Source organism: Mesorhizobium sp. INR15 (genome assembly GCF_015500075.1).
GTDB lineage: Bacteria > Pseudomonadota > Alphaproteobacteria > Rhizobiales > Rhizobiaceae > Mesorhizobium.
The window spans coordinates 115,344-173,014 of the sequence record NZ_CP045497.1 but is presented as its reverse complement, the minus strand read 5'-3'; the positions used below and the strand labels follow the sequence as shown (position 1 = coordinate 173,014).

Sequence of the window (57,671 nt, the reverse complement as noted above, 5' to 3'; positions counted from 1 at the left end):
GCGGATGGCCAAGCTATGGAAGATCGAGGAAAGAATCCGGGGCCATGATCCTGATCTTCGCTGCGCCGCACGTCAGGAACGATCCGCCGCAATCGTCGCCGAACTCTGGCCATTCTGGGAAAAGGAACTGGCCCGCATCCCCGGCAAGTCGAAACTCGCCGAGGCGATCCGCTATGCCAGAAGCCGCCGGGGGGCTCTCGAGCGCTTCCTGCATGACGGCCGTCTCGATATCGACAGCAACGCCGTCGAGCGCGCGATCCGCCCGCAAACGATCACCCGCAAGAATGCTCTGTTCGCCGGATCTGACGGCGGTGGCCAGACATGGGCGACGATCGCCACACTTCTGCAGACCGCAAAGATGAATGGCGTCGATCCATCCGCCTGGCTCGCCCTGACCCTTCAGCGCATTGCCGCCAACTGGCCGAACCGCGAGATCGACAAACTCCTGCCCTGGAACCATCCCGCCAACTGAACGGCCCCAACTGGACGCTTACACACAACCCTTTAGACAGCCCTGATCAACCCGCCGTCGCAGCGTACAACTGTTCCGGTAATGTAGCTTGCTTGCCCGGAGCAAAGAAATGTCGCCACGGCGGCGAACTCCCGCACGTCGCCGTAACGGCCCATGGGAATGGTTGCGCGCGATTGCGTCCGCACCTCGTCGATGCTCTTGCCTTGCCGTGCGGCGGCGGACGCATCAAGTTCGTCAAGGCGCTCAGTCGCAATACGGCCCGGCACCAATACGTTGACGCACACACCCTCGCCCGCCACTTCCGACGCCAGCGTCTTCGACCAGCCGACAAGAGCAGAGCGCAAGGCATTAGACGCGGCGAGATTGGGTATAGGCTGCAAGACGCCAGACGATGCGATCGTCAGCACACGTCCCCAGTTGCGCTCCCGCATCTGCGGCAACACCTTGCCCGTCGTCTCGATGATAGAGCGGACCATTGTCGAAAACTGCTCGCCTAGCACCGCTGCGGACAGAGCGGAGGCCGTTCCGGGCGGCGGCCCGCCGGTGTTGTTGACGAGGATGTCGACACCACCGAGTTTTTCGTTCGCGGCCTCGGTAACCTTAGCCGCGAAGTCAGGGTCTGCAAGATCGGCGCGAATGAATTCGGACTGCCCGTGAACAACACCTGCAGGTTCGCTGCGGCCGCAAAGCAGCACATGGGCTCCTTCCGCAGCCAGTGCCCTCGCAATGCCGAGACCGAGGCCGCGGGTGGAAGAAAGGACCAGCGCGCGCTTTCCTTCGAGTTCAAGCTGCATGGGCGAGCTTCTCCACGCTGGCGGCAGTACGGAGCATAAGATGGCCTATGTCGGCGTGGTCGCCGTCCGAGAGCCTTGGACCGGGTTTGCGTACGAACGCTGAAGCTATGGCCCCACGGCGGCGCAGGATTTCCTTTCGGGCGGCCAGTCCGAAATTCAACTGTTGCTCGTAGCGCAGGATAGGCAGGTAGGCGTCGAACATATCTTCTGCACCGGCGACATCGCCGGCGGCATGCCGGGCTACAACCTGGACCAGCATTTCGGGATAGGCGAAGCCGGTCATGGCGCCGTCTGCGCCGCGCTGTAGTTCGAGGGGGAGGTAGAGGCCGCCATTGCCGCACAGGATGGACATACGCGGGGTATCGGTCGTGCCAGTCCCATTCCGCACCGCCTCTATCTTGGCGAGGCCGGGGCAATCCTCATGTTTGAGCATCACGATCTGTGGATGACGGCGCGTCAGGGTGAGGATCGTGTTCGACGAAACAGGCACGCCGGTCGCTTGCGGGAAATCCTGGAAGCAGATCGGCACGTCGGCTCCGACTGCCTCGCACACCTGGCCGAAATAATTGAATATGCGATCTTCTACCGCCGGGCCGGGTGTTGGCGCTACCATGATGCCGGCAGCCCCTTCGTCCATGGAGAATTGGGCAAGGCTCCTGAGGTTGTCTATGCCGGCGCCCGACACGCCGACGACGACAGGGATGGTGCCTGCCACGCGCTTGAACACGTGGGAGGCGAAGAGGCGCGACTCGTCCTCGGTCAGTTTGTTCGCTTCGCCCATCATGCCCAGGATCGTCATGCCATTGACGCCGTGGCTCAGATAGAAATCCACCATCCGGTCGGCGCTTTCCAGATCGAGCGACCCGTCGTCTTTGAACGGCGTCGCCGCGATGATGTAGACACCCCTGGTGTCGCGTGTGATCTTCTTCACTGGCACAGTGTTACTCCTTGGGTTGGCGCGCTCGGACAGCAGCGACATCCAGCGCGAAGAGGTCTGCATAGTCGCAGCCGAGATGCACCGTGCTGCCGACCGCAGGCGGCGTCTTGCCCAGATTGGCCAGCCGGGCGCGCAGTGGCTGCCCATCCACCTTGACGACCAGATCGTGGTCGGCCCCGTTGAAGTTTGTCTCCGTCACCGTTCCCGATAGGATGATATCGCGGTGGGCCAAAACATCGCCGACAAGCAGCCGCTCCGGCCGGATACCCACAAGGTGCGCCTCGCCGAACATGCCGGAATCAGTCGGAAGCGCAATCCCGCCGGCAAGCCGCAAGATCGGCGTTCCCTTCTCGCGGTCAATCTCTATCAAATTGCAATCGCCTAGGAACGTCGCCACGAAATCGGTTTGCGGAGCATTGTAGATGTCGAGCGGCGATCCGACCTGCACCACCCTGCCTTGATCCATCACCACGACGAGATCAGCCATGCTCATGGCCTCGTCCTGGTCATGCGTTACGTAGAGGACGGTGACCCCCACACGGGCGTGGATCGCCTTGATCTGGCGCTGCATAGCCTGGCGCATGTTCTTGTCCAGCGCACCCAACGGCTCGTCCATCAGCAGGATGTCGGGCTGGAAGATGAGCGCGCGGCCTAGCGCCACCCGCTGCTGCTGCCCTCCGGACAATTGACGCGGCGGGCGCGCGCCGAGATCGGATAGCCCGACCAGATTGAGCATGGCGGCAACCTTGGCGTCTATCGCCTTTCGCGGCAGGCCACGCATCTCGAGAGGGAATGCCAGATTGGCGGCCACGCTCATGTGAGGGAACAAGGCGTAATTCTGGAAGACCATCCCAATATTGCGTTTGGCAACCTGCATGGAGGCGACGTCACGGCCATCGATGTCTATCGAGCCCGATGACGGCCGTTCATAGCCTGCGACCATCTTCAGCAGTGTGGTTTTTCCCGAGCCGGAGGCCCCCAGTATCGTGCAGAATGTGCCGGCAGGAATATCGATAGATACGTCGTCGACGGCAGCGTGCGCCCCATAATGCTTTGACAAAGCGTGGATGTGCACCCGCTTGCCGGACATCGCGAGCTCAAGATTGACGGCGTTCATGGCTGCTTGTTCCGGGTAACGAGGCTTGACAGGAATAGCACCAGGGAGATGCTGATGAGGATTACGGCTAGCGCGATGACGGTGGGGTCCGTGTCATCCTTGACGCCTTCGTAGATCACACGCGGCAACGTCCTGCTCGCTGAATTGGTCAGGAAGATCGAAAGCACCACGTCATCGAACGATGTGATAAAGGCAAATACCGTGCCCGCGATAATACCCGGCAGGATAGCCGGCAGCATCACGCGCCGGAACATCGCGCCCCAGGATGCGCCGAGCCCAAGCGCGGCAAGCTCCAATCTGTTGTCAAAACCCTTCAGTGCGGCGCTGACCGTGATGAAGACAAAAGGAGCAGCGAGCATCGTGTGGCCGACAGCCAGGCTTTCGGGCGACCCGAGCACACCGAGCGGTGCAAACTGGCTGTATAGTGCAATGGCCGTGATGATGGTGGGTACGATCATCGGCAGCAAGATGAGTATTTCCATTCCGGCACGCAGGCGAGCGGAGACGCGCGCTGCAGCGATGGCAGCCGCGGTACCCAATACTACCGACATGGCGATGGCTTCGGCCGCTACCCGCAAGCTGGAAATTGCCGCACGCAGCCATTTGGGATCTTCACCCAGCCGCCCGTACCATTCTAACGTCCACCGAGCGGGTGGGAATTGGAGAAATGGCGACGAGGAAATGCTGAGTGGGAATACCATTACGATGGGCGCGATGAGGAAGATGCCGACCACCAGGGCGATAAGGCAGACAAGCCAACGACCCGGTCCAAGGGCGGTCGCCATCGGACCGTCAGGTTCGTTGGCGCCAACAGGTTCGTTGGCAAAAAGTCGGTCCAGCCCGAAGAGACGGCGGTACAGCAGGAAAAGCGCCAGGGTGACAGCCAGCAGGACGAGCGAAAGAGCGCCTGCCATGCGCCAATCGAGTTGCTTTTGGATATTGTAGCTGATGGCCTGTGCGATCATCATCTGGCGTGGGCCGCCCATCAGCACCGGCGTGATGAAAGTTCCGATGGCGCCCATGAACACGATCAGTGCGCCCGCCGCCGCGCCGGGCGCGGTAAGCGGCAGGATGATGCGCCGCAGTATGGTAAGACGCCCGGCTCCGAGACCGTCGGCGGCAGCGATGAGCCGTTGGTCCACCGACAGGAACGTCGCATAGATAGGCAGCACCATGAAGGGCAGCAGCACATGCACCATGCCGATCAGCACGCCGGACAGGTTGTAGAGAAGCGGTATGGGCGAATCTGTCAGGCCAGTGCCGGTCAGCAGGCTATTGACGATACCGTTTCGCTGCAGCAGCACCATCCACGCCGTGGTGCGCACCAGTGCGCTTGTCCAGAACGGGAGCAACACGACGAAGCCAATCAGCTTTGCCGTTCTTGGGTGAACCGTCGCCATGAGATAGGCAATTGGGTAGGCCGCCACCAGCGCAATCAGTGTGACCAGCCCGGAAATGAGGAAAGTGTTGACGAAGGCGGTGCGATACATCGGCGTGGCCGCGATCCTGGCGAACGCTGACAGTCCGCCGCCGTCCGTGAACACCGTTGTCGCAATCAGCCGGACAATCGGCCACACGAAGACGAGCGCCAACAGCAGCACCACCATGCCCGCGGCCAGATCCGCGCCTGCTGGCCGGAAGAAACGGGGGCTGCGCGGCGGCGCACTGCCCCGGCTTTGAACCGGCAAAGTCAAGTCAACCCCGCCCTGCAACAATGAGTTCACGCGGATAATTGGTCAGGCGCTCGGCCCCGGTTTCGGTCACCAGTACCGTTTCGGACATGCCGAAATCGCCGACCAGCAGGTAGCTGTGGAAGACCATGCCGGCTGCAAAGCGCCATGTCGATGACGCCGTTGCCTCCAACGGTTCGGCGTAGCTGGGGTTCATGATCATGCCGAGGGAATAGAACGTCTTGTTGGTGTAGCGCTCCACCTTGCCGGTGCTGAGAATCCCGTTGCGATAGATTGCGTCGGGAACCGTGGCGGCAACACCCGGCGCGACGGTGGCAAGCGCCTCGTCCTGTATGTCGATCAGCCGACGGGCAAGATCGATCTCGGCGGCGGAGGCAGCGCCTACCTTGATGGTGCGCATGAAGCGCGCATTGTAGTGGTGAACATGCGGCGTCGGTTCGTACTGGATCGTATCGCCGTGCTGGAGAACCCGGTCAATGTAACCGCCATGCAGATGACTGGCACGCTCGCCGGACGAAAAGACGCCCGGTCCTGGCGTATCGCTGCCGGCTTCCACCAAGGCCGCTGTCGCGGCGGCAGCAACAGACAACTCGTTGCGCCCGGCGGCAGCAACCTTCACAACGGCGGCCATGGCAAGTTCGGCGGCGCGGGCCGCCCGACGCTGATAGGCAATTTCAGCCGGTGATTTGATGATGCGCAGCGCCGGCCCAACGTCGCTGACGTCCGTCCATCGCGTATGGGGCAGTTCCTCGCTGAAACGCCTGAAACGCTGGACCGGAACCATCCAGGAAGAAAACTCTATGCCGAGGTTTGCCTCGGGTCCGAAACGCTTCCGGATCAAGGACAGGGCCAGGTCATCCTGGTCCTGTCCATCGCTCCAGTAGTGTACATCATCGAAGGCGAATGTCTGCTCGGCATAGTAGCGTGACACATCACGGCAAAGCAGGGTGGGAGCGCCCTGCGCCGGGATGATAGCCATATGATAGTTGGTGTAGGCCTTAGTGTAGAAGCCGGTTGTCCAGGTGACGGTTTCCGGCTGATAGCAGACAAGCCCATCGAGGCCGCGGCCTGTCAGTTCTCTTTGAAACCGGCCCAGCCGGGAGGCGTATTCCCCCCGTGAAAACCACATCAGGCTGGACATGTTTTTCTCCCCTCCGGCTTCGGCTATTCTTGCATCAACGCGTTGTAGCGCTCGACCATCGCGCCCTCGTTCTTCAACCACCAATCGACATTGAGGAAGATCGACTGCTTCATGATCTCGGGTGAGGATGGCAGGTGGCCCCATTCGGATTTGGGGATGAAGTCCCACGCCCCGGCCATGGTTGGCCCGTAGGAAACGTATTTGTGGAATTGCGCCTGGGACTCAGGTTTGGCGATCCAACGCAGCAGTTCAGTGGCCTCTTCCTTGTGCGGCGCACCCTTGACCATCATGAAGTAGCCAACTTCGGCTACCGCACCGTTCCAGACGATCTTGAGCGGCACGCCCTCGGTGATGCCAGCCTGAAGACGTCCGTTCCAGCCATTGGCCATAACGACTTCGCCGCTGCCGATGGCCTGAACCGGCTGGGCTCCGCCGGTCCACCACAGCGAGACGTGAGGCTTCAATTCACGCACCTTGTTGAAGGCCCGATCCTGGCCTTCCTTGGTATCGAGCACCTTGTAGACGTCGGCTTGCGCCACGCCGTCAGCCATTAGTGCCGCTTCCAGCACGGACTGTGGCGATCCAAAGAGCGCGCGCGCGCCGGGAAACTTTTCGACGTTCCAGAAATCCGCCCAACTTCCAGGTTGTGCCTTGCCGTCCGGAAAGGCTTTGGTCGAGAACGCGAAGGCCGTTGAAAAAACCTCCGACGGAACACCGTACTTGTTGACGATCTGAGGATAGACGCCGGACTGATCGACCATCTCGGGCGTGATTTCCTCGAACAGACCGGCCTGAGCGCCGCGCGCCACGCCGAGGCCGCCATCCGTAACAATGTCCCAGGAGACCGTTCCGGCCGAAATCATCGCCTGGATCTTGGCCGTTTCCGGCGACGTCTCTTCGATAACTTTCGTGCCGGTGGCAGCCGTGAAGGGCTTCAGCCAGGCTTCGCGGATGGCGTCCTGATAAGCGCCTCCCCAACTGACGAACACCATTTCCTTAGCCGAGGCGGCCAATCCGCCGCCGGCCAGAAGGATCGACAGGCCCAATGCCACGATCGTCGATTTCATGCGCATGACGTCATTCCCCTTATTTGCTGTTTGCTGCTTTTTTGCAGATGTGCGCGAACTTCCGAAGCATGCCGAGGCCGGCCATGCTGTCTTCGGTTTCGCGGATGAGTTGCTCGGGGTCTGCTCCATCCTTGCGCAGGGCGTTTGCCGACTTGCCGATCCATTCCCGAGCATTGGCTCTGGTTAATTCAGGATGCCCCTGGATGCCCCAGATGTGCTGATCGCGGAAGCGCCAGATGTGGTTCGGGCACTTAGCTGTGGCGGCTAGAACGACCATGTCGCCATGATCGGCGCGCACCTCGTCGTTGTGCCAGACAAACATGCGCTCCCGGCTTTCGCAGCCGCCGGCCAGCGCGTCGGTGGCGGCCGGCTCCAGCATCGACAACATCGCATGGCCGACTTCGCATGAAGCGCGTCGGAACACCTGATCCCCGCCGCACAGGGCGGAGGCCAGTATCTGGCTGCCGAAACAGAGGCCGAGCATCGCCGTTCCGGCTTCGGCAGCCTCCTGGATGAACCCGTGCTCGCGGTGGATGAACGGAATATCGTTGTAGGCGCTCAACCCGCTTCCAGACAGGAGGATGCCATCATAGGCAGCCGGATCGGTGGGGAACGCTCCATCGAAGGATCGATACGTCGTCACCTCGACGCCTTCGTTTGCAAAGAACTCCGGCAAGCCGCTGACGGCATCGACGGTTACACCGTTGTCAAGATAGGCCAGGCAGGCTGCAGCGCGGTTCATGCACCGATTCCGGCGAGCGCGGCGAATGACAGTGCAGGGTGTTGCGGCATCAGTAAGCTCGCTTCGGGCAGGAGAAAGACCAAACGCACTCTCTTGAAAGTCATTTGGTATACCACTAGCATGCCATTTGGCAAGATCGAATTTTGCGACTTCGGAGCGCGATTCGAAATCGCTTGTGGAAAGGGCCGCCAGGGGCAATTCGATGCGCGGCGAGGATGAGGGGAGGAATAAGGGCGATGTTCACGGGACAGCGCGTCATATTAACTGGGCCCGACGGAACGATCGGTTCGGCGATCAAGCTGAGGCTGGAGAACCAGGGAGCCGAAGTGGCGACGATAGGCCACCAGCCGGGCCTGGGCGGCTATGTCGCGGACTTCACGGATGAAGGCTCATTGCAAGCCGCCGTCGCCGTTGCTGCCGCCGATGGACCGATGCATGGGCTGGTGTTCGCCCACGGCCTGCTCTTGCCGGGCACGATTGATGTTGTAACGCCGGCCGAATGGCGCCGGATGCTGGCCGTCAACGTCGACAGCATCTACACGATCATCCACCATGCACTGCCGCGGCTAGCTGCCGGCGCCTCCATAGTGGCCATCTCGTCCACAGCCGGATTCGACCACAGCCCGGTTGGCGGCCCCCACTACACCGCCAGCAAATGGGCGTTGAATGGGCTTGTGCGGCACCTCGCCTTCGATCTCGGGCCACGCGGCGTGCGCATCAACTCCGTATGTCCGGGCACGGTCGAGGGTCCGATGGCGCGAGCTTTGCTTTCCACCGAAGCCTATCAGGAATCGCTCAAGGCAATACCGCTCGGCCGTGCCGCAGACGCCGACGAGATCGCCGAAGTCGTCCAATTCCTGATCGAACCGCGGTCGCGCTACGTCACGGGAACGAACATTCCGGTGGCGGGCGGTTACCGCTAGTCTACACCGATGATTTCACGTTCCTTACGGAAGGAAACCCATACTTGCTGATCACCGATGGGCACGTTCTCGACATTGACGCGAGGCGCTTTCGCAAGCGCGACATCCGCTTCGGCGATGGTATTTTTATGGCGGTGGCTGACCGTCTGGACGCAAAGCCGGGCGAGCGCACAATCTGCGCAGAAGGGCTATGGCTGCTGCCGGGCCTGATCGACGCGCATGTGCACGTAATCGGCGTGGAAGACGACTTGCGCCAACTGCATCGGCAGCCTCCTTATCTTGTTGCGGCCAAATCCGCCCGCGTGCTCGACAGAATGCTGTCACGCGGTTTCACCAGCGTGCGCGATGCCGGCGGGGCCGACGCCAGCCTGGTGACAGCGATCGAAACCGGGCTTTTCCGAGGGCCGCGCCTGTTCCCCTCCGGAAGAGGCCTTGCGCAGCCCGGCGGCCAGGGTGATTTCCGCTCCGATGGCGAAAGCGATCTTGGATGCCCCTGCTGTGCGGGCCGCCGCAGCATCACACGCCTCGCCAGTGGGCCGGCGGCGTTGCGTTTGGCGGTCGGCGAGGAGATCGCGGCGGGCGCAACGCAAATCAAAGTTATGGCTTCGGGCGGCATCGCCTCGCCCGGCGGTCCCGAGAAGCGACAATACGATGTGGACGAACTGCGTGCGATCGTCAACGCGGCCACTGAGGCAGGCACCTACGTCATGGCCCATGCCTACGGCGCGGCGGCCATCAGAGCCTGTGTGGAAGCGGGCATCCGGTCGATCGAGCATGGCAGCGGCCTGGACAAGGCAACGGCGGTGCTCATGGCAGAACGCGGCGCGGTGCTGGTTCCAACGCTCGTCGTGTTCGACCGGCTGGCGCGATCCGGCGGCGCGTTAGGCGAGACCGCACAACGGATATTTGACGAGTCCTGCGCAAGCATCCGGCTGGCGCAGGCCGCCGGGGTCCAGATCGCGCATGGCAGCGATCTTGAGGGCAGCGCCCATGTCGATCAAAGCGCTGAGTTCCGGCTCAAGGCGAGTGTTATGACAGCAAGCGAGGTGATCGCTTCGGCAACCGTCGTAAGCGCCAGGCTGTTGCCCGGACCGGCGCGGCGTGGCGTCCTGGATGATGGGGCGGTGGCCGACCTGATCGCGCTCGATCAGAATCCGCTGGCCGACATCGAGGCCCTCGCAACGCCGGAACGCCATCTCAGGCTGGTTATCAAGGGCGGCGACGTGGTCTTGGGGCGTCATCTCGTTGGAAACGAAGGAGCTGAGGCATGATCCAGCTTACCATCCCCGCCCGTCCAGGCACGGCAAAGGCGCGTGTGCTGCTGACTGGCGTAGGCGGCAGCATCGGCGAGGCTTCGCGGAGCCGCTTGCTGGGGGCGGGAGCAGAGATTCTGGCATTGACCCACCTGCCCGGCCAAGACGGGACGCAGGTAGACTTCTGCGACGACGCCGCGCTGGCGGCGTCAGTCGAGGCGATGGGGCCGCTGGACTGCGTCGTGCTCACCCATGGCCTGCTTGAGCAGGGTGCGCTCGCAACCGTCACGCCCGGAACTTGGCGCAGGCTGATGGACGTCAATCTCAACAGCATCTACACCATCATCCATGCCGCTAGCGTGCAGATGGTGGCGGGCGGCAGCATCGTCGTCGTCTCGTCGACGGCAGCCCTAGACCGCAGCCCAGGCGGGGGGCCCCACTACACGGTCAGCAAATGGGGCTTGAACGGCCTTGTTCGTCATTTATCCATCGAACTTGGCCAGCGCGGCATTCGCATCAACGGCGTGATGCCGTGCCTCGTCGACAATCCGATGGGTCGCGCTTTCATGACCGGGGAGGAATATCAGTCCTGGGTCGGACAAGTGCCGCTGGGGCGCGCTGCAGAGCCGGACGAGATTGCCAAGGTGGTCATGTTCCTGCTCGGCGATGCCGCGAGCTACGTGACAGGCGCCAATGTCCCGGTTACAGGCGGAAGGTGACAAGTGCCGTGCCCGCCGCATATACGCTTGTCTTGACAAAACCTTTGGTACACCAAATGAATTCCATGAGACTCGATCATTCCCGATGGGTTACCACACCCGGCATGCCGGCTGCTTACAACAACCGGCCCGAGTTGCTTGCGCAATGTCGGGGCAGGTCAGGATGCAAAATGGGCGGCCTCGCGGGATATGCAGGCAGGGGGAGTATTGACCAATGACGCGCGATCAATCGCTGACGGAGACGGCCTACGAGGCGATACTCAACCGGATACTGGATGGCAGGCTCAAGCCAGGTGCCCGCCTTCAGGAGAGGCCGCTGGGGGATGAGCTTTCGTTGTCGCGGACACCCGTGCGCGAGGCGCTGAGCCGGCTAGAGAACGAAGGGCTGGTCTCGCGCGAGCAACGTGTTTCGATCGTGCGTACGATAACCCTGCAAGATTTCCTCGAAATCCTGCATGTGCGCATGTTGCTTGAAACAGACGCGGTCGGCCTGGCCTGTGGCAACATCCCGGCTGAAGAATTGCAGCGTCTCAAGGCGCGGGCGAAAACCATGAAGGGCGCGTCCAAGGTCGCCGCAACGGAGTTTGACAGCGATCTGCACGGCACCATCCTCGACCATTCGGGTAATCGAACGCTCGCCGGCATCGTGGCTCAGTTGCGCAAGAAAACCGCGATGTTCAATGTCGGCCGCATTCCCGAGCGCACGGGGCCCGTCGTTGACGAACACCTTGCAATCATCGAGGCCCTTATTGCAAACGACGCCGAGGCGGCGCGCAAGGCGCTTTCCACGCATCTCGGGAACGTTCGTGCCAGCATCGCAAGCTGGATCAGCAACTATGGACGCCCTAACGGAACCTGATACGGCGCAACCATGGGAAAAAGGGCGGCGTCCATCATGGACGCCGCCCTTTTCTGTTTACGATGAAATGAGCTCGAGATAGCGCTCAAATGTCTTCTCGTAATTGTCGGCATACCAGGCGTCGTTGCATATCCCCTGAACCGCGAGGGCGGTCTCGGAAGTCGGGTTGATGCGCTGAAGATCCGCAGGAACGATCTTGGCAGCAGCCGGATTGGACGGGCCGCTGCCCAAGGTCCGCAGGAAGGCGATCTGGCGTTCCGGTATGAGCACCGAGTTGATGAAGCGCATCGCCTCCTTGCCTGCAGGGTTGTTCTTTGGCACCGAAAATACGCCGGCCAGCAGCAGGCCATCGTTCCAGGTCCACGACAAGCGATCCTGCGTTTCGTCGGACAGGATGCGGGCGCGAGTGCTCCAGACCTGCGCCATGACGACCTCGCCGTCGCGCAGCAATTGCTGGCTATTGGATCCCGAGGACCAGAATATGGTGTGCTCCTTGATCTCCTCGATCTTCTTGAACGCCCGGTCGACGTCAAGTGGATAGAGCTTGTCGCGCGTCACCCCATCGGCCATCAGAGCCGCTTCAAGCACCCCGGTCATATCGTGCCAGAGACCGCGCTTGCCTGGATATTTCTTGACGTCCCAAAAATCAGCCCAGTTGGCCGGCGGCGTCTCGCCGACAGCCTTGCGGTCGAATGCCAAGACGAAACTATAGGCGGAGATGCCTGCGCAAAAAGGCATATCGAAACCCGGCAGCATCTTGTTCTTGTCGACGATACTGTAGTCGATCTCTTCCAACTGTCCGGCTCGGCCCAGTATGTACGAATCGCCTGGCGACGAGTCGCAGATATCCCAGGTCACGTGGCCGCTTTCCACCATGGCCCGGATCTTGCCGAGCGAAGGACCGGAACCGTCGATGACGACGGGAATGCCAGTGTCCTTTGTAAAGGGGTCGCCAAAGCTTTCCTTCATCGAGGTAGCCGCGTCGCCGCCATAATTTGCGAGAACGATCTCCTTGGCCTCGGCGTGCGCCAGTCCCTTGCCCGCCATCAGGGCGACGGAGGCCACCCCCAGTCCGCCCAGCACATCGCGCCGGCTAAATCTGCCGGATGCGATGCCTTCACTTATCAGGTCCTGCGTCTCGCGCTGGAATGGATTCCAAGTCATAGCGTTTTCCCCTTTTTGTTGTTGTGCTTTTCCAAGTTCACTTCACGTGGAGTTCCATCGGTATCTCGCTCAGGATCTCGGTTCCTTTCTCCCCGACATGAAAAGTAAGTCCGGTGGCTGCCGTCAGGCCATGGTCGCGGTCGCCAATGACCACGTGGCAAAACAGCACCATGCCGGTTTCGATCGGCGTCCTGTTGCCGGAATAGAGCATCGGCGGCGGATCCATCCAGGTCGGCCGAAAGGTCGTACCCAATGAATAGCCGCAGGCCGAGAATCGGTACTTTTCGTAGCCAGCTGCATCGAGGTTGCGGCGATGGATGTCGTCCAACTCACCGATCAGGTGGCCGGGGCGCGCATAATCTATAATTTCATAGAGTGTGTCGGTGGCCACCTTGAACATCGTGCGCTGGCGATCGGGGACTTTGCCCAGTACCACAGTGCGTTCGGTCACCACCGTGTAGCGGCAGAAGGACGCCGCGTGTTCAAGCATGATCTGATCCTGCGCTTCCAGCATGCGCGGCACGCCCAGACCACGCCCGTAAACGGCCCGCGGACCGGAGTTCACCATGGGGTCACCCGATGGCATGTCCCCGCCTCCTGCCAGCATCGCATGTATACAGGCAGACGTGACCAGACTGTCGGAAATGCCCGGGCGCGCCGCCTCAACCATTGCCCAGACGGCATCGTCGGCAAGCTGGCCGGCCCGCCGCACATATTCCAGCTCTGCCGGCGACTTACGCACGCGCAGCTCGCGCACGATCTCCGAAGCGTCTACCAGCGTGCAGAAGCCATCCATCGCCACCCGGACACGCTCATAATTGTAGCCTGTGAGGCCATAGGTGGCGAGTTCTATCCCGACACGCTCGCCCTTGAGGCCCAATTCCTCCAGTATCTTGCGCAGTTCGTCCGCAGGATTGACGTTCTCCGCGTTCAACCAGATACGAATGTCGTCGTAGAGGGAGGTGTCCTCCGCCTGGGATTGATCGGGCCGCCGCGTCAGCAGAATTTTCGGACCGTCTTCCGCCGTCAGTACACCACACTGGAAGAATACATAACCGGAAGTGTCATAGCCCGTGAGGTAGAAGTGACTTTCCTGCGCGAAGACGAGAAGGGCCGAAAGTCCCTTCGCCCGCATCGCGGCCCGGGCGCGCGCGATTCGGCCTTCATGCTCATCGCGCTCGAACCGCAACGTGACGGCACGCCCGTTCACTTTGGTCGAAAATTCCTTTGCCATATTTTCTCCGGCGACCCTGCTAAGACACTCCTGCCAGACAACGACATTCCAAAAATCTGGCATGGAAAAGGTTTGTGCATTTATGGTATGCCAATTGAACGCCATTTGTCTACAACGATGCGAAGTAGTGTATGCGATAGCATGAGGCACGGTCGAACGATGGAAATCAGATGAGTGAAATAGCTGCCCTGTCGGTCCGAAACGCTACCAAGCGCTTCGGTGCCGTGATCGCCGTGGAGGATTTCAGCATCGACATCCGTCGCGGCGAGTTCCTGACTCTGCTGGGGCCGTCCGGCTCCGGCAAGTCTACGGTGCTCAGCATGATCGCAGGCTTCTCGCGGCCAGATGGCGGCAGCATTCTCCTGAACGGCCAGGACATCACCAATTGGAGTCCCGAGAAAAGAGCCTTCGGCATGGTCTATCAAGGCTATGCGCTGTTTCCGCATATGAACGTTGCCGAGAACATTGGTTTCGGGCTTCGGATGCGAGGCAAGCCTAAAGCGGAGATCGACGAGCGTGTCGCTTCTCTGCTCGAGCGGGTCAGACTGGAGGGGTTCGGCAAACGCCTGCCGCGCCAGCTGTCCGGCGGCCAGCAACAGCGCGTTGCCTTGGCTCGGGCGATAGCCTTCGAGCCCCACCTGCTGTTGCTGGACGAGCCGCTGAGCGCCCTCGACAGGCAATTGCGAGCGGACGTTCAGCGCGAGTTGCGCGACTTGAACCGTGATCTCGGCCTGACCTTCATTTTCATCACGCACGATCAGGACGAGGCGATGTCGCTTTCCGACCGCGTGGGGGTAATGACGGCCGGTCGCCTGGCACAGATCGGCACACCGAACGAACTGTACGAACACCCCGCAACCCGGTTCATCGCCGGATTTCTCGGCCGCAGCAATTTCATGGAAGGTGTCGTGGAAGAGCAACGCGGCGGTGAGATCGCTGTGCGGGCAGGCGCATGGAGGCTTGTGGCGAACGCGCCGGCGAACATCCCGGCAGGTGCCAGCGTTACGCTTGCCGTGCGCCCCGAACGCATCGTCATCGGCGGCGAACATCAAGGCGGCAACCAGATCAAGGGAACCGTGAAGTCCCGCATCTATCTTGGATCGAGCACGGAGATCGACGTGCATGTCGACGGCATCGACCCAGTGCTCGTCACCACCGCCTCTTGGCCAGCCGGCCCCGGCTCCGCCAACGCGGTACCGGAGCCGGGGCAAACCGTCTCCGTGTGGTGGCCGGCGGCGGCGTCAACCGTGCTTGTCGAGTAGCCATGATGTTCGCATTCCGCTCAAGAAACACGCAAACGGCCCTGCTTCTGGCAGCGCCGGCACTCCTGTTGATCGGCGCTTTCTACATCGTCCCCGTCGTTCGCGTCCTGGCGCTGAGTTTCCTCGACCCTGAACCGGGTTTCGCCAATTATGAACTGCTGTGGACGTCCAGCGGCATTCACACGGTGCTGGCCGCCACGACGCGCATCTGCCTTATTACGACGGCCATCGCCGTGCCGCTGGGCTATGCCGTGGCCTATGTCATTACGACCGCCTCCGCGCGCATGCGCGCGCTGATGCTCTATGCCGTCCTGCTGCCGCTGTGGGTATCGGCGCTCGTGCGTTCCTTTGTTTGGGTCACCTTGCTGCAGCGACGCGGCATTGTGAACCAGTTCCTGCAATGGCTAGGGGTCATCCATGAGCCCCTGCCGCTGATATGGAATGAATTTGGCGTCATCGTCGGCATGACCCACTACATGATCCCCTATGCCGTTCTGCCGCTGCTCGCGACGATGGCAGCGATCGATTTGCGGCTGGTGGACGCGGCCCGTGGCATGGGCGCCTCCAAGGGCAGGGCGTTCCGCGAGGTGTTCCTACCGCTTTCCGCGCCGGGCATAGCGGCTGCGGCCATCCTTGTCCTCATCCTTACGTTCGGCTTCTACATCACTCCCGCCATACTGGGCGGCGGACGAACCACGATGATAGCGCAGTACATAACGACGCAGATTCTCGTCCTGCCTCGCTGGGGTGTCGGCGCCATGCTGGCCACGGTTCTGGTCGTTGTAACGATCGTGCTGCTGGCGATTCTCGCCCGCTTCTTCGATCCCTCGCATTCAAGGGTCGAGCGATCATGACAGTATATACAACCAGACCCTCCTGGCCGGTGCTTGCGCTGGCCATCACGGTGGCCGTTTTCCTGCTTGGGCCGCTCGTCTTCGTGCTGCCCATTTCCTTCACCGACAGGAACTATCTGTCGATGCCCTCGCAAGGCCTGTCTCTTGCCCACTACGAAGCCTTGTGGCTGAAGCCCGGCTGGATCTCCTCGCTGCTGCAAAGTACCGGCATCGCAATCAGCGCCACGCTGCTCGCGACTGTCGCGGGCACGCTGTGCGCGTTGGGATGCCGGCGAGCTGGCGGAAGTCTTTCGTCGAGCATTCGCTCGGTGATGATCCTGCCCGCCGTTATTCCTTCCATCGTCTACGCGCTCGGAATCTATAAGCTATGGATCGATCTCAATCTCCTGGACACCTATGTCGGCGTCATCCTGGCGCACGGCGTGATGGGTATCCCCTACGTGGTCATCACCGTTTCGGCGGCGCTGTCCAATTTCGATGCCAAGCTTGAAGATGCCGCGGCAGGTCTCGGCGCCTACCCGATAGCCCGACTACGTCTGATCATTTTGCCCAACATTGCGCCCGGCATTTTTTCCGGAGCCTTGTTCGCCTTTCTCAATTCATGGGACGAACTTGTTGTCGTGCTGTTCATTGCCAGCCGCAGGGTCGTGACCCTGCCACGCCAGATATGGGACGGCATTAATGAGGACCTGGACCCTTCGATCGCGGCGGTGGCGCTGCTCTTGATCGTACTTAGCGCCACACTGCTCTTTACCGACCAGGCATTGAGGCGTCGTCAGGACTAATCGGAAGCCTGTCGCTCCGAAACGAGATCGGTGAGCACGGCGATCGCGCAATCAAGGTCGTCGAACCGCATCGCTTCGTCGGGATTGTGGCTGCCGTTGTCGTTGCGCACGAATACCATCGCCGTCGGCACACCCTGCTGAGCAAAAACAGCGGCATCGTGGCCCGCGCCACTCGGTAGCGAAAGGCAGGCGATGCCGCGACGTCGGGCATAGGCGTGCAACGCCTCTTGCAGTTCCGTACTGAGGACTGCCGGCGTACTGCCCGTTAGCGGCCCGAGGTCGAAACGGACGCCGCGCCTGCCTTCGATTTCGCGGCAGATCCGCCCGAGCGCCTGCGATATGTGATCGAGTGTCCTGGCGCAACCGCTTCGGACGTCCAGACTGAAACGCAACTCGCCCGGTATCTTGCTGAAGGCATGCAGTTGCGGATCGGTACCCACTTCCCCGAACGTTATTGTCGCCGCTTCGGCGCTTGCATCAAGCTCTGCCCAAACCAGATCGATGGCCGAAACGAGATCCGCGAAAGCAAATACGGCATCATGGCGGTGACGCCGAGCGACTGCGCCAGAATGCCCATAAGCTCCCCGTATCACCGCTTCCCGGTGCCGAAAGCTGCCGGCGATCGCCGTGACCACAGCGATCGGCGTGTCTTCGAGTATCAACGTCGGCCCCTGCTCTATATGAACCTCGATGAAACCCCTTATTGCCGAAGGCGACAGGAAAGGGCAGTCCTGCATGAGTTTTGCCGGCGAAAGGCCAGCGCCGAGCATATGGGTCGCGAGTGTCCGCCCGGTGTCCTTGCGCGGCAACTCCAGCTCGTCGGCGCCAATCAGGCCAAAGGCGGCGCGGCTGCCGATGTAGGAGGCCGGGAACCAGGTGCTTTCCTCGGCGCGGATGGCCATCAGCACGACAGAGCGCTCCGGCCGGTCGAAGCGTCGCTTTATATTGGCGATGGCCGCCAGGCCGGCAGCGATACCGGCGGCGCCGTCGAAATTGCCCCCATGCGGCACCGAATCGAGATGTGAACCGATCACCCACGCCGCCTTTTCCGACGATGTGCCTTGAAGTTTGGCATACATGTTGCCGCCATGATCGACAGTCACCGGCAGTTCCAGCCTGGCGGCGAATTCGGCGAGAAGGGCGTGACCTGCCGCCTCTCCATCACCGTAAGCGTCACGCGTCACCCCTGGATCGTCGAGGGTCCGCCTCTCAAGCTCGAGCAGAAACTCTTCAGCCAGACCATCGGAAGCGGGCGTGTGTGCCAGCGCGTCTGTCACGTGACACCCGGCTTGCCCGCCGAACCGAGCCTTTCGCAGTTCGACCGATATTCAGCAACCCGGCTGGCCGATACGGCGACCGCCTCAGATGCCATAGGACACAAGGCCTCACCATCGGAGATGACATGCGGCGTCGGCATCCTGCCGGCGCCGGACCGGAGGAAGGTGTCCGGTCGACAGCGATCGATGCCGGCTTCTCGAATGGGCCGTGTGATCTGACAAATGGGCATCTTACGCTGATCGATTGGAATCCGGTTGGAATTAGTCTGGCATACCAATTGGATGAGACTTGATCAAATACAATCTTGGCCCCTGGCCAAAAATGAATCGCAAACGCTGGACAACAGGCCTGCGCTGACGGGAACCTGACCACGGCGACGAATGGCATTGCCACCCTGTCCTGCCGGTCTCTCGTAAGCAGGCACTATCGGCAGGCCTCGCCACAGGTTTCGACGAACGCTCGGATTGCTGCGATACGTGGGCTGGCGAGGCTCCACACCACGCCCACCTTTCGGGGCTCACCGTCGCCGAGCACAATCTTGCGTAGCCGCAGCCCTTCAGGCCAAGGCGGCGACCAGTCCGGCACGATGGCAACGCCGAGGCCCCGGCTTACCAGTGCCGCGATCGAATCCAGCGCGTCGAGTTCGAGCCATTCGCGCACCTTCAGCCGGTGCTTGCGCAAGTAGCGCTCGACGATCTGCCCACCCCACTGGTTCCGGTCGTAACGGATGAAGGGCGCGCTGCCGATGATAGATTCGGGGGTTCCGGCCTCCATCGCCTCTGGAACGATGAGCACGAGCGCTTCCTCCCGCAACGTGACCCAACCCATCGACTTTGGGATATGAAACGGCGGCTGCACGACCACCGCCGCATCCGTCTCACCCGACATGACGCTGTGATAGAGGTCCAACGAGGAGCCTGGGCGGACAAAGAATTCGATGCGGGGACAGCGCTGGCTCAGCGAGGCGATGACCGCTGGCAGCAGGCCGGTCAAACCTGTCGCCGTCGAGCCCAGCCGCAATGCGCCCACCGGCTGGTCGTTGGCGGCGATGGCGCGGAGGTCCCGCGCGCCGGCGATTAGCTGGCGCGCCCGGGCAAGAACCGCAAGACCCGACTCCGTGGGACGCACCGTCCTGCCAGCCCGGCTGACCAGCGAATGGCCAAGCTCCCGCTCTATCGCCTTCAGCCGCTGAGCAACCGCCGCCGGCGTCAGATTGAGATATCGCGCCGCGTCGGCGATGGAACCGCAGTCGACGACCTCGACGAAACTTTCCAGGAAGCGAATATCCATAAATTACATTTTCTATCTTTTGAATTTAAGAGAACGGAGATTTACATCTTCTTTCCCTCGCCTACAACGACACGGGAACGGGGGACTAGCCATGCACTGTGCTGGTGCCCGCCGTTGGCTTGGTTTGATATCAGGGGGTTTTGATGTCCTTGCAGGACAAGTTCAGCAGGCTTGGTACGGACAACGCCCCCGGTCAGGAGGTTCGTCAGAATACCGGAGAACTGCGCGACCTGATGCGCGGCAATATTGTCGCCGGCAAGCTGGTTGATTTCTCGCATGGCGATGTGGACGCCTTCACCCCCACTCCCCGTTCCTTCGAGCTTTTCGCCGACGGTGTGCGCCGGGGCGGCCGGCAGGCCTATACCGAGTATCGCGGCGCAAGCGCCATCCGCGAAGGCTTGGCCGACAAGCTCGCCGCTTTCACCGGAGCGCCCATAGATGCTGTCAATGGAACGATTTTGACTCCCGGCACGCAGGGAGCGCTGTTTCTAGCCGTCGCCAGCACGGTCGCACGCGGCGACAAGGTGGCCATCGTCCAGCCCGACTATTTCGCCAACCGCAAGCTGGTCGAATTCTTCGAGGGGGAGATGGTCCCTGTGCGGCTCGACTATATGAAATCGGACCGCGAGTCAGGGCTTGATCTCGGCCAGCTAGAGGATGCGTTTCGGCAGGGCGCGAGGGTTTTCGTCTTCTCCAACCCGAACAATCCGGCCGGCGCGGTCTATTCCAAGAACGAGATCCGGCAGATTGCCGATCTGGCCGGAAAGTACGGCGTCACCGTCATCGCCGACCAGCTCTATTCGCGCCTGCGCTATGCGGATGGCGCCTATACCCATCTGCGAGCCAGCGGCATTGACCCCGGCAACATCATCACCATCATGGGGCCGTCCAAGACCGAATCGCTGAGTGGATATCGCCTGGGTGTCGCCTTTGGCGCACCAGAACTCATCGGACGCATGGAGAAACTACAGGCCATTGTCTCGCTGCGCGCAGCCGGCTACAGCCAAGCGGTGCTGCAAACTTGGTTCAGCGAACCCGAAGGCTGGATGGACGAGCGCATTCGCTTGCACCAGATCATCCGCGACGACCTTCTCAAGGTACTCCGCGCCGCAAAGGGCATCGAAGCGCGCACGCCGCAGGCCGGGAGCTATCTGTTTCCACGCCTGCCGGACCTCGCCATAGGCGCGGCGGATTTCGTTCGTATTCTGCGGCTCCAGGCCAACGTCATCGTCACGCCTGGTTCCGAATTCGGCCCGCATTCCGCCAACAGCGTGCGGCTTAATTTCTCGCAGGACCGCGCCGCCGCCGTGGCGGCTGTCAAGCGGCTGGTCGAGATAGTCGAGCGCTACCGGGCATGAGCGAAACAACCGGTTCACCGCCGCCGCAGGGCCGCTACCTGCCAGCCGTCCGGCATGGCAGCCAGGTCTACACGTCGGGCATGACGCCGCGCGTAAACGGGGAGCTCCGGTTCCGCGGACCGGTACGGGCGACCGATCCGGCGGAAACCTGGCGCGAAGCGGTAGTGCTTTCCTGCAGCAACGCTCTGTCCACCGCGCGCGGCTGCCTAGAGCCGGGCGAGCGGATCACGGCAGTGTTAAACCTCACCGTATTCATCGCCGCTGAGGAAGGCTTCATGCTCCACTCGAAGCTGGCAGATTTCGCTTCAAAATTTCTATACGATGAGCTTGGCGAAGCCGGCATAGGCAGCCGCGCCGCCGTCGGCGTGGCCACTCTCCCCGGCAATGCGCCCGTGGAAATACAGATGGTCGCCGCCCTCGCCTGATCTATGGCGAAACGGCCCACACTTCGGGATTGATGGCTGTGGTGGGTAGCACGCCTGACAGTGCCATCACCACATGACCGGCGGCCGCTTCGGCGACGCGGCGCAGCGCATCCTCGGTATTTGCGCCCAGATGAGGCGTGAAGATCACGTTTGGAAAATCCCCCAGTGGACCCAGCGCCGCTCCGGACGAATAAACGTCGAGCGCAACGCCGCCCATACGCTGCTTGCACAAGGCCTCGTGCAAGGCTTCCTCATCGATCAGCCCGGCGCGCGCTACATTTACCAAGATGGCCCCCGGCTTCATCGCCGCAAACGCGTCGCGCCCTATCATATTGCTGGTAACTGCACGGATCGGCGTATGAAGTGAAATGAGGTCCGCTTGCGCCAGGCCTTCGGCAAGCGAGTTGGCGCGGGTGTAGTTGCCGACATCCGGTGCACGTGGCGAATAAACCACGATCCGCATACCGAAGGCATGATCCAGCATCCGGCCGACGTCGCGGCCGATGGCGCCCCAGCCCACGATAAGTGCCGTTTTGCCCGAAAGCTCGGTGAACCGGATGGATTCGCGAAAGCCGGCGCGACCGGCTCGTTCGCTGCGGTCGGCGGATGGAATCGCGCGCGCTGCGGCGATGGCCAGTCCGATAGCCAGTTCTGCAACGGAACGGGCGTTGATGCCGGGCGTATTCGCTATCACTACACGGTTCTCGGCAGCCGCAGCTTTGTCTACCGAATCGTGCCCCGCGCCATGGACGACAACCACACGCAGCCGGTCCGCGGCAGCGAAGGCCGAAGCTTTCAGCCCAGCGTCGCGCGTGATCACCGCGTCGCAATCCGATATGTGGGCTGCGACCGTCTCCATGTCCGGCGAAGGGCAGAGAACAGGATGGATTCCCCGCGCCCTGAGCAATTCCAGCCCGGCTTCGTGGATGGGCTGTACGACGAGACACTTCATGACGGATCCCGTGGCTGGATCTTGATCGGATGGCGGCGGGCGAGGATTGGACGATGGGTAGCGCATGGATTGATGGTCATTGCGAACTACCGTCCGGCGCCCAGTTCGGGGTGCCCATGTCATCAGCGGCGATTACGCCACTGATCAGGTTGCAGGACAACAAATAATCCGACTGCAGCAAACCCTCCGACTTTGGCAGCAATCCCGCCAGCGTGGCGCGTAAGCTCTTGGCATGGGCAAGCCATATGTCCTCGCCTTCGTCTCGTGAAACGACTGCGAAGCGCAGATGCGCGCCAGTGGACAGTTGCGCCAGCCGGGGCAGGTCCGCCGAGATCACCGTTGCAATCTTCGGATAGCCTCCCGTTGTCTGGCTCTCAGCCATCAGCACCATCGGCTGGCGCGAGCCAGGCACCTGAATCGAGCCGGGAACAACGGCGTCCGAAACGATATCGTGCCCGCGCACCGCAGGAATCTCGGAGCCATCCAGAACCATGGCCATACGGTCGCGTCGCGGCGTGACGACAAACGCCGAACGGCTCAGCAGCGCAAGGACATCCGGAGTAAAATAGTCGTCCTGCGGGCCGAGCACGATGCGGATCGAGCCTTGAATGAAGGGGCGCTGCGGTATTCCGGGACGCAGGCACACGTCCTGCGCAGCATCCGGGCCTAGCGGCAGGATATCGCCCGCTCGCAGGATGCGGCCTTCCACTCCGCCAAGTCCGCTGCGCAGGTGCGTGGAGCGCGATCCCAGTGTCGGCGGCACGGAGATACCTCCGGAAAAGCCGATGTAGCCCCACACAGCGCCGCCTAGCATCCCAACCTTCAGCACCTCGCCGGGATTCAGCCGGTAGCTCTCGCCTTGCACGAGTGGCCGGTCATCAACGCGGAGGTCGCAATCGCCGCCGGTCACGGCAAATCGCAGAGGACGACTGGTCGTGAAACTGCCGCCCAGGCTGGCGAATTCCAGCGCTGCCGCTGCGGGAGGGTTGCCGCAGAGCGCATTGGCCAGCGCGAGCGCGGGACCGTCCATTGGACCTGCTGTCGAGACGCCGAAGCGCCGCAACCCCTGCCTGCCGACATCCTGAACGGTCAGCATCGGGCCGGCGGAAAGAACCTCCACGCTCATGTCGCGCCGTCGGGTTCAATGACGGTGTCCCCGGCTGCGGCGCGTTCAGCCAACCGCGCTCCGGTCTCGTCGTCGATCGGCAAAAATCGTACCCGGTCACCGGCCTGGAGTAGAAACGGGACCGGGCGCGCCGGGTCGAGCACCCGCACAGGTGTCCAGCCGATAAAACGCCAGCCGGAGGGGCCGGCGACGGAGTTAACGCTGCCCTGCTGACCACCGATGCCAATGGCGCCGGCCGGAATGTTCTGGCGAGGCTTTTCCAGCCGTGGCGTGTGCAGGATGGGCGGCAATCCGCCCAGATAAGCCATGCCTGGCGCAAAACCGATCATGAAAACCCGATATTCATTCCCGGCATGAAGCTCGATCAGCTCCTGCGGCGAAAGGTGCTTCATGGCCGCGACCTCTTCCAGGTCTTGTCCGGCCTTTCCGCCATAGACTACCGGGATAGTCCAGCAGCGGCCTTGAGTATTGGAGATCTGTACATGTTGGGAAAGCGCGGCCAGTCGTTCCTCCAGCGCCCGCCCACGCACTATTTCGGGATCGTAGCGCACCAGCACCGAACGATACGTGGGCACGACCTCGATGACGCCGGCAATGGCCGCCGCAACCACCGCCGCTGCAAGCGCAATGACATGGGCGTTGACTTCCGCGTCAATGTGTTCGCCTAGCTGGAGCATCAAAGCGCTGTCGCCGCAAGGCAGGAAAGCGGGAGTCATGGCGTGACGCTAACCTTGCGCCGGTGCGCTTGGTTGCAAACGCTGGGTGCGTGCGCAGGCGTTGGCCTTTGCACATCGTGGCTGGAGTCCTTTCCACCAAAAGAACTTGCGATTTTGGTATACCACATGTATCCATTCTGAAGCGGCCGAAGGCGTCCTGTCAATCGGGTTCGGCTCTGTCCGTCAACTTTCAACAGATCTTGGGCGTCCCTGCGCCCAAATCCACCTAGGTCCGGAATGATGAAAAAGCTTGATCTCAACTGCGACATGGGCGAGAGCTTTGGTGCCTATGTGATTGGCGACGACGCCGCTATGTTGAAGCTGGTCACGACGGCCAACATAGCCTGCGGCTTCCACGCCGGAGACCCGGTTGTAATGCGCCGCACGATCCGCCAAGCGCGAGAGGATGGCGTCGCAGTGGGCGCGCATCCATCTTTCGCCGACCTTTATGGCTTCGGCCGCCGGCGCATCTCTGGCGAGCGACCCGAGGATCTCGAAGCTCAACTGATGTACCAGATTGTCGCCATGCAGGGCATGTGCGCGCTGGAAAGCCATCCCATGACCCATGTGAAGACCCATGGCGCACTGGGCAACATGGCGGCGGTGGACCCGGACCTTGCCGCGCTGTGCGTACGGGCGGTAAAGACTGTGGATCCGGCCTTGGTCTTTGTATCCCTTCCCTATTCCGAAACCTACAAGGCCGCCGAAGACGCCGGGCTTAGCGTGGCTTGCGAGATCTATGCCGACCGCACCTACACCGATGCCGGCGGGTTGACGCCTCGCAGCCAGCCTGGAGCTGTGATCCACGATTTGCTGCAAAGTGTAGAACAGGTCCTCGAGATGGTCGTGGGCGGCCACATTCCCACTACGGGAGGCAAGCGGCTCCCAGTCGATGCCACGACGCTTTGCGTCCATGGCGATACGCCCGGCGCGGTCGAGATCGTGCGCGCACTGCGTGCATCCCTTGCCGAAAACGGCGTGGAGATTGCGCCTTTCTCCAAGCCCTAGGATCCTTGCCGTGCTGCGAGAGAAACTTCGCAACGCCGGCCGACTTCCTGGATGAATGTGATCACTTGTTGTCCGGCCGATCCCAACCCGTGCGGGGCGGCGAGAGGGAGGAAGGCTGCGACGGCACGCAAATGAGATGCATGGTCACCCGCTGGCGAAACTCTCTCTCCAGCCATGCAGGAGAGCGGTGGCGAAAGGGGCCCAGCGCGGCAATCAGCCCTTTCGGTTCTCGGTGTTGTCTTTCCAGAATTTGACGACATAGTCGCTGACACAAGCATAATCCTTCCCTCCGCTGGCAGGCCGGTTCTGTCGACCAATCTTCGCCCGTTCCTCCTCGCCGCCATGGCACTCGTCGAACGACGGGGACTTGACATCCTGTAGACGCTCCAGTCCCACACCATGGTTACGAACCGGCCAAGGTTCGGTAATCTTGTATCCGACATGTTAACCCGAAAGCGCCGTCCCGGTCATCTCATTTATGCAGCAATAATGAGGCTTCGATAGCCGATCGTCTCAAATTTAAATAGACCGCCCGCAAAACCGACACATTCTTAAATTTAAATACAATAGAACAATAGTCGGGGTCAGCAGAGATGATAACCGGAATATTAGTCGGAAATTTTGTCTGAGTGTCGGTCCAGAAAGAAGTTGAATGATCTGAATCGGTTGTGATTCCATGGAGTTGATTTGATTCGACGGAGCATGGAAGCGACGTGGACGAAGGCGAACCGTGGGAAATACAAGCGTGATGGGTTGCGCTATCCGAGCGATCTGACGGACGCGGAATGGGAACTGGTCGAGCCTTTGATCCCGCCTGCCAAACGAGGCGGCCGCAGGCGCGAAGTCGATGTACGCGAGGTTGTCAACGGCCTGCTTTACGTTCTCAGCACAGGCTGCCAATGGCGGGCCGTGCCGAAGGACCTGCCGCCCAGGAGCACGCTGTTCAGCTATTTCGACCTGTGGAACTGGGATGGCACGCTTGCTCGCATTCACGAGGAACTCTACGTGAAATGCCGTGAGGCGATGGGGCGCGAGGCCAGCCCGACGGCGGCAATCATCGACAGCCAGAGCGTCAAGGGTGCTGAAAAAGGGGGCGTTGTATCGACCCGAGCGGGTATGATGCGGGGAAAAAGGTCAAGGGCAAGAAGCGCCATATCCTTGTCGATACGGTAGGGCTTCTACTGCACGCGTTGGTCCATCCGGCCGACATCCAGGATCGCGACAGCGGCGTGCTGGTCCTGAAGACGCTGTTCGGGCGTTATCCGTTCTTGCAAAAACTGTTCGCTGATGGCGGCTATCAGGGACCCGTCTTCGCCAAGGGTCAGAAGAAGGCCATGCCTGGGCTTGCGACCGCCATCATCAAGCGATCTGATGCCGCCAAGGGGTTTGAGGTTCTGCCGAGGCGTTGGGTGGTCGAACGGACTTTCGCGTGGCTGGGGCGATGCCGCAGGCTGGCCAAGGACTTCGAGAATCTCACCCGCAACGCGCTCGCTTTCCTCAAATTGGCTTCGATCCGCCTCATGCTGCGAAAGCTTTGTTCAAACTGAATAACTTTCCGGACCGACTCTGAGTGTCCGTTCCAAAAAGAGGTGAGTGATTTCAGCGGGTTGTGATTCTGTCGGATTGCTGAGATTCGACGGAGATCACGATGCCCTGGACCGAAATCACCCGACCATACTATGAGCGGCGTTGCAGCCGTTACGCAAGCGATGTGACGGATGTGGAATGGGCGCTGATTGAGCCGATGATGCCGGCGCCGAGCCGCGTCGGCCGACCTCGCAAGACGAACCTGCGAGAGGTCGTGAACGCGCTTTTGTATATCGCCTCCTCGGGCGGCGCGTGGCGGCTCCTGCCGAAGGACTTTCCGCCCTTCTCGACGGTGCAGAAATATTTCTATCGCTGGCGCGAGGACGGCCTGTTGCGGACCATCAGCAATGAACTCGCGATGGCGGCGCGCGAGCGGGAAGGCCGGGAGGCCAGCCCGACGGCCGGCGTCATCGACAGCCAGTCGGTCAAGACCACCGAAAGCGGCGGAATACGGGGCTTCGACGCCGGCAAAAAGATCATGGGCCGCAAGCGCCATATCGTCGTCGACACGCTCGGCCTGCTGGTCGGTCTCGTCATTCATGCCGCCGACATCCAGGATCGCGACGGCGCGCCGGCCGTTCTGAAATCGATCCTCAAACGCTGGCCGTGGCTGCGCCATGTCTTCGCCGATGGCGGCTATGCAGGACCGAAGCTGAAAGGCGCACTGCAAAAGATCGGCAAGTTCACGCTGGAAATCGTCAAGAGAACCGACAAGGCCAACGGCTTTCAGGTCCTGCCACGTCGCTGGGTGGTGGAGCGCACATTCGCATGGCTCGGCCGCTGCAGAAGACCCGCCAAGGACTTCGAGCGCACCATCGCTTCCGCCGAGGCATGGGTCTTCGTCGCCAACATCCGCCTGCTCACCCGCAGGATCGCAAGAGCTTGATATGAAGCCATTCTTTTTGAGTCAGGCTCTCAGGCTCGGCTACGGCGTGGTATGCCAATCGCAGCCAGTACCATAAGCGACATTGCTAGCAGGCAGATGCTGACGGCCGCGATGACCGGCGATATCTGCATGATGGTGTTGTTCCAGATGGCAATCGACAGCGTCGTCGTCGAGATCGGAAAGGAACAGCGAGATCAAAAGATCGTTGAAAGACAAAAGCAAGGCGAACAGACCCGCCGACATGATTGCCGGCGCGATGATCGGGAACGTAACAAGCCTGAAGGATTTCTCGTCAGGTGCGGCAAGTACCAAGCACCCGCGATTATAGCGAGGGCATAGAACAAAAGGAATTCCGGCGTCTCGGGTCGGGATCGGGCGGCAAGGTGCCAAAGTGCGATGAACCTGTGGGACGATGCCCGATGCCGACCGTCTGACGCACTGCGCCTTCGTGCGCGTGAAATTAATTAGGCGATCGGTATCGCGGATCTCATCGTGGTCAGCCCACAAAGACCGCGCTACACACGGACATATGACTGCACCGTCAGACGGCGATTTACGTGACGCCTTGCTAACCGGGCCGTTCCACGTATGCAGAGCCTCTATTGTGGGCCGATTGAGACACAAGCCGGCGCGCAATCAATTCTCCCCTCCGTTTCCCGAAGGGAATATTCACATATGAGATCAGATGGCAAAGCGGATCGGCGGGAATCTGCCCGTCGCCGGCTCCCCCGACGACGGCTACACCCCTTTGCTAGCCAAGTTCCATGAGGACCCTATGCGCCTGCCCGGGCCCGCAAGCAATTGCCCATCGGCGACGATCGTCTCGCCGCGAGAAATCACGATCTCGGGCCAGCCCGTCACGGTCCTACCAGCATAGGGGTTGTATCCGACATTGTCGTGCAGATCGTTGTCGCCATATCTCACCTGTCGCTTCGGATTCCAGATGGCGATGTCGCCATCCGCGCCCACGGCGATCCTTCCCTTGTCGCGCAGGCCGAAGATCTGCGCGGGCCGCGACGACGTCATCTGAACGAAGCGGCAAGCATCGAAGCGCCCTCGCGAAACCATCGCATCGAACAGGAGAGGCAGCCGCACCTCTAACCCCGGCATTCCGTTTGGAATCTCGTTGAAGGCAGGCGCCTTCCCCTTGTTCAGCTTCCCTGTTTCGTCGAACCTGAACGGGGCGTGATCGGAAGTCACGATCTGAAGATCGCCGCGCGTCAACCCCTCCCAAAGGGCGTCCTGATCCGCAACCTCGCGCTGCGGCGGGCTGCACACGAACTTCGCGCCTTCGATACCGGGGCGGTCGAGCACGTCGGCGGTCATCAGGAGATAATGCGTGCAGGTTTCCGCGAAGACCTTCGCTCCGCGCGCGCGCGCCTCGCGTACGGCTTCGACCCCTTCGCGCGTCGAAATGTGGAACAACATGATTGGCTGGTCGAGGAACTCTGAAAACCGGATCATCCGGCAGACGGCTTCGGCCTCGGCAAGCCTGGTATGGGATTGAGCATGGAACTTCGGCGCCACATTGCCGGCGACGAGGTTGCGGCGCACGGCATGCTGTATCATGTCGTGGTTTTCGGCATGGATGCAGACGAGCCCACCGACTTTGCGGGCGAGCGCGAACACGGCCAAGATCTGCGCATCGCTCAGCCGGATCGCATAGGTGGTGAATATTTTCAGCGAGCGGTGGCCATCGGTTGCGAGCGCCGCGATATCGGCCTCGAGCGCCTCGAGCGCCTCGAGCGCCTCGACCTCGGGATCCGATACGATGATATGAAATGCATAGTCGACCATGGCGCCGCGCGCCGCGAGAGCCGAATAGTCCTTAACCACGGCCGCCACGCGGTTGCCCTTGTGCTGCGCGGCATGGGAGACCACGGTGGTGTTGCCACCAAACGCCGCCGACCTCGTGGCGGTCTCGAACGTGTCGGCGTTGAGCAGGCCGTTTCCCGACACCTGCTCGATATGGCAATGGGTGTCGACGCCGCCGGGCATCACCAGCCGCCCCGCTGCATCAATGGTCTGCTTTGCATCGCCAAGTGCCTCGCCGAGCGCAACGACGCGCCCCTCGGAAATGCCGACATCGGCACGCTGCATGTGATCGGCATTCACCACGATGCCGCCCTGGATGACAAGATCGAGTTTTGTGGACAATTTCAGGCTCCGTTCGTTCGCGCTGCGCGCGGCTAGTGTGCGGCCATCACGTCTCCCGCATCCGCTGGCGCGATCGAATTCACCACATGGCAGGCGACACCGCCGATGAGTTCGGGCACGTTGATCCGGCAACGCGCCACCGCTAGGGGACAGCGCGGATGAAAGGCACAGCCGCTTGGCGGATTGATCGGACTTGGGATCTCTCCGATAACGCGCTTCTTGCGGCCGCCCGACCCTTCGAGATGCGGCACGGCATCCATCAGCATCCGCGTATAAGGATGGCGGGGATTGCCGAATATCAGTTCCTTGTCGCCGATTTCGACGATCCGCCCCATGTAGAGCACACCGACACGGGCAGCGACATGCCGCACGACGGCAAGGTCGTGGCTGATGAAAAGATAGGTGAGGCCAAGCCGCTTCTGTAGCGCCTGCATTAAATTAAGAATCTGTGCCTGGACGGAGACGTCGAGCGCCGATGTCGGCTCGTCGCAGACTATGAACTCGACGTCGGAGGCAAGCGCACGCGCGATCGCGACGCGCTGGCGCTGGCCACCAGAGAACTGGTGGGGAAATTTGCGGCCGTCATCGGGGTGCATGCCGACCATCCTAAGCAGCCTCGCGACTTCCTGCGAGATCCTTTCCCTGCTCACGCCCTTTTGCAGCGTGCGGATCGGTTCGGCGACGATCCGCTCGACCCGCCAGCGCGGATTGAGACTGGCATAAGGACTTTGGAACACCATTTGGATCCGGGAGCGTGAGTCCTGCGTAACCCTGGCGTCACCGGCAGACCGGCGCTCGCCAATGGCGACTTCACCGCTGGAACTGCTAAGCAACCCGCTGATGATACGGGCAAGCGTGGATTTTCCCGAGCCGGACTCGCCGACTAGCGCGAACGTTTCGCCGCGCCTTATCTCGAAATTCACGTCGACCAGCGCATTGACGATCTGCTTCTTCTTGCCGGTAAGCTTCCTGTTGAGCCAGCTATCGGAGATGTCGAACCGCTTGCTCAGCCCCTTCACAGTCACGAGCACATCGTCCTGGACAGTCATGCATCCTCTCCCTGTCGATGATAGAGATGGCAGGCGACCATGCGATCACGATGAGGCAGCAACCCCGGCCGGATGCGACTGCAAGGCTCGAACCCCTCAGCGCATCGGGGATGAAAGGCGCAGCCGACCGGAATCCGCGACAGGCTGGGCATGGAGCCGGGAATCTGCACCAACTCCGCAGCATTACCCGTGAGTGATGGCGTTGGTGCGCGGATCGGCAGAAGGTCAGCATTCGCTCTTTGAGATGCCGCCTATTTCGTTGCCTCCGCCGATACCTCGCAACGAACGGATTTCGGGCGTCCACAGGCAAGCATTCGATTCAAAATGGTGACGCCGATCGCAGCCTCTGTCTGTTGAGCAAGGAATGAGCGAGCACGCAAACGCGGCCCAATGACGCCCTTGTATCGGCCCATCGCGGTTTCAGCCAAAGCTCTTTTGCCATAGCCGGTAGATGTCTGCCATTTCAGCCGGCCATCTATCTGCATGGATGCAATGTGGTCGTCTCTCTGACAGCACGACTGGGCGCTGGGTCGTTCAACCGCATTCGATCGTGGTGGAATGACGACCTTAGCACCTGCACTATGACGCAGCACAGCGTCGTAGGTTGGATAGCCATCATAGGCTCCATCCGCAGTGAACTGGCCGATCTCTTCGTTGATCTGGTCCAGCAACGGCTCCAATTGCGAGGCATCGCCTGTCTCCTGATCTGTCAGACTATGTGCAATGACCTCGCCACTGTCGGCATCAACCGCCAAGTGCAGTTTTCGCCAGCCACGCCGGGACTTTGCCCCATGCTTTTCTTCCAGCCACTGGCCGGCGCCATAGATCTTCAGCCCGGTGCTGTCGACCAGAACGTGAATGGAGCCGCCCGCCACATGCTGTCGGTCGTTGCTTCTGCCGGATGGCTTCCAGGTTCTGGCCCTCCGGCTCAACGTGGTGTGATCGGGCACAGACAGATCCAATCCCATCATATCAAGCACCGAACGCAAAAGTCCTTCGCTTTGGCGCAGCCGCAGCCCAAACACCATGCCCAGCATCAAAGTAGTTTCGATAGCCAGATCAGAGTAGCGCGGCTGGCCACCACGCGTCTTGCGACGCGGGGCGGCCCAACCGAGAAGAGCTTCCGGCGTGACCCAAACGGTCAAACTGCAACGGCGGCAAAGGCCCGCCTCATATTCCGCCCAGTTCATCACTTTGAACTTCATTTTACCGATGCGATGACGGCGATCGGCGTTATGTTTGTGTGGCATGCTGGTTCATTCAAGCTGGTGGGGATCTCAGCCGAATAAGCAAAAATCGTTGAAAATCTTATTCGTGCACCAACGCTATCGAGCAGAGCAATGCGCTTCATCCTCGTGCTCAGATGCCAGACGGATCAAATGGCGCAAGGGTACGCGTTTCGGCAACGATCCAGTCCTCAAAAAGTGTCGCTTCCGGTTGTGGTGCACCATCGACAGATCTCACCACAAAGAAAGCCGGCTTCAGCGTTAGCGACGTGGACATGCAGCGCACCAGGGACATGTTGTCCAATAGATCGTCGATGAGATGCCCCCACCCTAGCGCTACGCCCTGTCCGTCGACGGCTGCTTGAATCAGCAACGGATAGTTGTTGAAATGCAGGCCTGCGGCACGAGTTGGTTCCACGATGCCGACCGCTTTGAACCAGACCGCCCAGTCCGCGTCTTGTGAATTGGGCTCGTCGAGGTGGAGCAAAGCGGCGGAACGCAAGTCGTCGCTGGTCATCAAGTTGGAATAGCGGGCAAGATAGGCCGGGCTACAGACGGGAAAAAGCTCAATCCCGAAAAGTTTTTGGCATTTCGTTCCCTGCCATTGTCCCATTCCATAGCGGATGGCGATGTCGATGCGCTCGCTTGGCAGATCGAGCAAGGAATCGGTCGCGATGAGCTTCAGATCGATGTCGGGATATGCTGCGCGGAACTTGGCAATCCGCGGCATCAGCCATACTGAAGCGAGGGCGATCGTCGTGGTTACCGAAATTCGGCCTGGTTGGGAATGCTGCCTGACCTCCTCCACCGCATCCAGAATATGATTAAGGCCAAAGGTGACGGCTGCGTAGAGCCGCCGGCCAGCCGAGGTCAGAAGGAGGCCACGGTTGCTGCGCTGGAAGAGGCGCACGCCAAGGGCAGCTTCGAGGAATTGTATTTGCTTGCTGACGCCGGCCTGGGACATGCCCACCTCTCGGCCGGCAGAGGTGAAATTCAGCAGTCGTCCAGCGGACTCAAAAACCACGAGCGCACGTGGCTGGGGCAGCTTGCGCAGGGACTTTACCATAACTACCAGTTATCATGAGACTGACAAGATTCAATCTATCTAAACCCTTCGACGTCAGCAAGGATCAGGTTAGGACGCAAACAAGGCGATCCGCCAAGATCAAAATTCAGAGGGGTCTGATCATGACAACGGTAAATACACTGCGTCGGATGCCGAAACTAGGCGCGCTCATTGCGACCGCTGTCGTGACATTGAGCGCCGGCTCAGTTTCCGCCGACACGCTCGATAATATTAGACAGTCGAAGATCCTGCGCGTCTGCGGGGTGGACGGGCTTCTGCCTTATTCGAGCTCGGACGCGTCGACGCCTGGTTTCGAAGTCGAGATCGCTGGAAAGATGGCGGAGGCGCTTGGGGCGAAAGCGGAGCCCGTCTGGGTGAGCTGGGATGCGTTGATCCCTGCACTCACGTCGGATCGCTGCGACGCTATCATAAACGGGCTCTTCATCACGCCTGAGCGCGAGAAGGTCATCGCGTTCTCCGCGCCCTATTATGCTTCCGGCGAAACGATCCTGGTGCGCAAGGACAACGACAGCGTTCACGGGCTCGCGGACCTGAACGGAAAGCGGGTCGGCGTGCTCGCTGGCTCCGTGACAGTCCAGCACATGGAAAACAAGAAGATGGGCGTTCCAGAGGTCTATCCTGATCAAAACACGATCATCCTCGAACTGAACAACGGACGCATCGACGCCGCTTATCTCGAAGCCCCGTCGGCGGCTTGGGTTCTCGCAAAGGATCCGACGCTCAACATCAAGATCGTTGACGAGTTCGTGCCGGACGAGCGCTTCAACGCTGGCGTAGGCCTCCGCAAGGGAGACGAAAGTCTAAAAAAGGCTTTTGATGAGGTGGTGACCAAGCTGCGTGACGACGGAACCATCAAGAACATACTCCATCACTACCAGGTTCCGTTCTTCCCGATCGCCAACTAGGCCGCGTGAAATCTTATGGAATCTCTCAGGTCTTCGCTCGTCGCGCAGGTCATGCCCCTTCTGCTCAAAGGGGCGGTGACGACCGTAACGATCTCGGTATGCGCGATGAGCCTGGCTCTCGTTCTTGGCCTCGTTGCCGCCATTGGGCGAATGAGTCGCAGGCGGTCGCTACGGTTCATTTCCGGCTTCTACGTCGAGGTTATCCGCGGGACGCCGCTGCTCGTTCAACTGTTCATCGTCTACTACGGACTGCCGAGTTACGGAATCCGGCTTGAGCCGTTCATGGCGGGGTTCCTGACGCTCGGCATACACTACGGCGCCTATCTGTCCGAGGTCTACCGCGCCGGCATTCTCTCCGTTGATCGCGGCCAGTGGGAGGCGGCGGCATCGATCGGGATGACACGTTCGAGCGTGCTTCGCGTGATCATCTTGCCGCAGGCTATACGCGTGATCCTTCCGCCAATCGGCAACTACTTCATTTCCATGCTCAAGGATTCCGCCCTGACCGCAACCATTACCGTCTCCGAGCTGCTGCGCGCAGGCCAGCTTCGCGTCGCGATCACCTTCAGGGCGATGGACATCTATCTGATGGTCGCCGCGATCTATCTGACGCTTTCGTATCCACTTTCCATTTTGATCCGCTGGCTGGAAAAGCGCAGCTCGCGGGGGTTCGACGCCCATGAATGACAGAGCTGACAAGGCGATGATCGAACTCGCGGGTATTACCAAGCGTTTCGGGTCCCACGTTGCGCTGAACGCCGTGGATCTGACTGTGAGCCAGGGTGAGATCGTTGTGATCATCGGGCCAAGCGGATCGGGCAAAAGTACGTTGCTTCGCTGCATCAACCTGCTGGAGGTGCCAAGCGAAGGACGCCTCACGATCGATCAAAAGGTTATTTTCGATAGACCTCCAGGGAGCCCCAAGTTGCATTTTCGCCGGATGGATGAAATCGCGCTCAAAGCGCGCCGTCAAAGTGCGATGGTGTTCCAGCGGTTCAACCTGTTCCCGCATCTCAACGTGCTCGCCAACGTCACGGTCGGGCCGATTAAGGTCAGCCGGCAGACGCGCGGCGAGGCCGAAACGGCAGCGCGCGCACTGCTGGAAAAAGTCGGACTGAGCGCCAAGCTCGACGCCTATCCGGCCGAACTGTCCGGAGGCCAGCAGCAGCGCGTGGCGATTGCCCGTGCTTTGGCGATGAATCCGAAGATCCTGTTGTTCGACGAGCCGACCTCGGCGCTTGATCCGGAACTCGTCGGCGAGGTGCTGAAGGTCATCAAGGACATCGCGCATGACGGCGTAACGAAAGTCATCGTCACACACGAAATGGGCTTCGCCCGCGAAATCGCCGACCGTGTCGTCATGGTCGACCATGGCCGCATCCTCGAGGTGGGAAAACCCGCCGAGATATTCACCAGACCGCGTACGGAGCGTGCCCAGGCCTTTCTGCGGTGCCTGTTCGAACGCGAAGCTACACTCAAGGAGGTCGTTTCTTGACCATCGAACCGGTAACGCTCAACGTTTTGATGAGCGCATTCCATGCCATCAGCGAGGAGATGGGCGTCAACCTATTGTTGACCGCTCGCTCGACCATCATCCGCGAAGCGCGGGACTGTTCCTGTGCGATGCTCGACGCCCAGGGCCGCATCGTGGCCGAAGCCGAGCACATTCCCGTGCAGATGAGTTCGCTGTCGCTGCCGATGCAGGCCTGTCTGGCAAAATACGAGGGCCGGATCGACGAAGACGAGGTCTTCGTCACCAACGACCCGTTTATCGGCGGGCAGCATTTGCAGGACATCACCATCTTCACGCCGATCTATCGGAGTGGTGTTCTGCTGGGCTTTGCAGCCAGCATCGCGCACCACGTCGACATTGGCGGTGGAAGTGCCGGGCTGACCCTTGGCGCGCGGGAGTTCTACGAGGAAGGCCTGCGCTTTACAGCCCTCAGGCTCAATCGTAACCGCGACTTCGTCAAAGGCGGGGTTTTTTACGATCTCGTTCATGCCAATTTCCGCGCCCCCGGTGTGACCTGGGGCGACATCCAGGCACAACTAGCGGCCAACGATGTAGGTCGGCGCCGCGTCCTCGAGCTCGCCGACCGTTACGGCGCAGGTACGTTGACCCAGTACATGAGCGCGGCCATGGACCACTCTGAAAAGCTGATGCGCAAGGCCATCGCCGCCATTCCCTACGGCAGCTATTCGAGCGAAGATCAGATCGACGACAGCATCGGCAGCACGGATTCAATCCCGATCAAGGTGACGCTTGAAATCGATAGGAAGGGCATTCATGTCGACCTGACCGGGTCTTCCCCTCAGATCGCCGAATTCCTGAACGTACCGTTCGGATCGACCTGTTCAAGCGCATTCAGCGCGATCAAGATGGGCATTACCGCCGGCCGGGATACGATACCGGCTAATGATGGATGCTATCGGCCGATCCGGATTACCGCGCCGCTTGGATCCATTCTCAACCCGCTCCCCCCTGCCGCGACCCGTGCCCGGATGTGTGGCGCCTACCGCGTCTTTGACGCTATCCTGCTCGCTTTGCGCCAAGCGATACCGGACCGCGTCGCCGGCCTCGGCTTTCATGTGAACACCACGGTCGGGCTGACGCGCCAGACCGGCGCCGATTACAGCATCTTCATCGAGGATATCGGTGGCGGTTGGGGCGGCACGCCAATCGGCGACGGGGCCGATATGCTCGACGCGCCGCTGTCCAATTGCCGTATCACCCCGGCCGAAGCACTGGAACTTGACCATCCGTTCATTCGGGTACGCCGTTACGAATTGCTGCCCGATACCGGAGGCGCGGGGAAGTTTCGCGGCGGGTTGGGTTCGGTGCGAGAATTTGAAGTGCTCGACGACGGCGTCAACTTCTTCGGGTATGCTGATCGTCATCGCTTTCCACCTACCGGGGCGGCGGGCGGTGCCCCTGGAACCGTCGGAAGCTTCTCAATCCTGCGCGACAACGAGGAGATTCGCCTGCCCTCCAAGACCGGCTGTTCGCTAAACAGAGGTGACGTCGTGCGCGTCGTCTCGGGCGGCGGCGGGGGATTTGGCGATCCGGGCCAAAGGAGCACCAAACTGATCGACGCCGATCTGCTGGCCGGAAAGGTCACCCGAAATTCAGAGCGAGGAGCTGTTGCTCCGGCTAAGGGAGCGCACTCATAATGACGACCGCGACAGCACATACCTATGACATCGGGATCGATGTCGGAGGAACGTTTACCGACGTCGTCATGATTGGTTCCGACGGCCGAGTAAAGGTCACGAAGGGACCGTCAACGCCCAAAGACCAGTCGGTCGGCGCCGCGGATGCGGCAAGCCGTCTCGGCCAGCCACTTTCGACCCTGCGCTCCATCGTGCACGGCACCACCGTCGCCACCAACGCGATCCTCGAACGCAAGGGCGCGGTGATCGCGCTCGTCACCACTGCTGGGTTCCGTGACGTGCTGGAATTGCAGCGGCAAGAGCGAGGCAACATCTGGGATCTTTACATACGTAAAATCGAGCCGCTGGTGCCTCGTCATCTGCGCTTCGAGGTCAACGAACGGATTGGTGCGAATGGACGAGTCGTCGAATCGCTGGACGAGACAGGAATCCGGGCATTGGCGGACACGTTGCGCGATGCAGGCGTGGAAGCAGTCGCGGTCAGTTTCATCAACGCTTATGCAAATCCCGATCATGAGGAACGGGCGGCGGCCATCCTCGCCGGCCTGCTGCCGTCCTGCTATGTGGTGCGATCGAGTGCGATCGCACCACATTTTCGGGAATACGAGCGCACCAGCACCACGACGATATCGGGATATGTCGGACCAAAAGTATCCCACTATCTAGATCGCTTCGCGGGGCGGTTCGCCGACAAGGGCTTCGACGGTGGCATCTATGTGATGGGCTCGAACGGCGGCGTACTGCCGCTTGCGATGACGGGCGCGTACGCTGCGACTACCTGTCTGTCGGGGCCAGCCGGCGGCGTGCTCGCGACCCAGCATCTGGCGCGGCAGAAGGGGGTGAACAACCTAATCTCGTTCGACATGGGCGGCACCAGCACCGATGTCTGCGTCATCGCCGGACAAGACGCCGTGATCTCGACCCGCTTTCACATAGATGGTCTTCCGATCACCCTGCCCATGTTCGCCATCGAGACAGTCAGTGCAGGCGGCGGATCGATCGCAACGCTGGATGACGGCGGCATGCTGAAGGTCGGTCCGCAAAGCGCCGGCGCACAGCCTGGTCCCGCCTGTTATGGGCGCGGTGGAGAACGCCCGACCGTTACTGACGCGTTGTGCGCGCTCGGCCTACTGCGGGACGGCCTGTTCTTCGGTGGCGAGATTCGCCTTGACGCCGATGCCGCACGACAGGCTTTCGAGCCAGTCGCGAAAGCTATGGAGGTCTCTCCCGAGAACGTCGCCGCGATGACGCTGAAGCTCGCAAACGTCAAGATGGCCAACGCGGTCAGGCTGGTGACCGTACGGGAGGGACACGACCCGCGCGATTTCTCGCTGGTAGCGTTTGGTGGCGCCGGTCCACTGCATGCTTGCAGCGTTGCCGACGAAATTGGCATTGACCATGTCATCGTCCCGCGCTTTCCGGGCGCCTTTTCCGCCCTGGGCCTGCTCTCGGCCAACCTGCGCAGGGATTATCTTCGCGCCTGGCCGGTGCGCCTGACCGACATTTCGGATGACGCGCTTCGCGACGAACTCGCGGCCCTGCGTCGTTCGGCCGAAACTGAAATGACCGCGCTTGCCGCAGGTAGAACGATCGACTGGATGTGCCATGCGGATGTACGCTATGTCGGCCAGGCATCAGAGTTGCTGGTTCCCATCGCCTTACCTGACAGTACCACTCTGGCGGACCTGGCCGAGGGGTTCCATGCGCTGCATCTGGCAAAATTCGGTTACGACGATCCCGACGCAGGCATAGAGTTGATGAATGTGCGCGTGACCGGCTTTGCTGTCGTGGCCGTGCCGTCCATGCCGGTGATGATGCAGGGCGCATGGGCGCCCCCGGTAGTCGAGCACACCAGGATGCCTGGAGCTGAACGCTGCCTATTCGCGGATCGCGATGGGCTTGGCGCCAACGGCGAACTTGCAGGTCCGGCGATTGTCACCGAGCCGACCGCAACGTCCTTCGTGCCGCCGGGTTGGCGTCTCGAAGTAGACGCCTGGGGGCATCTCGACCTTCGGCGCATTGACCAGAATTGAGGTTTCGCGATGTATGGACGACAGGGACGGATTGGACTTCTCGTACTCGATAGCGATCTTACGATCGAGCCGGACCTGCGGCGAATATTGCCAGAGGGAGTAGAAACACATGCGGCGCGGGTCGTCTATCCGCGGCGAGTGACGGCTGAGAACATGGCGATCTCGGCGGATGGGGCCGTCGCTGCGGTGGAGCAACTGATGCCGATCCGCCCGTCGGTCATCGCATGGGCATGCACCAGCGGCAGTTTTTATGCCGGGAAGGCCGGCAACGTCGAACTAAATCGGAGGCTGACAGAAGCAGCGGGCATTCCTGCGACCACCGCAAGCACAGCACTCGCGGCAGCAGTTACCGAACTTGGCATCACACGCCCGGCCGTCGGCTCGGCTTATTCGCCGGCGATCAACGAAAGGCTCGCAGCCTATCTGCGTGAATGCGGTGCGGATCCAGTCGCTGTACGCGGCATACACGCTGGCGAACTCGACGATTACGAGCTCCAGGATGTGGAGGAAGAGGATATCTCGCGGTTTGCCGAGGGTCTGGCCAGAACCGACTGCGACGGGGTGATCTTGAGCTGCACGGGCCTTCCCACGGCGCGGATCGTCACAGAGCTTGAACGGAAGATCCGTAAGCCGGTGATCACCAGCAATCTGGCGTTGCTATGGCATTGCTTCAGGCTTGCCGGCTTCACTGCGGTTCCAACGATGGATTGCCGCCTTTTCCAAACACTCTAACCTCCGAGAGGTTCAGATCGTGCCACGACCTAACGTAGATATTCCGGCTTCCTTTCCTAACCCTGACAAAATCATAGCGATCGTGTCGTCGCTGTGCGCGCATTCGAGCGTTTCTGGCACCGAGGGCAAAATCGGTGATTGGGTCGCCAGCGAAATGGCGCGGATCGGACTGGCCGTGACGCGCCAGGAAGTGTTGCCTGGACGCGCCAACATTATTGGCACGCTGGAAACCGGACGGCTTGGCCCGACGCTGCTTTTCAACGGCCACATCGACACGCTTCCCGTCCCGGAAGGGTACTCCCATCCACCCTTTGAGCCTTTTGTTGCGAACGGCAGGCTCTACGGCGCTGAGATCAACAACATGAAAGGTGCCGTCGGCGCAATGATCGCGGCGATGGAAATCCTTCACGACAGGCGTGATCGGCTTTGCGGCCGCATTATCCTGTCGGCGGTCATGGCCGAATGCGACACGTTGGGGTTGGGCACGCTGCATCTGATCGAGTCGGGCCTCTCAGCGGACCTCGCTATCAACGGCGAGCCGACCGACCTACGCGTAATGACTTGCCACGTGGGGGTAACGCAGATCCGCATGAAAGCTTCCGGCGTCTCCGTGCATGTCTGCCGCAAGGCGGAAGGGCCGAATGCGATCCACGCGCTGATCCCCGCGCTCGCTGCGATCGGCGAGCATTGCCTGTCCTATGTGCCGCATCAGGATTTTCCGGATCTGCCGAACCTGAATATCGGGCAGGTCAGTGGTGGCACATTGGCGTCGATGCATGCCGACCGTGCCGAAGCGCTTGTCGACGTTCGTACCGTTCCGGGCATGACGCCCGAAAGCGTGCTCGCTGATATCCGCGCAGCGGTCGAGAAGGCAGGGGCGGCGACCACCAATGGCTCCTCTGTGACGGCGGAGCTTATCGCCAGGCCTGACTTTTGCCAGCAGCATCCATTTCATGTCGAGCGCGGCGAGCCTGTTGTTCGAGCTGTCGCAGAGGCTCATAGGGAACTGGCTGGAGCCGAGCCCTATATCGGCCCACTATATCCGCAGGTCTATTTCGGCACCGATGCTTCGCACCTGGGGAGGGCGGGCATACCAACCGTGATTTATGGTCCCGGAAAGGTTGAAGAGATCAACGTGGCCGACGAGAGCATGGCTTTACTGGACCTCATGACCGCTGCGCAAGTCTATGCCCGGGCGGCAGCAAAAATCTGTGGCCGACAGTGAGCCGCGACCCTATAGACGCCGTGCGCGCCCGCATTGCCGCGCTCAAGCGTCACTCTCTCGTCAGCCTTCCGACGCCCCTTGAACGGGCAGAACGTCTGGGTCAATCGCTCCGTATCGATCTGCTCATCAAGCGGGACGATCTGATGGGCCTCGGCGCCGGCGGCAACAAGCTGCGCAAACTCGAATTCATCGTTGGAAAGGCGCTAGACGAAGGCTACGACACGCTTTTGACGACGGGCGGCATTCAATCCAACCACGCAAGGCAGACAGCGGCGGCAGCAGCCCGCCAAGGCCTTGCTTGCGAACTGCATCTGCGCGGACGTTCGCCCGACAACCTTACCGGCAACGTGCTTCTTTCCAGCATCCTCGGTGCTGAACTGCACTACCACGAAGATGCCGATTATGCCGAGATCGACCGCAGGATGGCAGCGCGGGCCGAAATCCTGTCGACACAGGGTCGGCGCGCGCTTGTCATACCGCTCGGCGGCGGAACAGCCGAAGGGACCGTTGGGTATGTACTCGCAGTCGCTGAGATCATGCGGCAGATCTCCGACGGAGGAGCCCCTGATCTTTTCGTCGTCGCCGGTGGAACCGGTTCAACGGCGGCCGGCCTGTCGCTGGGAACCCAACTCTTTTCGCCAGGTACTTCGGTGCTGGCGGTAAGCGCCAGTTGGAAAAAAGATGTCCTGTCCGGAGAGATCGCCAGGCATCGGCGCGCTGCGGCAGAACTACTCGGCATCGAGGACAAAGCCGCCGTTTGGGTAGATGACAGCTTCGTGGGTCCAGGATACAGTCAGGTGTCGGAGGCGGGCAGGACAGCCCTTTTGACGCTCGCGCGCAGCGACGGCATTCTGCTCGACACGACCTATACGGCGAAGGCCATGAGTGGGTTAATCGCTCTTGTGCGCGCGGGCCGTATCGCGCCCGATGCCAAGGTGGTCTTTTGGCATACCGGCGGCACCCCGGAACTGTTCACACGGACTACCTACGAATTGGCTATCTGAGACGGTTGGCGCCGATGGAGGATTGTTGTCCTGAGGTTTGGACAACCGCCTACGATTATGGGATACGAGTGTTGATTTCCACCCAGAACTGAGCCGGGTGGGTGCATAATTTCCACTGAGAATTGAGCCATGTGAACCTTCCCCAAAGCGGTGAGCGGCGGGGCAACGGAGTGATCCACATGGGACTTTTAAACATCATCCGACGGATGCATTTGCGGCAGAAGCTGTCGATCCGCGAGATTGCGCGGCTAACGGGAGTGTCGCGGAATACCGTGACCAAGCATCTGGCGGCGGACACCATCGAGCCAAAATTCGCGACACCCGATCGTTCGAGCAAGCTTGACCCCTTCGCCGAGAAGCTATCCGGCTGGCTGAGGACTGAGGCCGGGAAGTCGCGCAAACAGCGCCGGACCGTGAAGCAGTTGCATGCCGATCTTGTGACGCTCGGCTTCACTGGCTCTTATGGCCGAGTGGCAGCGTTTGCGCGGGGGTGGCGGGCAGATCGCCATCGCGAGCAACAGACCACGGGGCGCGGCACCTTTGTTCCGCTGTCTTTCCGCCCGGGCGAGGCTTTCCAGTTCGACTGGAGCGAGGACTTTGCAGTTCTGGGTGGTGAGCGCACGAAGCTGCAGATGGCGCATATCAAGCTGTCGCACAGCCGGGCCTATCTTCTGCGCGCCTATCCATTGCAGACCCACGAGATGCTGTTCGATGCGCATTGGCAGGGGTTCCGGGTCTTTGGCGGCGTGCCCGGGCGCGGGATTTACGACAACATGAAGACGGCGGTGGACCGTGTCGGGCGGGGCAAGGAGCGGCAGATCAACATGCGCTTCCTCGCCATGACAAACCACTATGTCTACGAGCCCGAGTTCTGCAATCCGGCGGCAGGGTGGGAGAAAGGGCAGGTCGAGAAGAACGTTCGGGATTCCCGCCACCAGCTGCTGCAAGGGATGCCGGACTTCCCCGACCTGGCCGCACTGAATGCCTGGCTGGAACAGCGTTGCCTGGAGCTGTGGCGCGAGACGGCCCATGGCACGCTGGCTGGCACGATTGACGATGTCTGGGCCGAAGAGCGGGCCGCGCTGATGCCTTTGCCCGTCGCCTTTGACGGCTTCATCGAGTTGAGCAAGCGCGTGTCGCCCACCTGCCTGATCAGCTTCGAACGCAATCGCTACAGTGTTCCGGCGTCGTTCGCCAACCGGCCTGTCAGCCTGCGGATCTATCCGGACCGGCTGGTCGTGGCGGCCGAGGGCAATATCCTGTGTGAGCATGCCCGGATCATTGAACGTAGCCACCACCTGCCGCCGAAGACGATCTACGACTGGCGGCACTATCTGGCGGTCGTTCAACGCAAGCCCGGCGCCCTTCGGAATGGCGCACCCTTCGTGGAATTACCACCTGCCTTCAGACAGTTGCAGGATCACATGCTGCGCAAACCCGGCGGCGATCGGGAGATGGTTGATATCCTCGCCCTCGTGCTGCAGCACGATGAACAGGCCGTGCTCACCGCCGTGGAGCTGGCGCTGACCGAGGGCGTGCCGACCAAGACCCATGTCCTGAACCTGTTGCACCGCCTGATCGACGGCAAGGTGATCGGCGGGCCGCTACTTGATACCCCGCAGGCCCTGGCCCTGCACCGCGAACCCAAGGCGAACGTAGAACGCTATGACGGCCTTCGTGCCCAGATCGCTGGAGGCCGCCATGCGTCATGATCCCGCCAGCGGCGCCATCGTCATCATGCTGCGCAGCCTGAAGATGTCTGGCATGGCGCAAGCCGTCACCGATCTGATCGAGCAAGGCGCGCCAGCCTTTGAAGCTGCTATCCCGATCCTGTCGCAGTTGCTGAAGGCAGAGTTGGCGGAACGCGAAGTGCGCTCCATCGCCTATCACATGAAGGCCGCGCGCTTCCCGGCCTACAAGGACCTCTCGGGCTTCGACTTCGCCGCCAGCGAGATCAACGAGGCCACCGTTCGGACGCTGCATCGCTGCGAGTTCATGGACGGGGCGCAGAATGTCGTGCTGATCGGCGGACCGGGAACCGGAAAGACCCATGTCGCGACCTCCCTTGGCGTTCAGGCCATCGAACATCATCGCCGGAAGGTCCGCTTCTTCTCCACCATCGAGTTGGTCAACGCCCTCGAACAGGAAAAGGTCAAAGGCAAGGCCGGACAGATTGCCGAGGCCCTGGCCAAGCTCGACCTCGTGATCCTGGACGAGTTGGGCTACCTGCCGTTCAGCGCCTCGGGCGGGGCTCTCCTCTTCCATCTGCTGAGCAAGCTCTACGAGCGCACCAGCGTCGTCATCACCACGAACCTCGGCTTTAGCGAATGGGCCACGGTCTTCGGCGACGCCAAAATGACCACCGCCTTGCTCGACCGCCTGACCCACCGATGCCACATCTTGGAAACGGGAAACGACAGCTTCCGGTTCAAGGCAAGCTCAGCCGCTGCTGCCAAGAAAAAGAAGGAGACCAACCATGCCTTGACCCCAGCATGACCCGAAATCCATAATCAGAGGTGGCTCACTTCTCGATGGAAAACCCGGCTCAGTTCTGGATGGAAATCAACAGTTCGACCACATAGCGAGGCATATTAGGTTTCCCTTCTGTATTGATTTACGCCCGATTTGAGCGCGGGTGGACATTGATCACGCTCACCAGGCGCGCGCATCGGAGCCTTTCCCTATGTTTTGTGGGAAGATTCCCTATGCTGGCGGCGTTAAGTGTTCAGCGGCACTGAAATGTGTGGAGGGTCACATTTCTGGGTTATGGCGTGGGGCACTCGTGGCGGAGCCCCAAGGCAGCAACGAAACCGACCCCTTTTGAGCGAATGACTGCCATCAGGACGGCTATAGCAGAGTGCGGTCGTTGCGTTACCAATCTTACTCGGCCATTCGAGAACAGCGACCGGACGGCGAAAGGCCAGTCGTAATCCTCAAGCTGAAGATTTCCCAACCTCGAAACGGGACCGCCTGATGGCCATGTATGATGTCAAGGCTGGAGCTCATCAATCTGGGAGGAAGCAATGGACGACCAAGATCCAGTCCGTACCGCCAACGAGTGGCTCGACAGCCACAGCGCGCTTAGGATTTTGCAAGACCACTTCGAATACACCACCACGTGAGATCGACGAGCTGTGCTTGCGCTATACGGGTAAGCGCTGCTCTCCCGGCGTCATCTCCAAATTCGTCAATCGCCGTCCTCCAGGCGCCTGCGGAACTGCCCGGAGTTTCTCATGTCGCGATCCGGGTTATGGCCGACACGGCTATCCCGCTGAATGTCCGCTAGGAGCCTGTCCGAGTAGTCGCTGTTCAATTGGGCACGAGTCTGATTCTAATTGCGACCATGAGCAAGCATTTTCGCGCGTGGAAGATTGATCAGCCGCAGTTGTTGCCGCCGAGCGTGCAGGATTTTGTGCCGAGGGACCACCTGTCACGGTTCATCGTGGATCTGGTGCGGGAGAGCCTCGATTTGAGCGAGATTACCAGCAGCTATAGGAGTGCGCTTGGCCAGCCGCCGTTCGATCCGCGGCTGATGGTGGCGCTGCTGCTCAACGGCTATGCGAGCGGCCTCTATTCCTCCCGGCGCATCGCCAAGGCGTGCGTTGAGCGCGCCGACTTCATGATGATCGCGGCGCTGGATGCGCCGGATTTCCGTACCATTTCCGAGTTCCGCAAGCGGCACCTCAAACAGCTGGCCGGGCTGTTCGTGCAGGTGTTGAAGCTGGCCGAGAAGGCCGGGCTGGTGCGGCTCGGGCATGTCGCGCTCGACGGCACCAAGATCAAGGCGAACGCGTCCAAACACAAGGCGATGAGCTATCAGCACATGAAGAAGCGCCAAGCCGAGTTGCAGGCGGAGGTCGATCGCTGGCTGGCCGCCGCTGAGGCGGCGGATGCCGAAGAGGACAAGCTGCACGGCAACAAACGAGGTGACGAACTGCCCGGCTGGGTCGCCGACAAACAGAGGCGGATCGCCAGGATCGCCCAGGCCAAGGCTGAACTGGAGGCCGAGGCGAAGGCCGCGGCCGACGAGGAGCGCCGCATCGAGGCCGAGAAGCAGAAGAGCCGCGAGGCCGAGGGCCGCAAGAAGACCGGCAAGCCCGCGGCTGCGCCATCCGACGAGCCCGCCGCGAAGGCCCAGCGCAACTTCACCGATCCTGAAAGCCGCATTCTCAAAACCAAGGATGGTTTCATCCAGGGCTATAACGCGCAGGCGGCCGTCGACGGCAAAGCGCAGATCATCGTTGCACACGGGTTGACGCCGAGCACGAGCGACTATGGCCAGTTGGTGCCGCTGGTCGATGGCATCCAAGCCAATCTCGGCCGCAAACCGGAGCAAGCGTCCGCCGACAGCGGCTATCTGAGCGAAGTCAACCTCGCCAGCCTCGACCAACGCGGGATCGATGGCTACATCGCCACCGGACGCGCCAAACACCCCACCGCCGACAACGGCAAGGGCGGCGGACCGTTGACACAGGCAATGAGAAAAAAGATCGCCGACGGCGGCTTCGAGACCCCCTACCGACTGCGAAAGCAGATCGTGGAGGCGGTGTTCGGGCAGATCAAGCAGGCACGCGGCTTCCGCCAGTTCCTGTTGCGGGGACTGGCAAACGTGCGTGCCGAATGGGCGATTATCTGCACCGCCCACAACCTCGTGAAGCTGGGAAGCCTCCTCAGGGCCTCCTGACCAGGCTATCGTCACCCGAGAGCCTGTCGCAATCAGACTATCTAATGAAATGAACCCGACCGGAACGCTAACTGGACGGGCTCCTAGCGGCCCCGGCCGACCATTGTATGACCAATATGAGGCGCATTGCTGCCGCTAGTTGCTATCCGCTACGAGGATGGAGAAGCACAAGCAGTGCGCTGGAAGGCGCCAGGCTCTGTTCACTTGCTATGCCTAAAAATGTGCATATATTGTGCGTATGAGAGAGCGGAGATTTGTCATGACCCACGCACAGCTCGCACAATCGAAAGTGGTCTCAGGTTTTGTCGACAGCTTGCAGGAGCCGCGCACACCCTACATCTCGCCGAAGCGCCTGTCGCAGGCGCTCGGCGTGAAGGTGGCCAACCTGGCCCAGTTAACCGGTGTCCACCGCAACACGCTACGCAATCCCACATCGGAGCGCCTACAAGGCCGGATGCGCGAGATGGTAAAAGTGATCTCGGCCGCAACGGAACTCACCGGCGACATTGACAAGGCGATCTACTGGTATCGAAATGAACCTATTGCCGACTATGGCCATCGCACGGCGGCCGAGCTCGTCGCTGACGGCCAGGTCGAAGCGGTTCTGGCCTTCATCCGGGATCTCGAGAACGGCGCGCGCGGGTGAAGATCACCCGCATCGGTCCGGACGAGATCTTCCATCGCTATCTGACACCCAAATGGGCTTTCCTGCCGACCAGCGGTGCAGGCGCGGCGATTGACGGCGGTCGCTTCAACCGACCAGGCGTCGAAGCGCTTTATCTGTCCCGTTCGGCCCAGACGGCGCTCGATGAATACAGACAGGGCGCCAGCATCACCCCGCCGGCCACCCTTGCCGCCTATAAGATCACACTCGCCGAGGTCGCCGACCTTTCGCAGGGATTCGACCCGGACATATGGGACGGCGCCTGGCAGGAATGGGATTGTCCCTGGCGCCAGATCGCGCGCATCGACAAGAAAATCCCCCCGTCGTGGAAGCTCGCGGATCTGTTCATCACGGTCGGGCTTCGCGGCATCCTGTTTCCGTCGCTGCGTCATGCCGGCGGCACCAATCTGGTGATCTTTCCGGCCAATCTTGTCGACGGCGATCATGTCGCGGTTCACGATCCCGATCTCCGGCTGCCGCACGACCAGTCATCCTGGTCCTGATTGATCGCCTGTCACTGCGGTCGCAACGCGACAACGCCCCGCTCACGACACCTGGTCCTCAACGATACCGTCTTCGTCCTCTCCGTTAGGCAACCCGGCTGGAATATCGCCGGCCAGCAGCTTCTCCTTCGATAGCAGCCCGGCGTCCTCGAGCGCCTCGAAATCCGGCAGCTGGCGCAGCGTGTCGAGCCCGAACTGCGACAGAAAATTTTTCGTCGTCACATAGGTGTAGGGCGCGCCCGGCTACGGACTGCGCGGCCCCGAGGCGATGAGCTCCTGCGCGCGCAACACGCCGATCAGATCGCGCGAGACCTCTTTGCCGAAGAAGGAAGACAGCTCGCTACGGGTGATCGGCTGGAAATAAGCAATGCACATCAAGACGAGCGCCTCCGCCTGCGTCAGCTCTTTTGCCCCCTCGCCCGCCGCCGTGCCAAAGGCGGCGTGGATAGCGTCGCCAAAAACCTTTCTGGTGCGATGCTGCCAGCCGCCGGCGACCGACACCAACTCGTAGGGGCGGCCGGCGAGCTCGGCCCGGATGTCGTCGATGACCAGCTCGAGATTGCAGTTCCTTCCCACCACCCGCGCGAGGACACTACGGCGTCACGACACGAAAGTGATGAATCTGTCCGACATTTGAGAACATATGATGATCAAGCGGCCAGCATGGACGTCTCGCGCCGAAGCGGCCTGAGGTCGAGGCCGTCAGTCGGGGTCCAGATGTAATCGCCGGTGAGGCGATATGCTGCCATCCGAGCGGCGTGATGTGCTTGATCACGTCGGCCGGCGTGGCAATGCCTTCGCGATTGAGCTCGGCGAAAGTCGGTTCGAGATAGAGCGTGTTCCAATAATGAGCAGGTTCAGCCCGGACGCCCTGTAGAACTGGCTCTCGAAGGTTCTGTCCCGCAGCTCTCCGAGACGATTGAAGAACAGCGCCCGGGCCAGAGTGTTCTGGGCCTCGCTCTTGTTGAGACCGGCGGTGGCGTTCCTGCGCATTTCAGGGTTCTGCCACCATTGCGGCAGGAAGATGGATCGATTGATGCGTCCGATGTCGCGCAGGGCGAGCGCCAGTCCGTTTTGGCGCGGGAATGCGGACAGTTTCGCCAGCAGGGTCGAGGGCCGCACCTGGCCGGAACGGATAGTGGTAACCAGACGCAGGATGTCATTCCATTTCGCCTTGATCCGCTCAACGTTGATGGGCTCGCCAACGAGCGGGGCGAGGTTTTCGGGAGGCTTGTCGCCTGGGAATAGATAGAGCCGGCGATCCTTGAGACCGCGCAGCCGGGGCACAAGCTGGAACCCGACAAGATGTCGCTGACCCCGCCGGTGTCGACATAATGGGTTTCGATGGCGAGATCGCTTCCATGATAGAGCAGACCGTCGAGAACGTAGATGGCCTCGCTCGCATTGGCGTTCATGGCGATGATGTGGAACGCGCCATACTGGTCGGAGGTGAAGCGATAAAATTTGGCGCCGGGGTTAGGGCCATAGCGGGCGTTGAGGTCGCCGATCGCCTCGGCGTGCCCTCGAGCCGGAAAATACTGCCCGTCCGAGGATGAGGTGGTTCCGTCGCCCCACAATTTCGCGAGAGGCAATTGCCTCTGGGCATTGACAAGGATGGCATGCGCACCGGTGTAACCTTCCTCCCGGATATGCCAGTCGTGCGCCCAGGCGAGTTGGCGCATCGTCAGCCCGGGGGACAATCCGCCATTCTGGTGAGTCCGAGATTGATGCCGTCCGCCAGAACGGCGGTAAGTAGGCCAAGCTTGTTGTCGGCCGTGCGCCCGGGGCGCAGATGGGTGAACGCATTCGAAAATCCCGTGCGGGCGTCCACCTCAAGCAGCAGGTCGGTGATGCGGACGGCAGGCAGGCGGTTTTCCACCTTCGGCTTCAGCGACTTCGCGATGTCCGGGAACATGGCCTTGTGCGGCGTGACGCTGAAACCCGCGCCGGCCAATTCGACATCGTCGAGCTCACCGGCTTCGGCCAGACGGGAAAGGTCACTCAGCCCGTCGTTCAAGGTCTGGCGCTGTTGCCTAAGATAGGTTTCTACATCGGTATCGACGGCGACCGGAAGCGGACCTTCCTCGCGCATCAACTCGAATGTTGGCGTTGGAATGAGGAAGCTCTCGAAGGACTGGAAACGGTTCGCGCCCTCCACCCAGACATCGCCGGCATCGAGGCGACGTTTCAATTCGCTGAACAGGCAAAGTTCATAAGCTCTGCGATCGATCTTGCCATCCTGCAGGATGAGCGGCATCCAGCCTCTCGGTGCAAAGGATATGGGTGCCCTTTCGGGTATTGCTCTTTTCCCTTTGCGGTACAGATCGGCGACCATGGATAGCGCGCGCAGGAGATTCGCCGCCACAGCGTGGCCACGAAACACAAACGTCGAGAGGAATTCCGGCGCCATTTTCCGGATCGTTGGATATCGCTGAAGCATTTCGATTTTGCCATCGATGCTGTCGGGAGCAATCAGCGTGTCGACCGCCTGGACACTGGTCGTGAAGGTCGGCCATTGAATGACCGCTTCAACTATTTTGGTGGACACCTTCATGCCTCGGGGCACTCAACGCAAAAAGGTGCGGCGAAATTCGCGCTTACGTTTCGACGAGCTGGCCGATGTGGCGCCAAGTGTCCTCGACGGCACGTTTCTGAGCTTGGCGCATCCATGGAGGTCTGCGATGCGTCGAGGTCACCTCCATCGCAAACGCTCTAGGCGGCCTGGCCCGAGCGCGCTTCTGAGATGGCCGGCATGCCCACGGGAATATCGAGGTCATCCCAAACGTTCAGACTACGGCTTCGATAAAGAGCCTTGGAGTAGGCAATGCAAAATAGCATCGTCGAGAAGACCCAAATTGTGCAGGCGACAACGCTCGCTCACTTGGACCAAGTGCGCACACTGATGCGCGCTTTCGTCGTGTGGGGGCGCAACCTCAGTGCCATCGATCGAGATAGAGTGGATCGGTATTTCGACGAAGTGGAATTCGAACGAGAGCTGGCGGGATTACCCGGAAAGTATGCACCGCCTCTTGGCAGCCTTTTGATCGCCTACCACCACGAAAAGCCCGCGGGCTGTGTGGCATTGCGGCCATTACCTGGCGGCTTTTGCGAGATGAAGCGAATGTTTGTTTCGCCAGAGTTCCACGGGCTTGGAGTGGGCCGGGCTCTGGCGGAGCGGATCATGCAGAATGCGTCTTCCGCCGGCTATGACGGGATACGTCTCGACACCAGCAAAAACCAGAAAGCCGCGATGCGACTGTACGAGAGTCTGGGATTCAGACGTATCGAGGCCTACTATCAAATTTCTGACGACTTCAAGGATTGGCTCATCTTCTTCGAACTCAAATTCCAAGTCAGTTCCAGAACCAAATGACCCGATCGCAGGCTCGCCGAGTCGTGAGGTGTTTTTCATCAGCCCGCCTGTGCAACGATCCAGGCGGCGTAAGCTGCACAACGGCGTTGGTGCACGGATCCGAAGTATCGTGGATCTGGGCAGCGTTGGTGCACGAATAAGACTTCAACGATTCTTGCTTATTCGGCTGAGATCCCCACCAGCTTGAATGAACCAGCATGCCACACAAACATAACGCCGACCGCCGTCATCGCATCGGTAAAATGAAGTTCAAAGTGACGAACTGGGCGGAATATGAGGCCGGCCTTTGTCGCCGTGGCAGTTTGACCCTTTGGATCACGCCGGAAGCTCTTATCGGTTGGGCCGCCCCGCGTCGCAAGACGCGTGGTGGCCAGCCGCGCTACTCTGATCTCGCTATCGAAACTGCTTTGATGCTGGGCATGGTGTTTGGGCTGCGGCTGCGCCAAAGCGTTTGCGTGCTCGCTCATTCCTTGCTCAACAGACAGAGGCTGCGATCGGCGTCACCATTTTGAACCGAATGCTTGCCTGTGGACGTCCGAAATCCGTTCGTTGCGAGGCATCGGCGGAGGCAACGAAATAGGCGACTTCTCAAAGAGCGAATGCTGACCTTCTGCCGATCCGCGCACCAGCGCCTATCCACGATACTTCGGATCCGTGCACCAACGCCCTCACAAGCCGAGGCCAGAGCAGCGATAGGTCACACCATCGAACCCACCATCAGCGGCTTCTTGTCGACGGCCTTTTTCATCAGTACGCCCGTATCAGGACCGAACATCGAGTAGATCGGCAGCAGGCTCGCGCCGAGTGCAGAGGCTTTGGCGCCGAGTGTGCCTACCATTATCTCGGGGGCGATTAGGCCTGAAGGCACCATGTCGGCGAACCGATTCCGCACACGCGACACCGTATCGATCAGTAGGGACTGCGGTAGGAGGCCATCGATGACCACCGCCTGTACATCTACAACCGCGATACTGCCGATGATTGCCTGGGCCAGGGCGTCGGCACAGTCGTCCTGCCACTCCGAAACCAAATGACCGGCCCCCGGTGGCATAGGGTCCAGTTCCCGTACCCGCCGGATCTCGACCCCGCCAAACCGCAAATGGTTGACCAGCGTATAGATCGACGCTCGGTGCAACAGCACCTCGAACTTGCCCTTTGGCCTTGGCACGGATGGCAGCGACGAATGGGTTACCGGAAACGGGCCGAACGCCGCGGTGTTGCCGTTGGGGCCGGTCTGCAGGGTGCCGTCGAGCACGAGGCCCGCCCCGACGAATGTACTGAGCGAAATGTGCAGGAAGTCGGCATATTGCTTTCCGGCGCCGTAGATCAGCTCGGCGATCGCGGCGGCGGAGGCGTCGTTTTCCACCAGCACCGGCAACCCCCCGGTGTCGAGCACGCCGGAAGCCAGGTTGACGGCGCGCCACTTGCCACGGACATCGGCGGGAAATCCGAGTTCGTCGTCCCAGCCTCCGATGAAATAGGGTGCCGAAATCCCGACCCCGACGAGGCGCGCACTGCCGACCTCGCCCAGCTGCTTGTGGAAGCGTTTCACCACGCCATTCCCCAAGCGCCGGATTTCGTCGGGATTGGGGTGATCGTAATCATGCGTCTCAAAGGCGCAAATCTGGCCGGAGAAGCCGATCAGGATCGCATCGAGCGCCCGCCGCCCGATATGGAGACCGATGGCATAAGCCCCGTCCGGCGCCAGCTCGTACATCGCGGAAGGCTGCCCCTTCCCGCCGAAGCGCTTGCCGTTCTCTTTCACATAGCCGGCCGCGACGAGGGCCTGAACGATCGCCGCGACCGCCGGCGGCGTCAAGTGGGCGAAGCGCGCCACCTCGGCCTTGGAGGCCTGTCCAAACCGCCGGATGGCATCAAGCACGACCCGCTCGTTGTAGTGCCGCAATTGGACCGAGTTGCTGCCGCCTGCCATTTTCCCTCGTCCTGCCGCCAGTTATTGAAAGCAAACTGCTTTATATTGAGGCCACTAACAGCTAGCACCGCGCGGGCCAGCCGCCAATCGCAGACGCCAACGCCACCAGCCCGCTTGTGCCAACCCGTCGCGCCAGCATTGGCCGAACAGGTCGCGCTGCGACCGTAAATCAATGATCTCCGGACGCACCGATAAGGCGGCCATGGCGAACGCCACCCCTAGCCCCGTTGTCCGCGCCATCGGCCCAAGCAAATAATCAAATCACGCCCCATTGACGCAGACAACCTTCTATTATAGTAATCTGCTTTAAATAATAACGAAAAGCCAACCCTTCATTGGTTGGGCGAGGGCGGCCGTTGGCAGTCGGCTAGCTCGAACGCCAGCGAGGTGGACTGATGCAGCCAAACCGTGCAGTGGCCGCGAAGCGAACGACGCTCGGAGACGGCGCGCCGAGTGAACGCCGGTCCCGGGGGATCGAGTAAGATGCTGACGCCCGCCACCAGTGCGCATGCGGAAACCAGCGTCGTCATCGCTTCCCTCTCCGGGGTGACCAAGGTTTTTGGGGGCACCGTCGCGGTTGCCGACGTCTCAATCGATTTGCGGGCAGGCGAAGTCCTGGCCCTGCTGGGCGAGAACGGCGCGGGTAAAAGCACCTGCGTCAAGCTGCTCGCCGGCGTTCACCGGCCCGACCTCGGCAGCGTGCTGGTGGGCGGCAAGTCGGAGCATTTCTTCTCGCCGCTGAGCGCCCAGCGCGCTGGCATCGCCGTGATGCACCAGCATCCGGGGCTGTTTCCTGATTTAACCGTCGCTGAGAATCTCTTTATCGGCCAGACGGGCGCCAACCCTTCCTGGTCCGTCGACCATCGGCGGATGCGCAGCGATGCCGAGCGGCTGTTGAATCTTGTGGGCCTCAATTGCGACATCGACGCGCCGCTTGCCCGCTTGCGCACCTCCGAGCAGCAACTGGTCGAGATCGCCCGGGCGCTGTCGCTCGATGCCCGCGTGCTCATCATGGATGAGCCGACCGCGGCGCTGTCCCAGCGAGAGGTGGAACGGCTGTTTGCCGTGGTCAACGACCTGCGCGCCCACGGCGTCGCCATGATGTTCGTCGGCCATCGCATGGATGAAATCTATCGCGTGGCGGACCGTATTGCGGTGCTCCGCGACGGTCATCTAGTCGGCACCGAGCGCGCCAGCGACCTGACGCGCGAGCGCGCCGTGCAACTGATGATCGGCCGCACGCTCAGCGGTCTTTACCCCACCCATGATGCGGCGGTGGGCGCCACCGTCGTCAGCGTCAAGGGCCTCGGCCGTGACGGCGCTTTTCGCGACGTGTCTTTCGATCTGCGCGCCGGCGAGATCCTCGGCCTTGGCGGGCTCGTCGGCAGCGGCCGTACCGAGATTGCCCGGGTCTTGTTCGGCATCGACCGGCCGACCGCCGGCACTATTGCCATCGATGGCGCGGAATCGGCCTTTCGCTCACCGAAGGACGCCATGGAGCATGGCATCGCCTACGTCTCCGAGGACCGCATCGGGCAAAGCTTGGTGATGGACTTCTCCATTCTCGACAACGCTTCGCTGACCGTACTCGACAAGACGACGACGCTGAACCTCATCTCGCGCACCAAGGAGCTGGCGCTCGCCAAACCGCATCTCGACCGGTTGCGGCTGCGCTTTGGCAGCTACGATCAGGCGGTCAGCACCCTGTCCGGCGGCAACCAGCAGAAAGTCGTGCTGTCGAAGTGGCTTGCGACCCAGCCGCGCGTGCTCATCCTTGACGAGCCGACCCAGGGCATCGACGTCCAGACCAAGGCAGACGTCCACGCGATGATCGCGAGCCTTGCCTCGCAGGGGCTAGCGATCATCCTGATTTCCTCCGAGCTGCCGGAGCTCCTCGGCATGTGCGACCGCATGATCGTGCTGCGCGAGGGAGACGTGGCGGGCGAGTTCAGCCGCGACGAGGCCAGCCAGGAAAAAGTCATCCGCGCCGCGACCGACGTCGACGCGCTCGCCGCCAACGTCGTGCCGCTCCAACCCTATGCCGCCCAGCCGGGCCCGCGCCCCGAAATCGCAGTCGCTTCGCCGCACCGCTCCCTCGCCAGGCGCGAACTCGGCCTCGTCGCGGCGATCATTGCCGTCGTCATCCCGATCTTCCTAATTAATCCGCGCATGCTCAGCGTCGCCAATCTGTCGGCGCTGGCCATGGATGCTGGCCTGCTGATGATCGTGGCTGCGGCCGAAATGTTGGTCGTGCTGACGCGCAGCATCGACCTGTCGGTAGCCGCCATGATCGGGCTCGCGGCCTATGGCGCCGCTTCGACCCTCCATCTGCATCCGGAAATCGGCGTCGCGGGAGCCCTGCTGCTATCCTGCGCAATCGGCCTCGTCTGCGGCATCGCCAATGGCGTCGTCATTGCCTACGCCAGGGTGCCCGCGATCGTCGTGACGCTGGGAACCCTGTCGATCTTCCGGGGCCTCAACAGCCTCTGGGCCGGCGGCATGCAGATCAGCGCCGATGAGGTGCCGCAGGCCTGGCTCGATATGACCAGCGCGAGCCTCTTCGGCGTGCCGGCCATCCTCGTCATCGCGCTCGTAACCTTAGCGGCGATTGGCTGGGGGTTGCGGTCGCTGTCGATCGGACGGGAACTCTATGCCGTCGGCTCCAACCCCGCTGGCGCCGTGCTTATCGGCATTCCGGTGCAGCGCCGCGTGCTGCTCGCTTTCGCGCTTTCCGGCCTGCTTTCGGGTTTCACCGGGGCCCTGTGGGCGTCGCGCTACGCAACCGTCGATGCCCGCGTGGCCTCGGGTTTCGAGTTGACTGTCATCGCCGCGGTCGTGGTCGGCGGCGTTGCCATCCGCGGCGGCGCCGGCTCGATCCTTGGCGTTGCCCTCGGCTCGATAACCCTCCTGGTCATTAATAACGGCCTGACGCTGGTCCGCGTCGACCCACTCTGGCTGCAGGGTATTTACGGCCTCGTCATCCTGCTTGCGGTCGGCGTCGACGCCTATGTGTCGCGCCGGGCTACCCGGATCCGAAAGGTCACGGTATGAACGACAGCCGCCATCCGTACTTCATCGAGCGCTTCGGCAACTGGGACAATTTCCTCGCCGTACTGACAATCATCGTCATCGTCTACGCCATTTTTGGCGTGCCGCATTTCTTCACCGCCTTCAACATCTCTCAGGCGATCGCCGGCGTCTCGGAGCGCGCGCTGATCGTGCTGCCGATGGTGCTGCTCATTGTCGGCCGTGAGATCGATCTTTCCGTCGCCAGCATCCTCGCTTTGTCGAGCGTGGTCTTTGGCATGCTGACACAAGCCGGCATGCCGCTGGTGCCCGCCATCGCCCTGACGCTGCTGGCCGGTGCCGCCTGCGGGGCCTTCAACGGTCTCATGGTCACCTGGCTCAAGCTTCCCTCGCTGATCGTGACTCTCGCCACGATGGCGATGTTCAGGGGGGTCGGCTACATCCTGCTCGGGGTTAATTCGATCAACGACTTCCCTGATGCCTTCCTCGATTTCGGCATCAACAACGTGCCGGGCACGCTGATCCCGTGGACGATCGTGCCCTTCCTCGTCCTCGCCCCGCTCTTCCTCGTGGCGCTACAGAAAATGCCCGTGGGCCGGCGCATCTATGCCATCGGCGGCAGTCCGGACGCGGCGCGCTATTCGGGTGTGCAACTCGGGCGGACCATCTTCGGCCTCTTCGTTACCTCCGGGGTGGTCTGCGCTATGGCCGGCATGGTCTACGCGGCCCGTCTGGCCAATGCCCGGGCCGATAACGCGGTCGGTATCGAACTCGACGTCATCACCATCGCGCTGCTCGGTGGCGTCAGCGTCTTCGGCGGCAAAGGCCGACTGACCGGCGTATTCTGGGCCATGCTGCTAGTGGCGACGCTCCGCAATGTTCTCGGACTGCTGCAAGTCGGCGGCGATGCGCAGGGCACCGTGATCGGCCTGCTCCTGATCCTGTCGCTGACTGTCAGCAACGCAGCCCAACATCTCTTCGGCCGGCTCAAACTGGGCCAGCCCTTTCGGAAAGGCGATGCGTAAACTCCAGGTACGCACCGCCGATTGCTCAATTCCAGCCTGGAATCGGATCAACACGGAGGAATATTATGACCGGACGTTTAGTCAAAGCCCTGGGATTGGCGGCGGGCATTGCCCTGTTAGCCTCTACCGCTCTGGCCGCCGAGCAATGCGCAACAGCGCCTGTAACGGTGGGCTTCCTACCCAAACTCGATACCGATCCCTATTTTCAGGTCGCCCAGACCGGCGCCGACGAA

Annotated in this window: 49 protein-coding genes and 5 pseudogenes (2 of these 54 cut by a window edge); 31 read left to right on the top strand and 23 right to left on the bottom strand. The window is 61.2% G+C overall.

Features of this window, described 5'->3' with window-relative positions; genetic code table 11:
* Window positions 1-472: pseudogene (gene tnpC, locus GA829_RS33155) on the top strand (IS66 family transposase); it begins 1,126 nt to the left of the window's first position.
* A 32-nt stretch (window positions 473-504) separates the two neighbouring features.
* Here tnpC and GA829_RS33150 read toward each other — a convergent pair.
* The 7 genes from GA829_RS33150 to GA829_RS33120 are packed head-to-tail and all read right to left on the bottom strand — an operon-like array spanning window position 505 to window position 7,961.
* The gene (locus GA829_RS33150) at window positions 505-1,266 is read right to left on the bottom strand and encodes an SDR family oxidoreductase (RefSeq protein WP_195180045.1); all 762 of its coding nucleotides are present in this window, start codon (window positions 1,264-1,266) and stop codon (window positions 505-507) included.
* Window positions 1,256-2,197, bottom strand: coding sequence for a dihydrodipicolinate synthase family protein (locus GA829_RS33145; protein WP_258052405.1), 942 nt, complete (start codon window positions 2,195-2,197; stop codon window positions 1,256-1,258). The genes GA829_RS33150 and GA829_RS33145 overlap by 11 nt, the downstream gene beginning before the upstream one ends.
* A gap of 10 nt (window positions 2,198-2,207) precedes the next feature.
* Complete coding sequence (locus GA829_RS33140; RefSeq protein WP_195180043.1) at window positions 2,208-3,320, bottom strand: ABC transporter ATP-binding protein; 1,113 nt, start codon at window positions 3,318-3,320, stop codon at window positions 2,208-2,210.
* Entirely contained in the window at window positions 3,317-5,014 is a 1,698-nt protein-coding gene (locus tag GA829_RS33135; protein ID WP_258052404.1) for an ABC transporter permease subunit, read from the bottom strand. Before GA829_RS33135 ends, GA829_RS33140 begins: the two co-directional genes overlap by 4 nt.
* Window position 5,015: 1 nt before the next feature.
* Complete coding sequence (locus GA829_RS33130) at window positions 5,016-6,152, bottom strand: M24 family metallopeptidase (protein WP_195180042.1); 1,137 nt, start codon at window positions 6,150-6,152, stop codon at window positions 5,016-5,018.
* Window positions 6,153-6,175: 23 nt separating this feature from the next.
* Window positions 6,176-7,225: an ABC transporter substrate-binding protein gene (locus GA829_RS33125; RefSeq protein WP_195180041.1), complete on the bottom strand. Its 1,050-nt coding sequence runs from the start codon at window positions 7,223-7,225 to the stop codon at window positions 6,176-6,178.
* Window positions 7,226-7,238: 13 nt separating this feature from the next.
* Window positions 7,239-7,961 carry a type 1 glutamine amidotransferase gene (locus tag GA829_RS33120; protein WP_195180040.1) on the bottom strand — a complete coding sequence of 241 codons (723 nt, stop codon included), beginning with the start codon at window positions 7,959-7,961 and terminating at the stop codon, window positions 7,239-7,241.
* 236 nt (window positions 7,962-8,197) lie between these two features.
* On the opposite strand from GA829_RS33120, the gene GA829_RS33115 reads away from it, so the two are divergent.
* From GA829_RS33115 to GA829_RS33100, 4 genes are all read left to right on the top strand, one after another.
* A complete protein-coding gene (locus tag GA829_RS33115; RefSeq protein ID WP_195180039.1) occupies window positions 8,198-8,884 on the top strand; it encodes an SDR family NAD(P)-dependent oxidoreductase in 687 nt (228 codons plus the stop codon).
* A 44-nt stretch (window positions 8,885-8,928) separates the two neighbouring features.
* On the top strand, window positions 8,929-10,155 hold the full coding sequence (locus GA829_RS33110) for a metal-dependent hydrolase family protein (RefSeq protein ID WP_195180038.1): 1,227 nt from the start codon (window positions 8,929-8,931) through the stop codon (window positions 10,153-10,155).
* Complete coding sequence (locus GA829_RS33105) at window positions 10,152-10,856, top strand: SDR family NAD(P)-dependent oxidoreductase (RefSeq protein WP_195180037.1); 705 nt, start codon at window positions 10,152-10,154, stop codon at window positions 10,854-10,856. The genes GA829_RS33110 and GA829_RS33105 overlap by 4 nt, the downstream gene beginning before the upstream one ends.
* 214 nt (window positions 10,857-11,070) lie before the next feature.
* The gene (locus GA829_RS33100) at window positions 11,071-11,715 is read left to right on the top strand and encodes a GntR family transcriptional regulator (RefSeq protein WP_195180036.1); all 645 of its coding nucleotides are present in this window, start codon (window positions 11,071-11,073) and stop codon (window positions 11,713-11,715) included.
* Window positions 11,716-11,772: 57 nt separating this feature from the next.
* On the opposite strand, the gene GA829_RS33095 is transcribed toward GA829_RS33100, so the two are convergent.
* Together GA829_RS33095 and GA829_RS33090 are read right to left on the bottom strand one after the other, a co-directional pair.
* Entirely contained in the window at window positions 11,773-12,879 is a 1,107-nt protein-coding gene (locus GA829_RS33095; RefSeq protein WP_195180035.1) for an ABC transporter substrate-binding protein, read from the bottom strand.
* A gap of 37 nt (window positions 12,880-12,916) precedes the next feature.
* Complete coding sequence (locus GA829_RS33090; RefSeq protein WP_195180034.1) at window positions 12,917-14,113, bottom strand: M24 family metallopeptidase; 1,197 nt, start codon at window positions 14,111-14,113, stop codon at window positions 12,917-12,919.
* 224 nt (window positions 14,114-14,337) lie between these two features.
* Between GA829_RS33090 and GA829_RS33085 the strand changes: the two genes are divergently transcribed.
* Genes GA829_RS33085 through GA829_RS33075 form a run of 3 tightly spaced genes read left to right on the top strand, consistent with a single transcriptional unit; the run spans window position 14,338 to window position 17,014 of the window.
* Entirely contained in the window at window positions 14,338-15,375 is a 1,038-nt protein-coding gene (locus GA829_RS33085) for an ABC transporter ATP-binding protein (protein ID WP_258052403.1), read from the top strand.
* A 2-nt stretch (window positions 15,376-15,377) separates the two neighbouring features.
* Entirely contained in the window at window positions 15,378-16,229 is an 852-nt protein-coding gene (locus GA829_RS33080; RefSeq protein ID WP_258052402.1) for an ABC transporter permease, read from the top strand.
* Between the two features lie 29 nt (window positions 16,230-16,258).
* The gene (locus GA829_RS33075) at window positions 16,259-17,014 is read left to right on the top strand and encodes an ABC transporter permease (RefSeq protein ID WP_258052401.1); all 756 of its coding nucleotides are present in this window, start codon (window positions 16,259-16,261) and stop codon (window positions 17,012-17,014) included.
* Here GA829_RS33075 and GA829_RS33070 read toward each other — a convergent pair.
* Window positions 17,011-18,291, bottom strand: a complete 1,281-nt coding sequence (locus GA829_RS33070; RefSeq protein WP_258052400.1) for a Zn-dependent hydrolase — start codon at window positions 18,289-18,291, stop codon at window positions 17,011-17,013. The two genes, GA829_RS33075 and GA829_RS33070, sit on opposite strands and share 4 nt — an antisense overlap.
* 424 nt (window positions 18,292-18,715) lie before the next feature.
* Window positions 18,716-19,582 (bottom strand): LysR family transcriptional regulator, encoded by an 867-nt coding sequence (locus tag GA829_RS33065; RefSeq protein WP_195180031.1) that lies wholly within the window; start codon window positions 19,580-19,582, stop codon window positions 18,716-18,718.
* A 143-nt stretch (window positions 19,583-19,725) separates the two neighbouring features.
* Between GA829_RS33065 and GA829_RS33060 the strand changes: the two genes are divergently transcribed.
* Both GA829_RS33060 and GA829_RS33055 read left to right on the top strand, forming a co-directional pair.
* On the top strand, window positions 19,726-20,940 hold the full coding sequence (locus GA829_RS33060) for a pyridoxal phosphate-dependent aminotransferase (protein WP_195180030.1): 1,215 nt from the start codon (window positions 19,726-19,728) through the stop codon (window positions 20,938-20,940).
* Window positions 20,937-21,365 (top strand): RidA family protein, encoded by a 429-nt coding sequence (locus GA829_RS33055; protein ID WP_195180029.1) that lies wholly within the window; start codon window positions 20,937-20,939, stop codon window positions 21,363-21,365. The genes GA829_RS33060 and GA829_RS33055 overlap by 4 nt, the downstream gene beginning before the upstream one ends.
* A gap of 1 nt (window position 21,366) precedes the next feature.
* Here the strand turns inward: GA829_RS33055 and GA829_RS33050 are convergent, their stop codons facing one another.
* From GA829_RS33050 to pxpB, 3 genes are all read right to left on the bottom strand, one after another.
* Window positions 21,367-22,317 carry an NAD(P)-dependent oxidoreductase gene (locus GA829_RS33050; RefSeq protein ID WP_195180028.1) on the bottom strand — a complete coding sequence of 317 codons (951 nt, stop codon included), beginning with the start codon at window positions 22,315-22,317 and terminating at the stop codon, window positions 21,367-21,369.
* A 76-nt stretch (window positions 22,318-22,393) separates the two neighbouring features.
* A complete protein-coding gene (locus GA829_RS33045; RefSeq protein ID WP_195180027.1) occupies window positions 22,394-23,443 on the bottom strand; it encodes a 5-oxoprolinase subunit C family protein in 1,050 nt (349 codons plus the stop codon).
* The gene (gene pxpB / locus GA829_RS33040) at window positions 23,440-24,159 is read right to left on the bottom strand and encodes a 5-oxoprolinase subunit PxpB (RefSeq protein WP_195180026.1); all 720 of its coding nucleotides are present in this window, start codon (window positions 24,157-24,159) and stop codon (window positions 23,440-23,442) included. The genes GA829_RS33045 and pxpB overlap by 4 nt, the downstream gene beginning before the upstream one ends.
* 237 nt (window positions 24,160-24,396) lie before the next feature.
* Here pxpB and GA829_RS33035 point away from each other — a divergent pair, with 237 nt between their 5' ends.
* The 3 genes and pseudogenes from GA829_RS33035 (at window position 24,397) to GA829_RS33025 (ending at window position 27,640) form a co-directional block, all read left to right on the top strand.
* The gene (locus GA829_RS33035) at window positions 24,397-25,167 is read left to right on the top strand and encodes a LamB/YcsF family protein (RefSeq protein WP_195180025.1); all 771 of its coding nucleotides are present in this window, start codon (window positions 24,397-24,399) and stop codon (window positions 25,165-25,167) included.
* 702 nt (window positions 25,168-25,869) lie between these two features.
* Window positions 25,870-26,714, top strand: a pseudogene (locus GA829_RS33030) (IS5 family transposase).
* A 101-nt stretch (window positions 26,715-26,815) separates the two neighbouring features.
* Window positions 26,816-27,640, top strand: coding sequence for an IS5 family transposase (locus tag GA829_RS33025; RefSeq protein WP_195180024.1), 825 nt, complete (start codon window positions 26,816-26,818; stop codon window positions 27,638-27,640).
* A 39-nt stretch (window positions 27,641-27,679) separates the two neighbouring features.
* Here the strand turns inward: GA829_RS33025 and GA829_RS33020 are convergent, their stop codons facing one another.
* The 6 genes from GA829_RS33020 to GA829_RS32995 form a co-directional block, all read right to left on the bottom strand.
* Window positions 27,680-27,952 (bottom strand): hypothetical protein, encoded by a 273-nt coding sequence (locus tag GA829_RS33020; RefSeq protein WP_195180023.1) that lies wholly within the window; start codon window positions 27,950-27,952, stop codon window positions 27,680-27,682.
* Window positions 27,953-28,378: 426 nt separating this feature from the next.
* On the bottom strand, window positions 28,379-29,929 hold the full coding sequence (gene hydA, locus GA829_RS33015) for a dihydropyrimidinase (RefSeq protein WP_258052398.1): 1,551 nt from the start codon (window positions 29,927-29,929) through the stop codon (window positions 28,379-28,381).
* Window positions 29,830-30,846, bottom strand: a complete 1,017-nt coding sequence (locus GA829_RS33010) for an ABC transporter ATP-binding protein (RefSeq protein WP_195180022.1) — start codon at window positions 30,844-30,846, stop codon at window positions 29,830-29,832. The genes hydA and GA829_RS33010 overlap by 100 nt, the downstream gene beginning before the upstream one ends.
* Entirely contained in the window at window positions 30,843-31,061 is a 219-nt protein-coding gene (locus GA829_RS33005; RefSeq protein ID WP_258052426.1) for an oligopeptide/dipeptide ABC transporter ATP-binding protein, read from the bottom strand. Before GA829_RS33005 ends, GA829_RS33010 begins: the two co-directional genes overlap by 4 nt.
* Before the next feature lie 36 nt (window positions 31,062-31,097).
* Window positions 31,098-32,096 (bottom strand): IS5 family transposase, encoded by a 999-nt coding sequence (locus tag GA829_RS33000; RefSeq protein WP_195180021.1) that lies wholly within the window; start codon window positions 32,094-32,096, stop codon window positions 31,098-31,100.
* Between the two features lie 109 nt (window positions 32,097-32,205).
* On the bottom strand, window positions 32,206-33,138 hold the full coding sequence (locus GA829_RS32995; RefSeq protein ID WP_195180020.1) for a LysR substrate-binding domain-containing protein: 933 nt from the start codon (window positions 33,136-33,138) through the stop codon (window positions 32,206-32,208).
* A 122-nt stretch (window positions 33,139-33,260) separates the two neighbouring features.
* Between GA829_RS32995 and GA829_RS32990 the strand changes: the two genes are divergently transcribed.
* The 13 genes from GA829_RS32990 to GA829_RS32930 all read left to right on the top strand — a co-directional run bounded on the left by GA829_RS32990 (window position 33,261) and on the right by GA829_RS32930 (window position 48,080).
* Window positions 33,261-34,064 (top strand): substrate-binding periplasmic protein, encoded by an 804-nt coding sequence (locus GA829_RS32990; RefSeq protein ID WP_195180019.1) that lies wholly within the window; start codon window positions 33,261-33,263, stop codon window positions 34,062-34,064.
* Between the two features lie 51 nt (window positions 34,065-34,115).
* Entirely contained in the window at window positions 34,116-34,751 is a 636-nt protein-coding gene (locus GA829_RS32985) for an amino acid ABC transporter permease (protein ID WP_258052397.1), read from the top strand.
* A gap of 16 nt (window positions 34,752-34,767) precedes the next feature.
* On the top strand, window positions 34,768-35,559 hold the full coding sequence (locus tag GA829_RS32980; protein WP_195180017.1) for an amino acid ABC transporter ATP-binding protein: 792 nt from the start codon (window positions 34,768-34,770) through the stop codon (window positions 35,557-35,559).
* Window positions 35,556-37,235 carry a hydantoinase B/oxoprolinase family protein gene (locus tag GA829_RS32975; RefSeq protein WP_195180016.1) on the top strand — a complete coding sequence of 560 codons (1,680 nt, stop codon included), beginning with the start codon at window positions 35,556-35,558 and terminating at the stop codon, window positions 37,233-37,235. The genes GA829_RS32980 and GA829_RS32975 overlap by 4 nt, the downstream gene beginning before the upstream one ends.
* On the top strand, window positions 37,235-39,268 hold the full coding sequence (locus tag GA829_RS32970) for a hydantoinase/oxoprolinase family protein (RefSeq protein ID WP_195180015.1): 2,034 nt from the start codon (window positions 37,235-37,237) through the stop codon (window positions 39,266-39,268). The genes GA829_RS32975 and GA829_RS32970 overlap by 1 nt, the downstream gene beginning before the upstream one ends.
* A 9-nt stretch (window positions 39,269-39,277) precedes the next feature.
* Complete coding sequence (locus GA829_RS32965) at window positions 39,278-40,000, top strand: maleate cis-trans isomerase family protein (protein ID WP_195180014.1); 723 nt, start codon at window positions 39,278-39,280, stop codon at window positions 39,998-40,000.
* Window positions 39,945-41,225, top strand: a complete 1,281-nt coding sequence (locus GA829_RS32960; RefSeq protein WP_195180013.1) for a M20 family metallopeptidase — start codon at window positions 39,945-39,947, stop codon at window positions 41,223-41,225. The genes GA829_RS32965 and GA829_RS32960 overlap by 56 nt, the downstream gene beginning before the upstream one ends.
* A complete protein-coding gene (locus tag GA829_RS32955) occupies window positions 41,222-42,229 on the top strand; it encodes a 1-aminocyclopropane-1-carboxylate deaminase/D-cysteine desulfhydrase (protein ID WP_195180012.1) in 1,008 nt (335 codons plus the stop codon). Before GA829_RS32960 ends, GA829_RS32955 begins: the two co-directional genes overlap by 4 nt.
* Before the next feature lie 179 nt (window positions 42,230-42,408).
* Entirely contained in the window at window positions 42,409-43,941 is a 1,533-nt protein-coding gene (gene istA / locus GA829_RS32950) for an IS21 family transposase (RefSeq protein WP_195180011.1), read from the top strand.
* Window positions 43,931-44,725 carry an IS21-like element helper ATPase IstB gene (gene istB / locus GA829_RS32945; RefSeq protein ID WP_195180010.1) on the top strand — a complete coding sequence of 265 codons (795 nt, stop codon included), beginning with the start codon at window positions 43,931-43,933 and terminating at the stop codon, window positions 44,723-44,725. Before istA ends, istB begins: the two co-directional genes overlap by 11 nt.
* 847 nt (window positions 44,726-45,572) lie before the next feature.
* On the top strand, window positions 45,573-46,913 hold the full coding sequence (locus GA829_RS32940) for an IS1182 family transposase (protein WP_195174571.1): 1,341 nt from the start codon (window positions 45,573-45,575) through the stop codon (window positions 46,911-46,913).
* Between the two features lie 259 nt (window positions 46,914-47,172).
* A complete protein-coding gene (locus tag GA829_RS32935; RefSeq protein WP_195180009.1) occupies window positions 47,173-47,559 on the top strand; it encodes a hypothetical protein in 387 nt (128 codons plus the stop codon).
* The gene (locus tag GA829_RS32930; RefSeq protein WP_195180008.1) at window positions 47,556-48,080 is read left to right on the top strand and encodes an RES family NAD+ phosphorylase; all 525 of its coding nucleotides are present in this window, start codon (window positions 47,556-47,558) and stop codon (window positions 48,078-48,080) included. The genes GA829_RS32935 and GA829_RS32930 overlap by 4 nt, the downstream gene beginning before the upstream one ends.
* Window positions 48,081-48,122: 42 nt before the next feature.
* Here the strand turns inward: GA829_RS32930 and scpB are convergent.
* A pseudogene (scpB, locus tag GA829_RS32925) lies at window positions 48,123-48,677 on the bottom strand (SMC-Scp complex subunit ScpB); the annotation flags it as partial.
* Window positions 48,678-48,730: 53 nt separating this feature from the next.
* Window positions 48,731-50,613 (bottom strand): annotated as a pseudogene (locus GA829_RS37670) (Tn3 family transposase); the annotation flags it as partial.
* A gap of 291 nt (window positions 50,614-50,904) precedes the next feature.
* Here GA829_RS37670 and GA829_RS32905 point away from each other — a divergent pair.
* Both GA829_RS32905 and GA829_RS32900 read left to right on the top strand, forming a co-directional pair.
* Complete coding sequence (locus GA829_RS32905) at window positions 50,905-51,453, top strand: GNAT family N-acetyltransferase (RefSeq protein ID WP_195180005.1); 549 nt, start codon at window positions 50,905-50,907, stop codon at window positions 51,451-51,453.
* Window positions 51,454-51,650: 197 nt separating this feature from the next.
* Window positions 51,651-51,926 (top strand): annotated as a pseudogene (locus tag GA829_RS32900) (transposase); the annotation flags it as partial.
* 224 nt (window positions 51,927-52,150) lie between these two features.
* Here GA829_RS32900 and GA829_RS32895 read toward each other — a convergent pair.
* The gene (locus tag GA829_RS32895; RefSeq protein WP_195180004.1) at window positions 52,151-53,386 is read right to left on the bottom strand and encodes an ROK family transcriptional regulator; all 1,236 of its coding nucleotides are present in this window, start codon (window positions 53,384-53,386) and stop codon (window positions 52,151-52,153) included.
* A 483-nt stretch (window positions 53,387-53,869) separates the two neighbouring features.
* Here GA829_RS32895 and GA829_RS32890 point away from each other — a divergent pair, with 483 nt between their 5' ends.
* The 3 genes from GA829_RS32890 to GA829_RS32880 form a co-directional block, all read left to right on the top strand.
* Window positions 53,870-56,437 (top strand): ATP-binding cassette domain-containing protein, encoded by a 2,568-nt coding sequence (locus GA829_RS32890; RefSeq protein WP_195180003.1) that lies wholly within the window; start codon window positions 53,870-53,872, stop codon window positions 56,435-56,437.
* The gene (locus GA829_RS32885; RefSeq protein WP_195180002.1) at window positions 56,434-57,438 is read left to right on the top strand and encodes an ABC transporter permease; all 1,005 of its coding nucleotides are present in this window, start codon (window positions 56,434-56,436) and stop codon (window positions 57,436-57,438) included. The genes GA829_RS32890 and GA829_RS32885 overlap by 4 nt, the downstream gene beginning before the upstream one ends.
* A 65-nt stretch (window positions 57,439-57,503) precedes the next feature.
* A protein-coding gene (locus GA829_RS32880) for a rhamnose ABC transporter substrate-binding protein (protein ID WP_195180001.1) crosses the window boundary here: on the top strand, window positions 57,504-57,671 show its 5' portion. The gene runs 837 nt beyond the window's last position; 168 of the gene's 1,005 nt are visible here — the first part of the coding sequence; the start codon lies at window positions 57,504-57,506; its stop codon lies beyond the right edge, outside the window.

Coding starts and splice junctions, on each gene's coding strand:
- GA829_RS32965 (WP_195180014.1), top strand. CDS start 39,278: ATGTATGGACGACAGGGACGGATTGGACTTCTCGTACTCGATAGCGAT.
- istB (WP_195180010.1), top strand. CDS start 43,931: ATGCGTCATGATCCCGCCAGCGGCGCCATCGTCATCATGCTGCGCAGC.
- GA829_RS33120 (WP_195180040.1), bottom strand. CDS start 7,961: ATGAACCGCGCTGCAGCCTGCCTGGCCTATCTTGACAACGGTGTAACC.
- pxpB (WP_195180026.1), bottom strand. CDS start 24,159: ATGACTCCCGCTTTCCTGCCTTGCGGCGACAGCGCTTTGATGCTCCAG.
- GA829_RS32885 (WP_195180002.1), top strand. CDS start 56,434: ATGAACGACAGCCGCCATCCGTACTTCATCGAGCGCTTCGGCAACTGG.
- GA829_RS32935 (WP_195180009.1), top strand. CDS start 47,173: ATGACCCACGCACAGCTCGCACAATCGAAAGTGGTCTCAGGTTTTGTC.
- GA829_RS32895 (WP_195180004.1), bottom strand. CDS start 53,386: ATGGCAGGCGGCAGCAACTCGGTCCAATTGCGGCACTACAACGAGCGG.
- GA829_RS33125 (WP_195180041.1), bottom strand. CDS start 7,225: ATGCGCATGAAATCGACGATCGTGGCATTGGGCCTGTCGATCCTTCTG.
- GA829_RS33055 (WP_195180029.1), top strand. CDS start 20,937: ATGAGCGAAACAACCGGTTCACCGCCGCCGCAGGGCCGCTACCTGCCA.
- GA829_RS33045 (WP_195180027.1), bottom strand. CDS start 23,443: ATGAGCGTGGAGGTTCTTTCCGCCGGCCCGATGCTGACCGTTCAGGAT.
- istA (WP_195180011.1), top strand. CDS start 42,409: ATGGGACTTTTAAACATCATCCGACGGATGCATTTGCGGCAGAAGCTG.
- GA829_RS32985 (WP_258052397.1), top strand. CDS start 34,116: ATGCCCCTTCTGCTCAAAGGGGCGGTGACGACCGTAACGATCTCGGTA.
- GA829_RS33065 (WP_195180031.1), bottom strand. CDS start 19,582: ATGGATATTCGCTTCCTGGAAAGTTTCGTCGAGGTCGTCGACTGCGGT.
- GA829_RS33095 (WP_195180035.1), bottom strand. CDS start 12,879: ATGACTTGGAATCCATTCCAGCGCGAGACGCAGGACCTGATAAGTGAA.
- GA829_RS33025 (WP_195180024.1), top strand. CDS start 26,816: ATGCCCTGGACCGAAATCACCCGACCATACTATGAGCGGCGTTGCAGC.
- GA829_RS33130 (WP_195180042.1), bottom strand. CDS start 6,152: ATGTCCAGCCTGATGTGGTTTTCACGGGGGGAATACGCCTCCCGGCTG.
- GA829_RS32890 (WP_195180003.1), top strand. CDS start 53,870: ATGCTGACGCCCGCCACCAGTGCGCATGCGGAAACCAGCGTCGTCATC.
- GA829_RS32980 (WP_195180017.1), top strand. CDS start 34,768: ATGATCGAACTCGCGGGTATTACCAAGCGTTTCGGGTCCCACGTTGCG.
- GA829_RS33010 (WP_195180022.1), bottom strand. CDS start 30,846: ATGACTGTCCAGGACGATGTGCTCGTGACTGTGAAGGGGCTGAGCAAG.
- GA829_RS32905 (WP_195180005.1), top strand. CDS start 50,905: ATGCAAAATAGCATCGTCGAGAAGACCCAAATTGTGCAGGCGACAACG.
- GA829_RS33140 (WP_195180043.1), bottom strand. CDS start 3,320: ATGAACGCCGTCAATCTTGAGCTCGCGATGTCCGGCAAGCGGGTGCAC.
- GA829_RS33105 (WP_195180037.1), top strand. CDS start 10,152: ATGATCCAGCTTACCATCCCCGCCCGTCCAGGCACGGCAAAGGCGCGT.
- GA829_RS33035 (WP_195180025.1), top strand. CDS start 24,397: ATGATGAAAAAGCTTGATCTCAACTGCGACATGGGCGAGAGCTTTGGT.
- GA829_RS33115 (WP_195180039.1), top strand. CDS start 8,198: ATGTTCACGGGACAGCGCGTCATATTAACTGGGCCCGACGGAACGATC.
- GA829_RS33060 (WP_195180030.1), top strand. CDS start 19,726: ATGTCCTTGCAGGACAAGTTCAGCAGGCTTGGTACGGACAACGCCCCC.
- GA829_RS32995 (WP_195180020.1), bottom strand. CDS start 33,138: ATGGTAAAGTCCCTGCGCAAGCTGCCCCAGCCACGTGCGCTCGTGGTT.
- GA829_RS33080 (WP_258052402.1), top strand. CDS start 15,378: ATGATGTTCGCATTCCGCTCAAGAAACACGCAAACGGCCCTGCTTCTG.
- GA829_RS33100 (WP_195180036.1), top strand. CDS start 11,071: ATGACGCGCGATCAATCGCTGACGGAGACGGCCTACGAGGCGATACTC.
- GA829_RS33000 (WP_195180021.1), bottom strand. CDS start 32,096: ATGCCACACAAACATAACGCCGATCGCCGTCATCGCATCGGTAAAATG.
- GA829_RS33150 (WP_195180045.1), bottom strand. CDS start 1,266: ATGCAGCTTGAACTCGAAGGAAAGCGCGCGCTGGTCCTTTCTTCCACC.
- GA829_RS32970 (WP_195180015.1), top strand. CDS start 37,235: ATGACGACCGCGACAGCACATACCTATGACATCGGGATCGATGTCGGA.
- GA829_RS33090 (WP_195180034.1), bottom strand. CDS start 14,113: ATGGCAAAGGAATTTTCGACCAAAGTGAACGGGCGTGCCGTCACGTTG.
- GA829_RS32990 (WP_195180019.1), top strand. CDS start 33,261: ATGACAACGGTAAATACACTGCGTCGGATGCCGAAACTAGGCGCGCTC.
- GA829_RS33050 (WP_195180028.1), bottom strand. CDS start 22,317: ATGAAGTGTCTCGTCGTACAGCCCATCCACGAAGCCGGGCTGGAATTG.
- GA829_RS32940 (WP_195174571.1), top strand. CDS start 45,573: ATGAGCAAGCATTTTCGCGCGTGGAAGATTGATCAGCCGCAGTTGTTG.